Genomic DNA, 57,671 nt, shown 5'->3' on the forward strand with positions numbered 1-57,671 from the left:
GACGGCTCGTCTCTTCCAGCTTCAGTGGATGTTAACCGGGATACAGTATCTGCGGTTGCTGAGGAGGAAGGTGACTGCATGGTTTGTTTGGAGGTCCTCCCTGTTTCCAATTGGAGAATCGTTTGGGGGTGACAACGATAGAGTACGACCTTGTCAGCCCGGTAAAGTTCCAGGCAACCGGTATCAGAGAAGCCTTACCTGTTTGGTCAGGCAGCCTGGCTGTGGGATGTGTTACTGGATAGCGCACCGCTGCAGCTACTCCAATACACGTCAACTGCCGCAGCCTGAAAACTGACGTATTCATAATTTCTGAAAACCTAAGAGAGCCAGCAGCTTTCACTGCTAAGAAAAATCACTATCGCCACCCTGAAAATTCTGATTATCTTGCCAAATCATGATGTGTCAAAAGCTATCTTCTGTGCTTTAGCACCATGGGCAATGGCTTTAAACAAACTGTCCCAGCTATCAATCATTCACATGAGAAAGAAGATTGAGGGGAAAGTTATTGGCGCAGGGGAATTTATGAGTCGTGTTATTTTTCTCATCAACGATTTTGTGATGATGAACCAGGCCTTCGTCATAAAGGGCATTCATAGCCTCAATAAGCGACTCATGGTTACCATCCTTGGCCACGATGATAAAGTGCCAGCCATACTCTCTGATCAGAGAAATGGTCGTGTTTTGTTGCAGCAGTCATCACATCGGCAGGTTCCCGAATAAAAGAGGCCAGTACCATCAAAGGAAGCAGATAAAGATCTTTCAACTTGCCACATTGGAATGCATAAGCTTGCAGAGCACCATTGCGCTGAACGACAGAAAACAATTCTTTAAACGGCTTCTTCAACTCAATTGGATTAACCGGGTCAACAACCTCTCTCATCCTTTTGTATCGGACGGGACTTTGCCGCCTTTTACGTGGTAGAGCTTTTCAAGATTATGGCAACAAATTTCATCAAGCCGCTCTTCATCGAATCCTAATAGTGAACCGAACCTTCTGTATCTCAGGTGGCTGTAGTGCTTCAGGATTCATCGGGAATTGCTGTTTATACGGCTTCTTTAACCTTTTTTACATCGTCAAGACGGATTGACCCCGTTGTCGCCGCCTTCACAAATTTTTTGATATTATGCGCCGTGCAAACCAGTGAAAACTCTGCTGCCATTTTCTCTTCTCCGCGAAGGCTGAAACCTCGGAATCCCGAATTTTTGATCTGCCCAAACGGTGGCTCTGCAATAACTTTACGACGTTCGTAAACTGATTTGGCTTCGGTGCTTTCCATTTTCTTATTCATAGCCTGCCGTGCAGATTCAAACCGGTCGGTGCGGATAACCCGGCCAGGCTCTTTTTTTGCACTACTGCATCTCGAACGATATGGACACTCTCTGCACACCTCTTTGTTGGCCCGGTAGCTCTTTCTTTTAGCCTTGCTCAAGGGGTTCGTGATCAGCCGTTCATTGGCCGGACAAACGAACACATCGGCTCAGCATCAAAGGCAAGCTCTGCGATAGATAAAATGTACCTTAGTACCATTTTTCCCCGCAGGAGTGCCTACTTACTCGCTTGTTGCTCAGGAGCAAAGCCAGGTTATGCATTACCCCGCAAGTACCTGGGAACTATTTTTCCAACTGGGTATCTAAAAGAAAGAATTATCTCAAGCCATAAACAGGAATTAAACCAGCGTATGGGCTTGTATCTCAACAGTTAATAATGGAAGTATCTGTATGAAAGATATGAACCCACCTTTGGTTTCCAAATTCAGCGTTGGCGTTTCAGATTCTACTGCCCCTTCTGACCGCCAGGCGGAGATTCGAAAGGAAGTGACCGCTTTCTTCAGGCAATGCTGTCTGGCTGACGTTCCCGGCTCCGGCTATTGCCAGTCCAAAACCCACCAGCATCAATGTGACCTGTCCGCATTCACCAATTGGGATCACTTCGTCCCCGCGCCAGTGAATGCCACTCTTTTCCACTTCCACCAGCGCGGGGGGGCTTCTGGCAGTAAAACCATCACGATAGAGCCAAGCAGGAACCCGACACTCGTACTCCGATCTGGGCCTCGGCCTCCCGTTCTAAGGCTTAGGGATCCGTCTGCGCCAGGCTCTGTACAGAGTCCTCCATCTGCCAGACCTGAGCATTCCTTGCCCGTGGAGGGTGCAGTAGGTGGCAGCAGAGCAGCCGAACTGCCATCAGGGAAAATCTTCCTGCTCGACCGGGTTAAAAAGCTGGCCAAAGAATCAGAACAAGTGGCTGACCAGCTGACTAAAGTCGATAAAGACTCCACTACAGGTGTTCAGCTGGAAGCAAGGCAGAAACGCATCAATGACAAAATAAACTCCTGTAAAAGCATCTATCAGAATCGTTACGGAACGGACCTGCTGAAACAGTTTTTGCAGTGGCAAAAAGCAGTACGCAGTGCTCTGTGCAACGAAGATTCAACAAGCCCACAGGCGTTTGATCAGCTGCAAAATCAGATAAGTGACCATCTCGAAGAAATAGAACACTTTTTGATCAAGGGCTATCACGACGAATGCAATAGTCTCTTGCAACAACTGCACAGGGCAAAAGCCAGAAAGGAGAGCAATGATCGCGCCATCTTTGTGCAGGATTTGATCAACACCAACAATCCGGTAATGCCCAACTTTTTACAGAGTGGCGATGACCTGCACCTGTACCATTACTTTGAACATCTGAGACAGTACCTGGCAAGCCTGGAATACATTTTGAAATTGCCTGATCTCAGTGCTGAGGACCAGCAACAGAACCGACTAAATATCATCACGACCACGGCAAAAGTGGAAAGAATCGCCGATTGTTTCGGAATTATTTCCCGTTACTCCCGCCTCCATAAGGACTCAGGTCACCTGTATCCTAACCAGCTTGCTGAAATGCAACAGATAATCAGAAAAGGCAAACGCCTCAGCTCCACAACCCCCTCACCCAGGGATCAGGAGCGCCGGGCACTGGTGGCAAAATTGAAACAGGAACGCCCTGAAGTCGCCATTGATGCCGAAGCCCTTTTGGATATGGATGAGGAGGATTTCCAGCTGGTGATGGCACTGCAAGGGCAAAAACCACTGACCGAAGCCCACCGGAAAACCCTGGAAAGAAATGGCTGGCAACAAACTGATCGTCACAATCTTGTGGTCAACCGAGGTCCTGAAAAGGTCCTCATCCTGATCAATGAAGACCGGTATCAGCTAATAGATAGTACAAGTGGTGACATCATCGGCTCACTGACCCCTGATCGTTGGGAGCGAATCAAACAGCGCCTTAAAGATGAGGGGCGCAGCATCGACCAGGTTACCCGCCAGATGGTTATTGAGGATTTCATCCAATTCCCAATATCGTCCTATCAGTATCGCTGGAGTCATAACGTTTACGAAGACCAGCAAGGCGTTAACCTAATAAGTGCAAGGTGCTCCGCAGGTGATTGAATTTACTGAAGAACTCGCTGATTTATTACAAAAGATATTTTCGGTAAGCACTATTCCGAAATTCACGCATAACCTATTGAATAAGATGTAAAAATTTCTGGAATGAAAATACTTTTGCACATTTTAGGTTAACGGCTAGGAAGACCAGTAAATGATCTCGTGGTTCCAGTAGGAATGCCTGCCGGGTCAGTCGTTAGTAAAATCAAACTTAATGATAATGATTTGCATTTGATATTTTTTATAATTATTATCCTGCCGTTGTTTATTCTCATTGCGTATTTTTTTTCAGCATGAGAACCAAAAGAAGCAGGCGGTCATTGGCGACTGTCAGAAGGCAACTGGTGGCTGTCAAAGCCTACACTGGTACAGATTGAAATTCATGAAGTTTTCAAAAAATACGCTGGCGCTGGCTGTGATGGCGGCCACCGTTTCTCTTGCGCAAACCTCGCCTGTTCTGGCTGAAACTGCCTCAGAAAGCACCGATAAAAATTATCAGCCGACTCTGATGAATCAAGTGACTGTAACAGCCACACGTTCTGAAAAGCAGCTTAAAGATGTGTCTGGTGCTGTGACTGTTATAGACAGTGAGCAGTTGGAAAATGACATAGTACAGAACATCCGGGACATGGTGCGCTATGAGCCGGGAGTACAGGTAATTTCTGGTCGTGGTGGCCCTGATAGCTTCACTATTCGTGGTATGGGTGGTAATCGGGTGAAGATTACTGTGGATGGTGTTAACCAGGCTCAGCAGCTGGATGCCGGTGGTGACTTTTTACGTTCCCAGCGTAATTTCGTTGACGTAGAAACCTTGAAAGCGGTTGAAATTGTTAAGGGGCCTGCTTCCAGCTTGTACGGTAGTGATGCTATTGGTGGTATGGTCGCATTTCAGACCAAAGACCCCTCTGACTTACTTGCCCGTGGAGGCGATGACAGCTACGCCGGAGTAAAAGCAGGCTATTCCAGTGCCAACGAAGGTTTTACCGAGACTCTTTCTCTGGCCAATCGCACTGGCAAGCTCGAGACTATGGCAATCTACACCCGGCGCGACCACAAACAGATGGATACCCACAGCGGTGCTGATGTGGATGGCAATAATCGAGGTCAGGCTAACCCATCAGAAACTGGCCTTAATAACCTGCTGACTAAAGCTAAATATCAGATTAACGACAGCCATCGTGTTGGTTTGACTGGTGAGATTTTTCAGTCCAAAACTGATGTTGAACTGAAAACCCTGAACCCGTCCACGACCAAAGGTAAGGATGAGAACACCCGTTATCGTATTGGTTTTGAGCACCAGTGGGATGCCGGTCTGGCTCTGTTCGATAGCCTCGACTGGCAGATCAACTGGCAGCAGAGTAAAAGTACGATGATAACTGATCGTCCAGCCTACGTTTTTCCGGGAATGGCTCCCTTCCCCCACCGGGAAATGGATTACAACTACGAAGAGCGCGCTATTCTCGCTGGTGCCCAGTTTAATAAGAATCTGCTGTTGGCTGATCTGGAGCATAATCTGATCTATGGATTTAATGCCAGTTACACAAAAGTGGATAACAGCAATACAGAGCACAACCTGGAGACTGGTGTTACTCAGGCTAAGGACTATATGCCAAAAACAGCAGCGACCAAATTGGGTCTGTTTATTCAGGACGATGTACAAATGACTGATCGTCTGAACCTGACTGCTGGTGTGCGCTACGACAAGTACAAGTTTGACCCGGACGGTATGATGGGCAGCACTGCCAATCCAAAACCGGCCTATTCCAGCGATGGCAGTAAAGTGACTGGACGATTAGGCACAGTTTATGACCTGACCAATGATCTTGCCCTGTTTGCCCAGTTCAGCCAGGGCTTCAAAGCTCCTGCTTACACCGATATGTATTATGCCTATGGAATGGGTGTGATTGTTGAAGCCAATCCTGACCTCAAGCCGGAAGAGAGTAACTCCTTTGAGCTCGGTCTGCGTGGTGAACACCAACTGGGCAGCTATGAAGTGACTGGTTTCCTGAACAAGTACAAGAACTTCATTGAGCAGGATATGGTTGGCAAAGATCCTGTTACTGGCAAGGATATTTACCAGAATCGCAATATCGGCAAGACAGATATCAAGGGGATTGAGTTGCGTAGTGAACTCTGGTTAGACGTCGCTATCAATGCTCCTGAAGGTACTACTCTGCGCAGCTCCGTGGCCTGGGCAGAAGGTAAGAACAAGTCTGACGATGAATATCTGAATACTGTTGCCCCGCTGAGCGCTGTGATCGGCCTGGGTTATGATGCTCCATCTGCATTATGGGGTGGTGAGCTGACCTGGACTCTGGTGAAGGGGAAGAGCGACGCCAAGGTGACGAATGTTGACCAGGGTACTGCCAAAGAGAAGGAGCAGTTCAACCCATCGGGATATGGCACTGTTGATTTGACGACTTACTACCAGCCTTCAGATAACCTGACCCTTCGGGCAGGCATGTTTAACATCACCGATAAAAAATACTGGCATCTCAATGATGTTCGTGGTCGTGCGACAGATTACGCGGGCCTGGACCGCTTTGCCCAGCCCGGCCGTAACTTCTCTGTCAGCGTGCAGTGGGATATTTAATCGTTCCGTTCACAAAGTCCCGGGGTTGTTGCGAAAAACAGCTTTCGCTCTGTCTTTTGCAACACCCCGGGTTCCCCATCGGAACGAGGAAAGCCGAGTTCCCTATTACGGCTTAACTTCCTGAATTACCGGTACTGATACAACAGATGCCTTATAAAGCTTATAAATGGTAATGCTATTAGTAACCACAAACGTTGCCTCAATCAGACTGCCACCAATAGACCCTGTCAACAGGTTGTGCACCAGCCAGCAGCAAGAGTTCAAAAGGATCAGTGATCGTAATCGAATGCCACGGGTGGAAAACAGGGCCCAGGTGGCAATAACCGAACCGATAATAGTGGGCACTTCATACCACTGCTCGACATTGGGCAGTGTCAGGCCGACCAGCAAAACAATGAACATGGCCATCAGGATTTTTGACTGACTTTTTACCGATGCGTAACTGCGCAGGCTATTAATAATCGCACCTATTGCCGCAACGGTTGCCCCCATCAGAACAAAGTGCAGTGCCATCACCAGGCTGAAGGCAGTCATTTGATAGCGGAATTTCACATCATCTTTTTGCCAGAAGGCCATGATGCCGATCAGGAAGGCAAAGCCACCAACAAGCTGGGCAATAAACATCACGGTTTCTCTGCTTATTAATTGCAGAATCTCCCGAAGGAGATTCTGTTGTAAATAACGGTAATCAGAAGCCAAACAGACGTGGCAGGATCAGGCTGATATCCGGGATGAAGGTGACTAACAGCAGGGTGATGAAGAGAACGGCGTAGAACGGCAGGATGTTTTTAATGGCATCCGAGATCTGCACGCCACTGACCGAACAGCCAACAAACAGTGCACTGCCCACTGGTGGTGTACAGATACCGATACAGAGGTTGAAAGTCATCATAATACCGAAGTGAATAGGATCAATGCCCAGGTCCATGGCTACTGGCAGCAGAATGGGTGTAAAGATCAGCAAGGCTGGCGTCATATCCATAAAGGTACCCACCAGCAGCAGGATCAGGGTAATGGTCAGCAGGATAACCGTTGGGTTATCAGACAATGCCAGCAAAGCCTCGGACACCATATAAGGAATGTCGGCATTGGTCATGGCCCAGGACATACCCATGGAAGCACCGATCAGCAGAAGAACGATGGCGGTGGTGATGGCTGAGTTCAGGATGATGTTTGGCAAATCTCTCAACGACACTTCTTTATAAAAGAAAATGGCCAGTACCAGGGTATAGACGACGGCAATACCTGACGCTTCTGTCGCTGTGAAGATGCCGCCGATAATGCCGCCCATGATCAGGAATACCAGGAACAGACTTGGCACCGCTTCCCAGGTGACTTTCAAAAACTGTCGGAAGGTCGGGCGGGCTTCTACCGGGTAACCACGACGTTTGGCAATAATGCCGGCAACGACCATGATGCCCAGCCCCATCAGAATACCGGGCAGGTAGCCAGCCAGAAACAGGGCGGCAATGGAGGTCCCGCCACTGACCAGGGAGTAAACGATCAGGGTATTACTGGGGGGAATCAACAGGCCGGTTGGGCAGGAGGCAATATTGACCGCAGCAGAATACGACGGGTCGTAGCCCTTGCTCTTCTGAATAGGCGACATTACACCACCAATCGCCGCTGCAGAAGCCACCGCAGAACCGGAGATCGAGCCAAACAGCATATTGGCCATAACGTTGCAGTGGGCCAGAGAACCCGGAAGACGGCCAGTAAGAATCTGGGCAAAGTTGATCAGACGGGAGGCGATACCGCCATTATTCATAATGTTGCCCGCCAGAATAAAGAAAGGAATAGCCAGCAGGGCAAAGTTATCAAGGCCGGTGGCCATCTTCTGGGCAATAACGGCAATGGCGGGTTCAAAAGGCAGTGCCAGCAAGATGGATGCAAGGCTGGACAGGGCAATAGCAAAAGAGATGGGTACCCCTAATGCCAGCAGGACCGCGAAGGTGCCAAACAGAGCAATTATTGAAAGCCAATCCACGATGTTTCTCCAGTTTTTATGATAATCCGGGACTATTGATTGGTACCCGCATTGTTCAGTGATCAGGGCCAGCGTGATAAGACGCTGAAAAGCTGCTTAATACGATTCAGGGCCATCCATCAGGCATCAGCCGTGCCACGGAGGAGATCGATAATGCTGAGAAGGCTGTAAAAAAGGATCAATGCGCCAGATACCGGAAGCGCCAGATAGATAAGGCCCATCGGCATACCCAGTGCCGGGGAGACCTGTCCCATGGCCAGTATTTTCAGGAACAGCTTGCCGCCGCCGTAAATCATCACGATCGACGCGAACAGAATGGTGGTGGCTTCAATAAACAGCTGAGAGATGCGTTTGCGCGTACCGGTCAGGTTCATGGTCAGCAGATCAATGGCGAGGTGCTTTTTCTGTCCGGAGGTATAGGCGGCACCGATCAGACCGGTCCACATGAAAAGATATCGGGCAAGCTCATCGGTGATGGTGCTTGGATCCCCCAGCAGATACCGGCTTAACACCTGCCATACGACACAGGCCACCAACGCGCACGATAGCAGAATCACCAGGCCTGCTAATGACCTGTTTACAGCATTAATAAGAGCTTGCATGACAGATTTCTACCTGATTCCTGTCCACTTGCCCGGGTTGAGGCAAGCTGGTCTGACCAATATTGAGTGTCGCGCTATGATAGGAGAGAGTTCCTGTCGTCTTGTTGATACAGGTCAAAGAGATTGGAATTGGATAAAGTCTGTTTTTGTCAGTTTATTGTTGTCATTAATAGTCTGGAATGGCCGTGTAGCAGCCCAACCCCGTTTTTTTGATATTGGTCAAACTATTTGAAAATATCACAGAGATTTACAACTTCTGTCTTTTACTGGATGGTCCGACTGAGATAGCCTACCGCACATTGGTATAACAAGTGGGTTGGAGCCAGTCAGACTCAATCTTGATTCCGGCAGGCTTCCCGCCTTTATTTCTTAAAAACAGCAAGAAAGGTGATCTCAAATGGCAATCAATAAGCTGGTTAGTAGTATCGTTGCTACTGCAGTACTGGCCTGCAGCGCTTCCGTATCTGCCGCCACCCTGAAGCTGAGTCATAACCATGACCGGAATCATCCGGTGCATGAAGCTATGCAGTTCATGGCCAAGCGTGCCAAAGAACTCAGCGGAGGCTCCCTGAATGTGCGTATCTATCCTGATGCCACCCTGGGTTCACAGCGTGAGTCCACAGAGCTGCTGCAAATTGGTGCCCTGGATATGGTGAAGTCCAATGCCAGTGAACTTGAGTCTTTTGAGCCCTCCTACTCTGCGTTCAATATGCCTTACCTGTTCCGGGATAGAGATCACTTCTATCAGGTGACCATGGGTGCCATCGGTGAAAAGATTCTGGCTTCTTCCGAAGATAAAGGCTTTATCGGCCTGACGTATTACGATGCCGGTTCCCGTAACTTCTATGCCGCCAAGCCCATTCAGTCTCCTGCGGACCTGAAAGGTATGAAAGTACGTGTTCAGCCAAGCCCGACAGCGGTGAGTATGGTTGAGCATATGGGAGCATCTCCGACCCCGCTGGCTTACGGTGAGCTGTATACTGCACTGGACCAGGGTGTTGTGGATTCTGCAGAAAACAATATCACCTCTTTTGTGACCAGCCGTCACGGTGAAGTGGCCAAAAAGTTCAGTTTCAGTGAACACGCCATGATCCCGGACGTACTGGTGATCAGCAAGATTACCTGGGACAAGCTGAGTGCTGACGAACAGACCGCACTGAAGCAGGCTGCCCGTGAATCTTCCATGGAGATGAAAGAGCTGTGGGCCGCTTCAGAAGACAAGAACCGCAAATACGCAGAAGAGAAAATGGGTGTTACCTTCATGTCTATTGACAAGACACCTTTCGTGAAATCTGTTGAGCCGATGTACGTAGCACTGAAGAAAAACAATGCAGAGCTGTCCGTTATTGTTGAAGAAATTCGCAACACGGGCGTTTGATTCGCTTTCTGCCACTGAAAAAAGGACCGCCATACGGCGGTCCTCTTTTTACCAAGTTGATGTCGTTTGTAAAACTGCAATTAAATCAGAACCATACCGTCCTTTCCTGAAAAAGGATGATCCAATTTTTCGTTTTGGTATAACAGTTTTGCGAAGGTATGTTTGTCACTAACCCATCGATCAGTCAGCAGCCGTTATGTCATCTCAAGCCTATTCGCTACACCCCGACCGCCTTTTTGATGCTGATAGCAGCATTCGCAGCGTAGCTCGTGCCCTGTATCAGGAAATAAGACATCTGCCCATTGTCAGCCCCCACGGTCATACTGACCCGTCCTGGTTTGCTGACAATAAGCCTTTTGGTAATCCAGCGGCTCTGCTGCTCCAGCCTGATCACTACGCTTTTCGTATGCTCTATAGCCAGGGCATTACCCTGGAAACCCTGGGTATCCCTGCCAGAGATCCAATGACTGAGGTAGAACAGGATCCACGCCAAGCCTGGCAGGTTTTTGCCGATCACTACCATCTGTTCCGTGGCACGCCAAGCCGTATGTGGATGGATCATGCCATGACCGAAGTGCTGGGTGTTGATCAGCCACTGAACAGTAAAAACGCCCGGTCAATTTACGAACATATCGATGCACAGCTGAAAACCGACGCCTTCCTGCCACGCCGTCTCTATGAACGATTCAATATTGACGTTCTGGCTACCACCGAAACTGCAGTGGACACGCTGGAGAGTCACCTGCGTATTAACGACAGTGGCTGGAAAGGCCGGGTGATTACGACGTTCCGTCCCGACTCGGTAACAGATCCTGAGCATCCCGATTTTGCCGCGCATATGGCGCTGCTGGCGGAACAGACCAGCGAGGATATTCATAACTGGTCAAACTATCTCAACGCCCTGCGTAAGCGTCGTGCCTTCTTTAAAAGCACCGGCGCAACCGCAACAGACCATAGTTACCCGACGCCTTATACCACGGTGTTAAACGATGAGGTGTGCCAGAATCTGTTGACCAGGGCACTGGCAGGCACCATTACCGGACAGGAAGCCGATCAGTTCCGTGGCCATATGCTGGTGGAAATGGCCCGCATGTCCCAAGACGATGGTCTGGTGATGCAGATTCATTGTGGTGTGTTCCGTAACCATAACCAGTCACTGTTCAAGCGCTTTGGTGCAGATAAAGGTGCGGATATTCCGCTGAAAGCTGAATTTGTCCACAACCTTCGCCCGTTGCTGAATGAAGTGGGCAATGACCCGAATCTGACCATCATCCTCTTCACGCTTGATGAAGATGTGTATGCCCGGGAACTGGCACCACTGGCAGGGCATTACCCGGCACTGAAGCTGGGACCTGCCTGGTGGTTCCATGACAGCCCGGAAGGCATGATGCGTTACCGCCGGATGGTGACGGAAACCGCTGGTTTCTATAACACCGTTGGTTTTAACGACGATACCCGTGCATTTCTGAGTATTCCGGCCCGTCACGATGTTGCCCGTCGTGTGGATTGTAACTTCCTGGCATCTCTGGTGTGTGAGCACCGCATAACCGAAGAAGAAGCCTTTGACCTGGCCCTTGAGCTGACCAGTGGGCTGGCCAAAAAAGCTTATCGCCTGTAATAGCATTAACAACCAGAGATGCTTCAATGATTAATAAAAAGCTGCAACACGAAAAAATCGTAGCCAATGGCTACGACGGTACCGAGCTGACCGCCGGTATTGTTCATATTGGCCTGGGTGCTTTCCACCGTGCTCACCAGGCGCTGTACACCCATGAAACCATCGCCGCTACCGGGGCGTTCCACTGGGGAATCTGTGCAGCCAACATTTTTGGCGGCCAGGAGCTGGTTCAGGACCTGCAGGAGCAGGACAACGCTTACACCGTTACCGAGATGAATCCGGACGGCTCCCGTACAGTAAAACTGGCCACGGCCATCGCCCGGTCACTGGCCGTTGAAGAAGACCGCAGGCCGTTGCTGGAAATTATGTCGGCAGAGACCACACGCATTGTCTCTCTGACCATTACCGAGAAGGGCTACTGCCTGAACCCGGCAACCGGCGAACTGATGATCGACAACCCGCTGATCGCCCATGACCTGGAAAATACCCATAACCCGAAGACGGCACTGGGCGTGATTGTTGCGGCACTGGGACAGCGTAAGGCTAAGGGTCGACTGCCCTTTACGGTATTAAGCTGTGACAACGTACCCGACAATGGCAAACGTGCCCGGGCAGCGGTCATTCAGATGGCAGAGGCGATGGATAAAGAGCTGGCCGCCTGGATTCGTGAACACGTGGCTTTCCCATGCACCATGGTTGATCGCATTGTACCGGCCATGACGGAAGAGAGCTTTGCCGATGTCCAGTCTTACCTGGGCTTTGCCGACAAAGGTGCCATTGTTACCGAAGCCTATCGGCAGTGGGTGATTGAAGATCACTTCACCATGGGGCGTCCTGAATGGGACAAGATAGACGGCGCGATGTTTGTATCCGATGTTCAGCCGTACGAAGAGATGAAGCTGCGTATGCTCAATGGCAGTCACTCGATTCTTGCTTACCTTGGCTACCTCGCAGGTTACGAGACCATTGACGCCTGTATGCAGGATGAACAGTTCGTGAAGGTGACCCGTCACTATATGAACCATGAAGCGGCGGTCACCCTGGAAATGCCAGAACCCACCGACTTTGCCAGCTACGCCGAGAAACTGATTGAGCGCTTCAGCAACCCGGGCCTGAAACACAGAACCTGGCAGATTGCCATGGATGGTTCCCAGAAAGTGCCGCAGCGCTGGTTGAATGCCGCAAGAACACTGCTGGCGGAAGAGAAATCGCTGGCGGCTATTGCCCTGGGCATTGGTGGCTGGATGCACTATGTCTCCGGTACGGATGAGCAGGGTAATGGGATTGATGTCCGTGACCCGATGGCCGAGCAGCTGAAGGCCGTTGCCATTGCCCATCAGAGTGAGCCTGCGCAGCTGGTTAAGGCTTTCCTGGCACTGGATGCGGTGTTCGACCCTGCCCTGGCGGCCAATGAGCACTTTGTTGCAGCGGTAACCGACGCCTACAACACCATTCGTGAGCAGGGTGCCAAACAGGCCGTAGCTTTGCTGGCTGAGCGTATTTAAACGACCTGTTTGAGCCGCTATCGGAAGATATCAAGAAGCGCACCGGTGACTATCAGCGTCAGTGAGAAATGCTTCGTTCCACTGCCTATTCAACAGACGTCGATTTCATCTTTTCTAACGTTCTAATATACGACTGCAGCGTATTCAGTAACGTTGATGACTCCAGATAGAGGGCATGGCTGTCAGAATTCCCGTTCTGTGGTCCTGTCTCTGTCTGGCTATGTGCGTTGAACAGATCTTTTGTTTCTTTCTCAAGGGCTTTGTGCAAACCTTCCAGCAGGTGAAGGGTGTCTGTGATGCGGTTAGCGTGTTGTTGCCTTTCATCTTGAGCAGAAGGGTGAGTATCTTGCAGGCGGTGAATAAGATCAGAGGCGTAGTCGACACCTTGTTTCAGTGGCTGTAATGCTTCTGTCAGATTGGCTGGTTTCTGGCTGACCAGCCTCTCTGCCAGAGGCTTTACTTGCGGACGGGTGAAATCTGCACTGGACAGTAAAGTCCGCTTTACCTCCTGCTGAGAGATGATGCTTCGCTTCTTTATCCCGGACATTGCCTGTTCGTTTTGTCGGGTAGAGCCGTTACCGTGGCTGTCCTTGTCCATGATGCGTTAATCCTGAATCCGATAAAGGTATTTTGCTACCGTGTTATCGGCTACTTCCGAAATAACCAGAATTTACAGGATATGGTCGTACAGAATTCGATAGTACTACCGCCTGATTCTGAAGGGTACAAAACTGTTATTGTCAGGTGTACGTCAGAAACAACGTTTTATACAGAAAAAAACTTGAGCTTTTGCTTGTTATAGCTATTTTCACACTGTGGAATTTTGGCTTCTGGTGTTGTTGATTTCAAAAAAATGTCATTTCTGAAATTACTTTTTACTTGGCCTTTTGCTGTCTTTGGTCGCTATTCCTGTTTTAAAAATAAATTGAGATGTTATCGGTATGATAGAATCAGGGTTTCCTTTGAGCCTTAAAACTCAGTTACCAGACAATGCTGTTTCATTAGCACCAATTGCACAGTTAAATGGCGAAGAACATGTCTTACAGCAGTTTGCTGATAAACTGCCCCATCAAATCGCGGTTGAACTCAGACAGAAAGATACCCTGCGCGGAATGGAAATGAAAGGTAGGCCGGTAAGCAATATTGAAAGCATGGCAGACAAATTAAAAGAAGGTCCGGTCAGCTTTATTATTCAATCAAAAGACCAAAATAATACCCCCGATGAATTAACGATTACCTGTTTTTTAAATAAGCCAAAACCGGGTTGCTTTATCTGCAGAAATGATGAAAACATCATGATTAATGTAAGAAATACGTCAGGTGATGTTTATGAAAGTGTGGCGAATGGTTTCTGGATAAGTGGTGAGGAGGAAGGTGAGTCGGGGGAAATTCACTGTCTTCTTGATTTCGGAGAGCGGCGGGTTATGGATTATCAACTGACGACATCAGAATCAACTGGTTCACCGGCTGGCAACTATCAGGTGGTTGATTCAACACTGCAGGTAAACGACTATGTTATTCCGGCAGTGACCCATCTGGAACGTGCCAGTCATGATGGTGGTCGTTATGGTACACACAATGCTGTTTTTGCCAACGGAGCCGCTATTCCGGCGGCACTGTTTGAACACGACTTTGACCATTGGAACAGCCCGCCGGAAGCCTACCGCATGTTGTTCAGAAGTTTGGGGGGGGCTCTGAGCCATGCCTCGAAAAACCCGGAGCTTGACCTGAGAACATTTTTGCATGTCTTTATCACTACCTGTATTGGCTCCGGACTGATTCTGGGAGGGGATGAAGCCGCAGCGGCAATACAAACAGCCAGGGGGTTCCCCAGTATCAGTGTTATCGGAACCCCGTCGGATAACCCGGTATTGGAAAGGTACAAATATGCCGGTATCACGCTCAGTCTGGCCAGTTTTTTCGGTTTTCAGACCACTAAGAATGCCTTGGGAGTCAGTAGCCAATTTATTGAAAATCCCGCTGAGAAACGCTGCTTAAGTGCGAAAATGTGGGTGATGGAGGTTTTCGGCAGTCAAATTCTGTCGATGCTTATCATTGCTTCCGCCATTGCCGGGGGAGAGTATTTTATTACCGGTAGTACCGGACAAAGTAATCCTCGAAAGCTGTTTACTGACCTGCTTTTAGCACAGACGATTGTTCTTGGTCTGGGTGCTGCCGTGCAGTCCAGGATGATTGACAAAGGTGTGTCTCCGGCCAAGACATGGTTGTTTTTTGTCCTCTTTCGGTTAGCCATATTCAGGAGTGCTGCCCTTGGGGTTCAGGTGATGACCGATCACCTGTTTGCTGATGGTGTTAAACCGGGGAAAATTCAGAGTATTGTGATAGCCAATGTCATTAATGAGCTGATGATCACGATTTTGAGTGGAATGTCTTATCTTTCCGGAAGATCAAAAGCCACGGACGGTTCAGAAGAGCAGCTGATGGCCTATGAACAGGATATCCGGGAGTCGGCAACGGAGTCCGAATCAGCCAAAGGTCTTGACACTTACGCTGATGATCATCAAATTTCTGTCCATCCATTGAACCGGTTTCGGTTGAATTTAAGCCGATCCATTGATGCTGCGCCGAAAACGCTCTGGGGTAAAGTGGCTCATTACTGTTTGCATCGGGATCCGCAGGGCGTGCTGTCTCAAGTGGTCACCAGTCCATTTCTCAGTGCTCTCTCTGGTCAGTCAGACGCTGAATACCGCGATGTTTTGAAGTTGCATCAAGCGTTATTAAAAGATCGTTCAGTGTCCTTGCCAGTTAATAAACCTGAAGCCAGTGGGCTACCGGTATAATCTGATGCTGCTAACAGAGGCGATGATTGATCATGGATTACGATGATTATTTTCAGGAAAAGTATTTTTCACTGTTCCGGGAAAGCCAGGGTCTTACCGAGGATGATCTTGCCGTATCAGAAACCGACACCGTTAACGAAAGAGAGCTTAAGCAGTTTATTAAAGACAATTACTTGAACCGAGAAGCAGAACCCATATCCGGCAAAAATAATCCCTGCGATATTGATGAAGAGATAAGTCAGGTGAAGCGACTGTTAACAGGATTGCTTGAGTCGGGGGAGATCGACCGGGAAATTGTCCTTGAGGCGCTCAGTTATGGACTGACAGAAATGGTGGATTTTCTTCACCACGAACCGGATCATCACTATTCGTTCAGTGAGCAGGAGAAGGCTGAATTGCACAGTATGATGAAGACGGTTTTGCAAAAGACAGAAACAGAGGAACATCAGGCCATTTGTGAATCCCTGTTCCCGGACATGGTCAACTATCTTGAGTCCGTGGTGGCTAAAATCAGGACACCAAGGTTCTGACAAGAAGCAAAGCCCTCTTCTGATTCCTGCTTAAAATTTTATTTATGATTTTGTATTTTTGTTTCACTATCGCTTATGTCATGAACTGCATAATAGGATAAGTCATTTGTCGTGCAGAATTATTATCTTTAAAAATAAATTGAGGCGTTATTGGTATGATTGAATCAGGGTCTTCTTTGAGTCTGAGAACTCAGTTCCAGCACAATGATTTTTCATTAACACCGATCAATACTTCCGATGAAGTAGAGTCCATCCCACAGCAGGTTACTGACCAACTGCCCCATCAAATTGCGGTCGAACTCAGACAGAAAGATACTCTGCCCGGGATGGAAATGATAGAAAGGTCGGGAAGTAAGGTTGAAAGCATGGCCGAAAAATTAAAAGAAGGTCCAGTCAGCTTTATTATTCAATCAAAGGGCCAAAATAATACCCCCGATGAATTAGCGATTACCTGTTCCTTAAATATGCCAAAGCCGGGTTGCTTTATCTGTAAAGGTGATAAAACCATCATGGTCAATGTGAAAAACAGTTCAGGTGATACTGATGCAACAGCGGTGGGCGGTTTCTGGGTGAGTGATGACCAGGGATGTGAGGCGGAGAATATTCACTGCGTTCTTGATTTCGGGGAGCGGCGGGTTATGGATTATCAACTGGCGAAATCAGCGGCAGGCGATTCCCGGAGTGACCGCTATCAGGTGGTTGATTCAACACTGCAGGTAAACGACTTTATTATTCCTGCAGTGACCCATCTGGAACCTGCCACTCATGATGATGGCCGTTATGGTACACACAATGCTGTTTTTGCCAATGGAGCCGCGATTCCGGCGGCACTGTTTGAACACGATTTTGACCATTGGAACAGTCCGCCGGAAGCCTACAGAATGTTGTTCAGAAGTTTGGGTGGTGCCTTGAGCCATGCCTCGAAAAATCCGGAGCCAGACCTCAGAACATTCTTGCATGCCTTTATCACTACCTGTATTGGCTCCGGACTGTTTCTGGGAGGGGATGAAGTGGCTGCGGCAGTACAGACGGCTTGGGGTTACCCCAGTACCAGTTTTCTCGGAACCCCGTCGGACAACCCGGTATTGGAAAGGTTTAAATATGCCGGTGTCATTCTCAGTCTGTTCAGTTTTTTCGGTTTTCAGAGCACTAAGAATGCCTTGGGAATCAGTAGTCAATTTATTGAAAACCCCGCTGAGAAACGCCGCTTAAGTGTGAAAATGTGGGTGATTGAACTTTTTGGCAGTCAGGTTTTGACAATGCTTACCGTTGCCGCCTCCATTGCCGGGGGAGAGTATTTTGCTACCGGCAGTACTGAACAAAGTAACCCACGCAAACTGTTTACTGACTTGCTTTTAGCACATACCGTTGTTCTTGGTTTGGGCGCTGCCGTACAGTCCAGGCTTATTGACAAAGGCTTGTCTCCAACAAAGGCATGGCTGTTTTTTGTGCTATTTCGATTAGCTATCTTCAGGGGCGCTACCCTGGGAGTACAGCTGATGACCGATCATCTGTTTGCCGATGGCGTTAAACCGGGGAAAATTCAGAGTATCGTGATAGCCAGTGTCATTAATGAACTGGTGATCACGATTTTGAGTGGGATGTCTTATCTTTCCGGAAGATCGAAACCCACTGATGGTTCAGAAGAGCAGTTGATGGCCTATGAGCAGGATATTAGTGGACCTGCACCAGAATCCGGATCAGTCTGTTTTCTTGAACTGAACACTTACGCTCATGATCAGCAAATTTCCGTCCATCCTTTAAACCTGTTCCGGTTGAATTTAAGTCGAGCCATTGATGCTGCGCCGAAAACGCTCTGGGGCAAAGTGGCTTATTACTGTTTGCATCGGAATCCGCGGGGAATGCTGTCCCTGGTCGTCACCAGTCCATTTATCAGTGCACTCTCTGGTCAGTCAGATGCTGAATACCGTGAAATTTTGAAGTTGCATCAGGCATTATTAAAAGATCGTTCAGTGTCCTTGCCAGTCAATCAACCTGAAGTCAGGGAGCTACCGGTATAATCTGATGCTTGTTGGCAGCGGCTAACGGAGGTGATGATTGATCATGTATTACGATCATTATTTTCAGGAAAAGTATTTTCCAGTTCCGGGCTAACCCGTCGCTTTGTTCCCAGGGGAGATCGGAGCCTTGTGGGTATATCAGTGACTGGCTGCACCCATGGTTGAACGAGGCAGGCCTCACCAAACCTGCCAGACGTTTTTACAAGGAGGGGTTTCAAAAGAGAATCACTTCTCTGGTAAACGGTGCTTGATCATTTGCCCCAGGGTGAGAATATCTTTTCGAACCTCTTTCACCTGACTCTCGACACCTTCAAGACGCTGATTAATGCCACCAAGCCACTCATTGGTACTGCTGAGACGCTCATTATTTTCATCCAGCCGTTCATTGGCTTCATCAAGGCGTTCGCTGTTTTCACCGAGGCGTTCATTGGTCTCGTTTAATCGCTCATAGGTTTCATCAACACGCTCATGGGTGCCATCAACCAGTTTGTTGGTTTCATCCAGCCGACCATTAATGGTGTCCAGATGCTCACTGATATCATCCAGAATTTTGTGGGTATTAGTCATTAACTCACTGGTGCGTTCAAAACCGGACAGCGTGGCCTGGGCCAGTTCGGAGACATCCTCTTTAACGCTGGTAACCTCTGCCTGAATACCGGACATATTGACCTTGACCCCAATGATCTCATGCTGGTTTTTCAATGCGATGTGTTTGATATCCGCCATCGCTTTTACCAGTCCATGAATTGTGTTGTAGAGGGACTGGTGTTGCTTCTCCAGCATCTCAACTCTTGTTTCTAGCGACATACAGCTACCTGTCTTTTGTTGTTACAAAGCCTTGTGTTAAACCATTTTGTAGTTAGACAGCCATGCAGCACCCATATTAGAAATTATGGAGAAAAAAAGTGCTATCTATCAACCCGGGATTCAGGTGGTGGCTGTTCCAGGAGCCTGCCGGACTTAAGCGTCCGTAGCGAGGATTGCGAGAAATTGAGGATAAAAATTTCTGCTTCTGAGGAGAATAGCGGGGCTATTTGACGAAGAAGCAGGAATTTTTAGACCAATTTATCGCAACCGCAGTAGGACAGTCTTAAGTCCGACAGGCTCCTGGATAATAAGCTATGCACTGACTGCATGATCAGCATAGCAGAGCTTCAGAGTGTCATCGGTTTTATTGATGAGAGAAATAAAAAGAGGGGTTTATAGTGGAATGGTGGTTTGGATTAAATCGGACATGATGCTCCATTAAACCTGAATTATCAGGAAGCGGTTAACCTGACAACATCGAAGGTAAACAGTGTGTGGCGAGTGCACAGGTATCAGGCATTGCCACACTTTATAATAAAATGAAGAGGGGGGATCTTGACAATAAAGTAAGTGAACTTTTATAGCCTGTAGAAGATACTTAAGTTTCAGGAGCAGGTAGCATCGTCATTATCTGTTCAATGCTATTAACTATTTCAGGAGCCAGATGTTTAAATACCTCTGCATGGTCCCTTGCTGATGTCTTCTGGATAGCGCTCAATATTGAGTTACAAAGCATATTTTTTTCACTCTGAGTAAAAGAAAATGATTGCTTTTTATTGTCACTCATGTGTGCAACCGTTTTGGTAATAACATCCGAGAGACTGTTAAGCAGTTCCTTTGTTTCAGCATCCTCAGGGTTTGCCTGTTTCGCAAACACCTGGTTTAATCGATTTACTTTTTCGGGTAAATCTGAAGGGTTCATCTTTTGACCTTTCTCCCTGTTAAGATTGCTGGTTTATTTTGCATAATTCAATAGCTCACGTTCATTGGCATGGAAAAACTACCCATTTTTAAATCTATAAGGTAGTACTGGTTTTATCAGTCGCTAAATACGTTTTTTTTATTTGGGTAATATGTTTTATCTCAGATAAATTATTGAACAGTTTTAATGATTTTGTGAACTGCTGTTACCTTGCTCCGGATCAGGAGGGATAGTTATGTACTTTTTCTGGAGATCGTTAATCTTTTGTACTTTTATTGGGGACATAAGGGTAATTTGCTTCCATGGCCATGATTAGAGAAAAGGCATTTCGTGTGGCTTCCTGTCTTGCCTCTTTGCATTCTTTATGGATAGGCATTCCAGAACGGTAGATAAAACCATTTTCTATTCGTTCAGCTTTAACCTTGGTTTTCGTTTCATGAAGACGTTTATTGGTCAAATAAAGATCACCGCAGTAATGGCAACTCTGCTGATACTTTTTGAATCCGTCTTCCTCTACCTCTACATTTTTACGCAATTTCAGTCCCGCCAGTTGCTTGCTCAATCGCGTATCCAGACGTTCATACTCTTTGTCATCGAGAACAGCGAATGCCTTACCCGGTATCGTTCTGTTGTTGTCCACTTCCATTGGCTGTTCTGAATCCTCACTGGCTTGTGATGGTGATGGCTCTCGGGTTCTTTCATGAAATTTTTCCAGTACTGTGTTGATGATGGTTTGCTGATGTTCTTTGGAGGCAAAGTCAACAGGCTTTATCCAGTTGCTTTCATCAGGCAACAGTAGTTGCATCAGCTGAGCATACTGGCCTTCCCGGCTGGTGGAAATAAATCTTTGGATCTCTTTGATCCGTGATTGTAACTCTTCCCGTTCAGGCTCTGTCAGCTTGCTCAAAGAGTCCTTGCGGCGTAATAAATAAACAAGCAGGGTCAGTTGATGGGCAACCACACTGAAGCCAGTCTGTGAGGCGTTAATGATCTTGTCCAGCGTGAGTTCCGCTTCATTATCCAAACCCTGTGCTGCATATTTCTCAGGATCTTTGGATTCACGCTCCATTACCCTGACCAGATATTCTATAAAAGCATTAATGATTAGCCTTGGCTCTAATGCATCGCGTTCCTGGCCACTGATATTGTCCAGCTGGTTCCAGGCAGGCACCAGATAGTTGATTAAAAAAGCAAAGTCTTTCAGGTTATTCCTGGCCAGTGTTCCTGAAAATGCATGTATCATTAACCTCAGGTTTCGATACTTTCTATCGGCATATAACTCACTGATTTCGTGGTGTGTATTGATAGCATTCACCAGTAAATCCAGGAAGCATTGGGATGGGAGCCAGTCCTTGCCCTTTCTCAGTGCATCGACCATAGTCATGGTCATGGACTTCATGATGATGTTATTGGCATCACAGGCGGTGAGGGCGGCCCTATTGTAAGGCAGTTTCAATGTTTTGTGGGCAAAGTCAATCAGCTGTTTAATAACCGTGATTTTTTCATAAACCTGCATCTCCTTGTCCATAACCGGTAGCCAGGCATTGGCTACAATTCCCCACTGCATGCCATCCCGATAACGCTGAGCGGTTTCAGGCGTCTCCGGGGAAATGGTTATTTCGAACTGTGATGCCAGATTACTGGCTTTAGCCATGGTTTTAGTTGGTTTTAATAATGCTTTCCACTCCCTGTAACCATCCCAATCCCATTCATTAGGTGGTTCTTTAATAAAAATAACCCCCAGCCTTTTTGTGTGTTTCCTGTTACGGTTTTTATTTTTGATGTCATTTTTTAAACTGGTAATTGCTTCGTTCAAATCATCATCGTTTTCAATTTTTTCTTGACCATAATACACATCGGTTAACTGATTTGAGTCACTTGTTATATAACGAAGCTTCATGCTCAATACTTCTTTTAACTCACTTAAGGTGAAGGCTTGTAGCACTTCAACTTTTGTTTTTTTTGATACAGACCCCAATTCAGTGCCAGAATAATTATATCCGGGAGGATATGATAGTAATTTACCTTTAGGATCACGATAGGTGATAAAAAATCGGTTTTTAACGGTAGTATGTAATTCGGCGACCCTTCCCTTTGGATAAAGCTGTATCGGGTAAAAGTAGTCTGCTTTGTGTGGCGTGATAACCGTTTTTCCATTGCGTTCGAGCCTCATCATCACCTGATTTTTTACTGACAACTGATCTTTCCATTTGCCACTGGGTTCAATAACAATGGGGTCCGCCGGTACGCAGCCTGACAAATCCTCGGGGGAGTAGATCAGTATCCGTTCAGATATTTCGCCCTTGGAGCCTGCGTCAGGAAAGTCGTACGGTTTGGGCTCGATGAGGGAAAATTCCGGACGATCAAACTTTTTCCGGAGGATTATTTCCGGGTCAACATCGAATGACAGTGAACTGTTGCTACCTTTGGCCCGTTGGTTAACGGACGCGATCTCCTCTGCAATATGACACTTCAGATGTTTAAGCCCCTCGTACCCTGAATACTTTACTATATTTCTCCGATGATGCTTATTGAAATAAATTCTGGGGAGATCAATGATTTTGGGATCTGGATAATTCATTGTGCGACCTGTTCCTTCCTCCCAGAAGTCGGTGTCCATAATGAGAAAATTCATCACATTCATCATTTGTTGCACCCGGTCAAAATTATAGCTGCTGTATTTTGCAGCATCTTTTCGTATCCAAAAATCCGGGCAGGCAGAGTGCGGAATGGCCTGGGCAAGGCACAATTCTCCATCAAACAGATGAGCAACCGGCGGGGCCAATATGACTTTGATCGATGGTCCTTCATTGTGCTTATCAGTATTGCTGAAATCGAATTCAACCTTGTAGTAAGCGCCTTCCCACCAGCCAAAAGGGGCAACAAATTCAGCAATCACTTTCATGGCATTGTCATCGGGAATGGTCAGGGCAAATTTACCAGGATAGTGTTGGTCCATGTGGGACTGGATATGATCCCTGGCAAGGCCTATCTCCAGTTGCAATCTTGCGCCATTCACACCTTGTTTGAAGCGCTTGAATGAAATTGCCCCGGAGGGGTAATCATAAGAAGGGGCTTCTGCTGTCGGGGTTAACTCTCTTTGCAGGGTATTGACAACCTCACAATTATTTACAGAGTAATCATTCAGGGAGAGTCTCTGATCAGGCTGCCCTTGATTCAACTGACCCAACTGATCCATTGGTTCATGGGTTGGCGGTATCCTGCGGATGTTGCTGCCATTTCTGCTGGCAGCTGAGCCAGCGGAGTCGGCGTCAGAAATAGAATCAATGGGTCGTTTAGTCACCGGGGAATTAATGGAATACATTTTTACTTCCTTATTCTGTTGGTTAGAGTTATGAGGTTTATTGTTTAAAAGTTAACTGGAATTACATTGTTAAATAATTATTACAACCAGGCCACAAATGGTTTAAAGGGCTCTTGTGTCTTTTGGCCAGTTAAAACCATCTCCAGAGAATGAATCATAGTGTTAACCTGTTCTTTCTTTTGGTTCAGTCTGTCTAGCCACTGTTTCTTTTCCAAAAGTTCGCGATCATGTTCACCCGTTTTCATCATTTCAATAACATCCATATCATCAAACTTGACAAGCTCTGGTGTTTCAATATAGAGAGCAGTAATTTTACGTTCCAGATTTTTAGGGATGACGTTTAATTCTTCCAATACGGATAATTGAACATCGTGGGGTTGAAAAGAGAGGAAAAATATCATCTGACGAAAAGCATAGGCAATATTTTTATGTTCCTGCAATCTTATCTTATCAAGATTGTCCGGGTTGTAGCGTATACATTTGATCACTATCCAGCGGGCAATCTTGTGGTTCAATGTCTTACCATTCTCGCTCCTGAATAGTTCAGAGAAGTCTAATGTATTGGTCAAAGTAGTCAACGTGGCCAGGTTATGCGTGGTGATTATCTGTTGCCACTCAATGATCTTACCACTTTCGGAAGTTGCGTAATCCGCCCAATAGCGGCTTTTTTTGGTAATACCACTTTTTTGTTTGCAAAGATAATAAAGGGCATCCGGAGTTTGAAGATTCGCAATTTCCCCGTAATCAAGCCCGTAATATGTTTCATAAAGAGTTCCCTGCATCAGGCTGGCTGCCTGTTTGGCAGCCCTGAGGAATTTATCAGAGAATTTATGCATGAATATATCGGCTGCAAGCTCTTCAGTGAGTGGAGGCTCTACAGAGAGTTCTGGAAATTCTTCGATCATTTGACCCAATGATTTGATAAATCTATTGGGCAAAATGGTCTGGGGAAAATAGGTAAAGACTTGAGTCAACATATCAGCTAAAAGCTTTTCTGCGTTCTTGACTCTTTTGTCCCCGTCTAAGGGGGTGATTGCCTGTAAATGTTTTACCCAGGGCAGTTCATCCATCCGGACCTGATGTTGAAGATTCAGCAGAAGGACAGATCGTCGTTTGAAGAAAGCCCGTGTCACTTGTGCGAACAAGGCGGCCAGGTGAGGGTCAAGTATGCTGTCACTTTTGACAATGGCTACGATGTTCAGGTATTTGCTGGCCAGTACTTCAGCAGAGATGATATCGCCCCGTTCAAGCAGCTCAATCACTGGTTTTGGCTCAATTGCTGCCAGTAATTTCTTTATCGGTTTGGGCAATCCTGTTGTGTCCATGTTCAGGTCCTGTGGTTTTACCTGAACACAGTCTTTTAACGGCTGTAGCTGATGGATCAGGGAGTGACCTGTGTGATATCTCTTTTGATATTGTTCAAGCCAGGCCTGGCGTTGGTTCAGCGCTTGCTGATACTGTTCAGTGCCAGGTAATCCCCGCTTGCGATGGATATCTGCCAGGGTTTTTCTCAGCGTGAACCGGATTTTTTGAAAACCTTCCGTAACGGAGGGGCACCGTTGTTCTGGCGGGTACGCCAGTAATATTTCCAGTGAACGTTGCAGAATCCGCTCACTGCCACATTTACGGGTAGTACGATACATCAATTCGGGGTGTTGCTCTGTTATCTGCTTTCTATCCGCCAGGTAGTGTGAGGCTTTTTCAAACCACTCTGGTGTGACTGTGGCCAGAGGCATGCCGCCGCACAGCTCACCTTCAGTGTTGTAATAAGGCAAATCCCCTTCTACTGTATCCTGGATCAGTGCCACAAGCCGATCCTTCAGTGGCAGCCACTGGTCAAATACCAAGGCATTTTTATCTAATCGCTGTCGGTTATTGGATTTATGTGCAGGGGCAGGGCCAAAGCGGTTGTCCAGTTGAGTCAGTACATCTGCCACACTTTTCATGGCCTCGTTCGTGTTTAATGGCAGGGGCTGTTCGACCGGTTCCGGGAAAAACCTGACCCTTCCCAGAAATGGGGAAATTGTTTCAATCAATTCTTCAGCCCTGTCATAGTGTCCTGACCGGTGAAGCGCCATCAGAATTAACATAACCCCTTCTTCGGGGGTGTTCACACGGTATTTTCCGCTTAGAAGCATGTTTTCGAGGTGGGAAGAATACGGTTCAGTAAACCAGATGCGGTTAAGTGATGACCTGATGTTTTCAAGATCATTGGGTTGATCGTTGGTTACTGATATTAATAACTGACCGGCCAGCTTCATTTGGTTAAATGCTGACCTGATGTTTTCAAGATCATTGGGTTGATCGTAGTTTACTGGTATTCCTAACTGATCGGCCAGCTCCATTTCATAGCCACTCAGTGGCCCTCCGGCTGCCAGCCGCCCGGTGGGAAAGCCGCCGGTCATTACCACGGGTGTTAACCAAAGCGGGGTATTGGCAATCGGCGCTCTTGAGCCCGGGGTCAGGGTTCCGTTGATTGTGCCCTGGATAGTTTGCAGTAATTGCTCGATTTTCGATCTGGCACGGCTTCGGTCAACCGGGTCAACATGTTCCGATGTGGCCGTCCTTTCAGCTTTTAATAACAGACCGGAAAGGTAAGGAATGCCCATGGTACTTGAGATACTGTCGTATTGATTGAGGCTGGAGGCCTGTTGAGCCGCTGTATTATCTGGCGGGATTAATTGTCCTGAAGCCATGCCAGCATTGCTTATGGAGCTGCCATTGAAGGAGCCTGAGGATGTGATGAAATCGTCAACAATCTGGTCAGGATTTTGGTTTGAACAAGCAAATAATTCCGCAGGATTCATACAGACTCCGACTTAGTCAGGTGGTAACAGTAAGTAATTTCGATACGATCCACTGTTCTTTCTCAGGGCTTGGATTGAGCGTACACAATTAAGTTCCCTGATTTGTTGAACTACTTAAATACTCTTCAAAAAGCGCAACGATAAAGCAATGAGTGTTTTCGGTGTCGTTGGGAATTAAATCGATAAGGATGAACTGAAAAGCTATCCTGACGAAAAAACTCAACGGGTGTAAATCTGATGAATCGTTTATCAGAAACGTGTCGCTTTTCAGGTTCTGGTCACTGTGCCGATCAGGCAACAGCGATAGCAGTCAATCAGAAAGGTATCCTTTCAAGGTTTAAAGTTTCAGACGCAGGAAAAGATATTCTCGATGCCATTCTGCATTTCAAGCATAACAAGGCGGATATTCCTGCAGTTGCTGCTGTAGATGCCTATAAATCACTGAGTGATCGAGAAGTTGGGTTATTTGAAAATGTATTAGACAACTACCTGCCCCACTTTTTAAGCCAGCAAGACAATACCACGACTCAACATCAACAGGATTTTTTTGTGAATTTTTCCCAGTATCAGTTGCTTTTGAAGTTAGAAAAAATGGTTTAGATAACCATTAACAACTGATCGGGCGTGGAAATGCTTTTGGACTCGTTCCCCCGGACGCGAGAAAGCTGACCGGTAATAGCCCGGGGCATAAAAGCAACACAGGAGCCTTTGCCGCGTACAGCAGACTCTTGGGTAGAAATTCTGGGGTCGGTAAAAATGAACTAATTCTGGTCTGACGGGTCAAATACTGAAGCTAATGTTCTAAAAGGATTTTATTATGATCCCGTCTTCCTCCGTCCAGCTGAGCTGGCTAGAAAACATTCGTTACAACTACAACACTGCAGGATTGTGTAGCGCCCTGTTCGCTGTCTTCTGCTTCTCCGGAAAATCCAGAACCATCTCAGTGCACGCGGCCCGGAATTATATCAAAACCTTTCCTGACTCCGGGCTGACACCGGCTATAGCCAGAAAAATTGACAGCAGGACGGTGACCCATAGTCCTACAGGCAACTTGCAAGTTCAGACTCCAACACCACGGCCTGACCCGGAAAGCACTCAGACACCACCCATGCCTCAGGTAACAGCCCAGTCATCATCCTGTAAACCGGCTGCCCCTGCCCCCAAAAAAGTTCGGTTTTTGACCCAGCCAGAGACTATTGTCCCAGTAAAATCACAGTCAGAGCCTTTGGTAACAAATACCCATAATCCGGGAAGAGAGAGGCAGGTTGCGAGCTCAAGTGATTAAACAAATGCGTCCAGCTTGACCAGTGGACAGGCAGACACAAAACCAATAGACAGCGATCAATATCTCCACGATTTGTGTGTTAAAGCAGGCTTACCCATGCGGGCCCGCCCCGAAGTGAATTTCGCACTCAATAGCATAGACGAACGGGGCGAATTTCCTCCATTGTCGGAGGCAGTAACCCTACTGAAGATGCCCTGTATGAAAAAGGGTTGGCAGGGCAATGACCAGGCTGTTGAGAACAATTCGATCGATTTGCCAAAATTAATTAGGTTTTCTATCAAATATAAAAACAAAGGCATAGTGAGAGCCATTAATGAAGCGAAAACCCATTTTCTTGAACTCATACCTATTGATCAACGCGATGTTCAGCATTCCAACTGACCTTAAAAGCCAAGACTGACTTCCTTTTCTGCTATTAGAAGCAGTGGTTAACAAGAAGTAGATCAGCCATGCCAGTTGAACAGTTTATTACTACACGCGATGTCCGACTTAACCGTTTTCATTCTTGGATGGAGGTAAGTCCAATAAAAACACTAAATGCTGTACAAGAGCAATATTTCACTCTTTTTTAAGCAGCAGCGATCAGGCTTTCGAACTGAATCGGTGCCTTACCTGAACTGATATTGAGATATGAACCAATATTATTGGCATGTTTTCCTGGCAGCATGAAAAAAACTGCTCAGCAGTTTGATAACTTGTCGGCGGGGTTGAAAGCGGACTGGTCAGGAATAATAAATGATTTCAATCGGAAAATGCAGTGAATGGAACTATTATGCAGCCTTTTGGTCTTAAATTATAGGAAGCAAATTTACTTCCATTGTTACATTACAGGGCATCTCAAATTTCCGATGGATTGTTGTCAGATGCGCTATCTCAGATGATAGTGAAACCCACTCTCTCTGAATATAAAGTAATTTATTGATTTATAATTCAAATAAGGAGTTATCTTATGATTGATGTAAATGGAGCCCGTCATCCTGCTGTTGACCAAAGCGCACAAGCAGAACCAAAAAGGGAGGCAAGTCTTGTCCGATTCCTGAAGAGGTCCGTAACAAGAATACACGTCAGCAATATTTTCTGGGATGTTGATACTTTTAAACAACAATCTTCATTAGGTAAGTCTATTTCATTATTTAATTTGAAGGTAGGACTTCCATTTGCTGTTTCCGTTCTCTCTTATCGTATTGCGAAATCTATGTCATGTACCAATACAGGGATTGCGTGCGCAACCGTGGCTGGGTGGGTTGTCGGCAGGCAGATGGGTTTATCGACCGAAAAAGCGTTTTATGAGGAATATGAACGATTAGAGGCTGAAGCAGCGAAGCGAAATGCAGTAGTGACTTCTCAGCCTCTCCGGGACTCTATCGAGGGTTCAAATATCTCAAGTAACGATACAAACGTAGGGAATCCTCCACAAACAGATGAACAATGTGTGCCTGATAACACTTTCGCCAAAGAGCAAATCACCCTGGTGGGGTTCAAACAACCTGACAATCAATAGTGTCTGGAAAAACTGTTGAGCTATCGAATGAAATGGGTGTCTCATACTGGGCACAACTAAAGACTTTGGAGCATAGGATTTACGTCCCGGAGCCAAAATACCCAAACAAGAAAGGCGACCAAACGCAGCTATGATTTCCATGTGACAAAAGAATCACCTGAAGTACGTAGAGCATTTGTCAAAAAGTCTTCTCATAAAATAGATCCAAAGTAATTTTTAGTATGAGACTTTCACCCAATCTTTTGAAAATGCCCAGTCTATTGCCGGTGTTTTGCCGGTCACTATAACGCAATAACCGCAGAACTTATTTAACCAAGCCCTGCGCATCCAATAAGAAGCATTTCTATGGTTTTCAGGGGCATCTACTGGTTGAGGCACGAGGCATTCCTGTTGGTTTTACGCTGACTGCTGCTAATATAGATGAGCGTGATGCGGCGTATGACATGATGGAGATCATTGCAGGTCTCTTGCTGGGTGATAAGGGATATATACGGCCTGAGTTCAAGAATGATTGCCAGGAAGTGGGTATCGACTTGCAGACGCCACTACGCAAAAACATGAAAGATGAAAGACCGAAGTCGTTTGTGAAATTGATCATGCGAGTGCGACGCAGGATTGAAACCGTTATTGGCCAGCTTGCAGAACGATTTGAGATGGAAAAATGCCGCTGTCGTGATATGTGGCATATGACATCACGTATAGCCAGAAAGCTGTTGGCCCATAATATTGGGTCATATCTCAATATCAGTGCAGGTAAAGCGCCTATTCAGTTCGAGAACCTGATAGCTGCAGCTTAAAAAATAGTGAAATTTTGTTTTTGTGCTACTTTCGATATTTATATTGGACTTACCTCCATCCAAGGATGAAAACCGTTAAGTCGGACATCGCGTTAAAATGAATAAAATTAGTCGTATCTTCGAATTAGTGAATGATCATAAAGAACTCTTACTCGTATTTTACGTATTAAGACAGCGGAGTATTACACTATGAATAACGTTTCTTCCGCTCAACCTGCCACCTTTAATAGCCTCAGTGAAGATCCTGCCATTATTTATTTTGACAAATCTGTCCCCGGTGCCTGTTTGGTAGAGACCAGGTGCGGGCACATCTTTGAGCAGAAAAACATTTTCAAATCGTTTGATGGCAAGACACTTGAAGACAGGGTTTGTGCTGTATGCAATAATAAAAACCCTCTTCCCCTCAAGGTAATTCTCGGTCGTTGCGATGATGCTGACCGTTACTGCCGAAACCCCGCTCTGGAGGCTGCCTGTACAGGTAATACAACAGACCTTGAGGCAATACTGACTGACGACCCTGAGGCCGTGCGGAAAAAATTCAATGATCCTGAGTATGGCCACGAGGTTACCTTGCTGCACGCTGCCGTCGATTCTATACAGCTCTCTGTGGTCAAACTCCTGTTGAGGTTTAAGGCAGATGTCAATGCCTACATTCAATACAAGCCGGAATTACGGGGCTTCACCCCCCTGATGCTCGCTATTGAAAATGGTAATGAGCATACGGAAATAGTTGATCTGCTGGTACAGCGGGGGGCTGACGTCAATGCAATAATGAGCGATTCCGGTGAGATGCTAACCGAGCCACCCATACTTACTGCTATCCAGATGGGAGACATCGAAACTGTTAAATTTTTGGTGAGCAATGGGGCGAAGGTTGATGGAGACCTGAGCGGTGATAAATTTAACGGCTTTACACCCCTGATGATGGCTGCCCAGGAAGGCCACGTCGACATCGTTAAATATCTGTTGAAGAAGGGATCAAACGCCAATGAAGCCCAATACGATGCGGGCGAAAACGATGGCCGTACCCCCTTGCTGATGGCCGCCATATATGGACACACCAATGTCGGAAAAATTCTGGTAGAGCATGGGGCTGATGTTGATGCTGTCATAAGTGGAGCTGGTGATATACAGGGAGGCACATCCCTGATAACTGCTGCCTGCTGTGGCAATGAAGAGTTTGTCAAATTTCTGCTAGATAAAAAAGCCAACCTCAATGCCGCCATGGGTGCCGAAGCAAAGAAAGGCTGTACAGCGCTGTGGTATGCCAGCCACTACGGATATAAGTCGATAGTCCAAGCACTCCTGGAGGCCGGCGCGGACCCCAATCCTGTTGAAAAACCTGATGATGCAAGCCGCCAATGTCGTACAGCCTACATGGCGGCGATGGATAATGAGCACGAAGAAGTTGCCAAACTCCTGCTTGATCATGGGGCAACGACACTCCCTCCCAATACTCCCTCCCAATAACAGTTATAATCCTACGCCGCACCCGCATGATTAATTTTACAAACGATTTGGGTCTTTCATATTTTTTCTCAGTGGTGTCTGTAAGTCGATCCCCAGTTCCCGGCAATCTTCCTTAAACGGTGGTCGTCTTATCACCCAACAAGAGACCAGCAATAATTTCCATCATGTCATACGCAGCATTGCGCTCATCGACATTGGCCGCAGTAAGAGGGAATCCTACTGGGATGCCTCGTGCTTCAACCAGCAAATGCCCCTGAAAGCCATAGAAGTGCTTTTTCTTGGAAGCGCAGTAACCATCGTCCGCTTCTCTTTTGAAGACTTTACTCCTGGGAGCCCTTGTACGAACAACTACTTAAATACCCTTCAAAAAGCACAAAGATAAAGTAATAAGTGTTTTTGCTCTCGTTGGGAATTAAATCGATAAGGGTGAACTGAAAAACTATCCTGACGAAAAATCTCAACGGGTGTAAATCTGATGAATCGTTTATCAGAAACGGGTAGCTTGTCAGGTTCTGGTCACTGTGCTGATGAGGCAACAGCGATAGCAGTCAATCAGAAAGGTATCCTGTCAAAGTTTAAAGTTTCAGACGCAGGTAAAGATATTCTCGATGCCATTTTGCATTTCAAGCATAACAGGGTGGATATTCCTGTAGTTGCTGCTGTAGATGCCTATAAATCACTAAGTGATCGGGAGGTTGGGTTATTTGAAAATGTATTAGACAACTATCTGCCCCTTTTTTTAAGTAAGCAAGACAATACCGTGAATCAACATCAACAGGATTTTTTTGTGAATTTTTCCCAGCATCAGTTGCTTTTGAAGTTAGAAAAAATGGTGTAGATAACCATTATCGACTGGCCGGGCGTGGAAATGCTTTTGGACTCGATCCCCCGGACAGTCTTAAGTCTGACAGTCTCCAGCAGACTCTTGGGTAGACATTCCGCGAGGTCGGTAAAATTGAACTAATTCTGGTCTGACTGGTCAAAAGAAGGAAATAACAATTAATATAAAGGATCATATTATGAACCCGTCCACTTCCGTCCAGCTGAGCTGGCTAGAAAACATTCAGTACAACTACAAAACTTCAGGATTGTGTAAAGCCCTGTTCGCTGTCTTCTGCTTCTCCGGCTGCTCCAGAACCATCTCAGAGGCCGCGGCCCGGAATTACATCAACGCTTTTCCTGATTCCGGGCTGAAACTGGTTCTAATCAGAAAAATTGCCAGCAGGACTGTGACTCTTAGTCCTGCTGGCAACTTGCATGTCCCGGTCAAGTCACAGTCTTTGGTCAACAGAGGTCAGCTATCAGAACAGCAGAGGCTGGATCAATTGCAGGAGAACATGGTAAAACTTGAGGAGTTGGCAACAGAGTATCTTGAACTCGTCTTTAATGTATCTGAAATCCCACTATACACTGAAATTGTAGCCGAAGAACTATCAGCTATTGATAATGGCCATAGTGTCCCCTCTGCCGAAAAAATCATCAGTGATTTGAAATCCTGGAGTGAGGAGTTGAAATTAGGATCTGACAACTATGTTATTGACTCATCACAAATGATCACTGATGAATTAGCAGCACAGGCCCTGACCCAATTCAGATCCAGATTTAAAAAATTGAAATTCCAACCGAAAGCAGGTGAAATCCTGAAAAATCTCAATCATCAAGTTGCCGGGTTGATGCCTCACATCAGATCGAATACCAAAGCTTATCAAAACACAAAATGTATTTCTTATGCTGAGGATAAAGTCATTGCTACGGGTAAAGAATTAAAGCAGCTAATAGACGATGGCCATGACGTTCTTGACAGGGTACTTTCCGTGACACAAGGCAATGAAGATTATCAGGAATTAAAAAAGAAATTGGACTCCCGAATACAAAATATTTTGTCTATGCAAAGTTAAACAGCAGGCTTGGCCTTTTAATGCCATATCATGCTGGAAGATTCTGGTCAGGGGAGTCCACCAATTCAGCATCAGCCCGTCTGTCGGTAGCTAACTGTTGATGTGTACGGAATACATTGGATTGGCAAGCGCCCTGCCAATCAGCTGACAAGTTGATCTCTCGTCATCGTTGCGCATTAATACCCGGTAAAAATGAACTAATTCTGGTCTGACGGGTCAAATACGTAAAATAATTTACTAAATGGATTTTATTATGATCCCGTCTTCCTCCGTCCAGCTGAGCTGGCTAGAAAACATTAGTTACAACTACAACACTGCAGGATTGTGTAGCGCCCTGTTCGCTGTCTTCTGCTTCTCCGGAAAATCCAGAACCATCTCAGTGCACGCGGCCCAGAATTATATCAAAACCTTTCCTGATTCCGGGCTGACACCGGCTCTAACCAGAAAAATTGCCAGCAGGACGGTGACTCATAGTCCTACAGGCAACTTGCAAGTTCAGACTCCAACACCACGGCCTGACCCGGAAAGCACTCAGACATCACCCATGCCTCAGGTAACAGCCCAGTCATCATCCTGTAAACCGGCTGCCCCTGCCCCCAAAAAAGTTCGGTTTTTGACCCAGCCAGAGACTATTGTCCCAGTAAAATCAAAGCCAGAGCCTTTGGCGACAAATACCCATAATCCGGGAAATGATGGCGCATTTGTGCAGCGAGCTGTCCAAAACAGCCCTGAAAGCAGCTCGGCAGGTACTGAGAGCCAACACAGTGTTTCTGCACAGCCTGATACCAACAATACCGATAATGCTTCTGCCGCTCGGGCGGAAAGTGTCGTGGGCAGGCAAAGCCAACCTGAGCCTGGTTACCGGGCGAGGTACGGTGGCAAAGGCATGTTCCTGAAACATATGCAGGAACACGGTATTCCGGTACCTGATTTCCGTTGTCTGGAGATTGCACAGACACAGGCTTTGGAAAACCTGCCTGTCAGTGTTGCCACTGTGGCCCGGGCAATACCGGGTATTCAGTCACTCTGTTCCGGCAATACCACCAGTTTGCATGAGCTGAAAACTCGGGTTAATGCCATCGCTGATCAACAACTCCGCGAGCAACAACTGGCGGCATTATCGGCGTTTATTGCCGGGGAAACCTTTTATCAGCTGGTTAAGAACCATCCGACGGCCAGAACCATGCAGCAACTGTTTGAAGAGCTGTGCCAGGATCAGCCGGAGCAGAAAATTATCGTACGCAGTTCCGGTGCCAGAGAAGATGGCTACGGTGACGCCCAGGCCGGCAAGTACGAATCACTGGTGCACGGTGAGGATGATATTGTTCGCACCTGTCTGAAGGTGCTGGCTTCCGGTTATCGCCCGGAGGTTTGCGCCTCGTCCATGCCCGCCCCGATGGCCCTGATCATGCAACACTGTGTGGACTGTCGGTTTGGGTTTGGCGGTGTGGCAATGAGCTATACCGGCTTTAAAGATAACAGAGTACAGATTGAGTATGTGCCCGGACAACCCAAAGGGGCGGTTGCCGGTCAATTTGGTATTACCCCACACCGATGTACCCTATCCCGTGGCCTTAACATCACCCCTGTTTACACGCCAGGCAATGTTACCAATACGTTTGTACTGGACCCGCAGGGCAACAACAGTGCAGCAGAAAGACTGGCACCCATCGCTGACGGGCAGTCGCAAACACTGCCAGAGTCTTCAGTTAGGCAGCTTTATCACTATATTGAACGGCTGGAAAACCTGCTCTGTTGTCCGGTGAACGTTGAGTTTGCCATTAACCGCCGGGGCGAAGTGGTCATCCTTCAGGTTCGCCCAATGACACGTCTATGCGGGGGCAGGCAATTTTCCGCCGCCAGGCCTGCGGAGTTTATCTGTTCTGGCAGGCTGGTGAGTGAAGGGCTGTGCCAGGGGCCGTTGATCCGGTTACAGCCCGGTGAGTCCAGCCGTCACATCCCCCAGGGAGCCATTATTATGGCACCACACTGTGAACTGTGGATGCTGGCACCAGAGGTTCTGGCTAAGGCAGGCGGCTTTGTTTTCCAGCAGGGAGGCAGTGGCGACCATGTGGCCATTACCCTTCTCCAGGCCGAAAAACCCTGTGTTGTTACTGGTACTGACAAGGCAGCGGGTGAAGGTCTTGAGGGACAGCAAGTGACCCTGGTTTGTGGCCAGTTTGACCAACAGTCCGGTGCTTTTTTACTGGCCGGAAGCCAGTATGAACAGTTTGCAGAGAGTATGTTGCCTGCAGTCAGCGGTGATTTCAGTACCGCTATCGCCTATACCGACCAATGGCAGCCAGCAGAGCACAGTTCAATGAGGGTTGATGAGCAATTCCGGGAGTTGAACCGGTTAAATGGCCTGTTACTCCACTATTTCAGCAGTGATCGTCTATTGAACCAGTGTCTGTCACCAGATAATACTCTGCTGTTAAGCATGTCGCCCCAGCGGGCAGAGGTATTGCTGAAGCTGGAAGAAGAGATTGCCCATTTACTGGCAGATACTGACGCGTTGTTGCTCGGTTATGAACAATATCTGCTCACCGGCGCAAAAGGGGAAGATGCCACCGATAAAATCACTACTGCCCTGGACAGCCTGGAGGTATTGAAAGGTCGGGTTAACCAAATACAGCAACGTGTGGCAACACAACTGGTAGCAGTAACCGCTGGGCTGACTACCGCGCAGGAACTGCTGCCTGACCCGGTCTGTTTCCGTCAGTGGCGAATGGACTGCGTGGCATTACGGGATTCGTTGCTGCAGCTGAGTTTGCCAAGGCAAGCGGATGAAGTGGATTCCATTCACGATATCGTCTTTCTGATTCACCAATGGTTTGTGGATATGCTCGGTGATATTGCCGTAGCTTCCGGGCAGGGAGAAACAATTAAAAAATCCAAAAAGTTGACCATGGTTCATTTCCCGTCACCGAACAGCGTTGACATATTCACAGATGAATGTGCAGCAGCTCTTGAGGGATTTGGCTCGGACAATACTGTGTTGAATATGGACGGTGTGTGCATTATCAATACCCAAATTAATTATCATAAAGGGGTCATTGAGGTAATGGCGGATGGACCCGGTGGCAAAGGCAGAACCCTGAAGGTCAGGATGGTTGATGACTTCAACTCCAGGTGGGTAACATCCTCGAACCCCAAAGGGCGGGATGGGAAATGCAAGCGTTTTTTTAATCTGGCGTTACTGATGAATGCAGTGGCAAGCTCACATCCCGGGCAAAGCTGCAATATTGCAATTAATGAATCAATTGGAGAAATCGTCTGTGAAATTAACCGGGTGCCCTCTATAAACCGGCTGCGGGATCAATTGCTCATGGCAATAAACCTGTTAAATAACAGTAATAATGAAGATATACGTTTTTACAGACCAACGCCTGGCATGCCATCTTTTGATAACTTTACCGGGCTTAATTTTCATATAGATAGTCTGGATAAAGTCGATAGTCAGTGGATTTTAAAGTGCAGCCTTTTTAGTATCGGGTTTTCATGCGAGGGTAAGGATATACCTGATCTACTGTGCACGCTTTTGGGTGAGGGGCCACAAAGCAAACTCATCAGGTTTGCTGCCACCCGCGTGCCTGAGTCTAGCCATGAGTTGCCTGAACTTTCTGATGATGATTTCACCCATAATCAGGAATGCATCAAGCTTCTTCTTATTTTACGTCCGCAAGTGATGATTCCCCTGGTCAAAGCAAAAACGGACTGGCTGAGTGATAAGCAACTGATGTTACCACTGGTCAAATTAAATGGACTGTTGCTTGAATATTTGCCCAGTGAACTAAAGCAGGACAAAGAGGTTGTTTTGAATGCTGCTACCCACACCCCGGAGGCATTACAGCATGCCGATGAGAAGTTCTGGGATGATCCTGAAGTGCTCAGGGCCGCGGCTAACGCCTGCCAAGAACTATTTTTCAACATGGTTCAGGCCATGAGTGGCAAAAAAATACTCAGAAATGCCATGTTACAAGTATTGGATTTAAACATGCGTTACCTTTCGTTTTTAGATTGGCAGCCTTACGGTGATGATCCAACAATAATGCTTGGGTTGGTAAAATGTGGTGAATCTTATTACATGTCTAAAGCTCTCTCTGACACCCTGAAAGATGACACAGCTTTTTTTAAAATGGCGATGAATATTGATCCGAAAGTTATCAAATATGCTTCTGAGCGGATACGTAAGGAGCATGGGATGGTGTAGCTTCAGTAGTAATCCGAATAACATCCTTGCCCGATCACACTGGAAAATTCTCCGGAACATCCTGTTCTGTGGAGTCCAGCAGTTTAACATAAGCCCGTCTGTCGGTAGCTTGCTGTTGATGTGTATGAAAGTACATTGGATTGGCAAGCGCCCTGCCAATCAGCTGGCAAGTTGATGACTCGTCATTGTTGCGCCTCAGTACCCGGTAACTTTGATAGCTGCTAACACAATAGAGTGCGGTCAAGGCACCTAGAATAATCATCGCGCCAATAACCACCGCAGAGACTGTTTCGGGCGTATTGCCAGAGGTAGGTGAAGTGGTGTCGTTAGTCCGTAAAGGGAAAGCTCTGGTGGAGTTGGTTGTCTGATTAAAGAACGATGTCGGGGGGGCGTAAATCCGGACGGAAGATGGGGTAAAGCTGGTATTCATGGAAGATAATGTTGGCTCAGTAGTCATCGGGGGAGTAGTTGGGCATGGGTTTTTACTGCATCTTGAGTTGTCACACAGATACCTGCGCCCCAAGTCTTCGCAAATTCGTTTATTGCAACCTTGTTCATCTAAGTTATTTGGGCAATCTTTTCTGCCATTGCATCGCGTCACTAAGGGACGACAAATTGGTGTATCACGAGACCCACACTGAAAACAGGCTGATCGATCACAAAGGAACCCATGAAAATGGGGATATGGTCTGCATGGCCTTGCTGCCCCGGCCGTCTGCACGAGAGTGGATAATGTCGCCAAAGCCACCAGGCTCTGTTTTAATTCTGGACATAGGCAGTCAATGTCATCGGACCCCATCACCTGTCCTGCGGCAAATTCTGCGGCATTGTGCATCAGGTTGCCACTGGCCTGAAGCGCTCTGAGGGCAAAGGAGTATAGCCGATTACCGGGCAGAGGACTGCTGCCGTTACCAGCACAAATAAATGTCCCGGAGTTGGCAGGGCAAGCCTGCCTTTCGGCGTTCCTGCCATGAAAGGAAATTATCTGGCTGTTGAATGTATCCCTGGTGTCGTCGTCGGTGCCAGGGCTTTGTGGGCAGGGCTGTGATGGGGTTTGCAACGAGTTTGTCAACATGGTGATTACTCCTGCTGAAAATAACATGTTTCAGCTTTGCAATTCCGGGAGTTGGTCCGAAAATGGCCACCGTAGTACGGATTGCGAGAAACTGAGGTTGAAATTTCTGACTCTCAGGAGAGTAGCAGGGCTATTTGATGAAGGAGAGATTTTTGACCAACTTATCGAAACTGGACGCATTAAGAAGCCGGAAGGCTGAATTAGTGTTTTGAAATTGATGTAATCAGCGCTTCCCATGACCTTGATCATTGCTGTGCAGAAATGCTCTGGTATGGTGACGGCACCATTGCCACCCTATAACCATGGGCTGCACAGCCTGGCCCATCGCCTGCGTTGAAGCTTCTCACCATAGTTCAGGTTATGACTGGTCACTTCGCCTTGTCCCACAGGCCACAATGACTTGCCTGCGCTCATCGTTAGTCGGCGGCGATGGTATGAGTGGTTCAATAGAGGAGTCGTTATGAATACCCTGGATATGACACAGCCCCCGGGAAGATCACCGGTACAGGGTACTGGTCCGGTGGTTACCCGCAAGCCGGTATATCAGAATTCTTTGCCCCCGTGTAATCACACCTGCCCGGCGGGGAATGATATCCAGGGTGCTTTGGCATTGGCTCAGGAAGGGCGCTTTGAACAAGCCTGGCGCACATTCATGAACAACAACCCGCTGCCGGCAACCCATGGTCGAATCTGTTATCACCCCTGTGAAGATGGCTGCAGTCGTGTGCAAGTGGACGACGGTGTAAGTATTCATTCCATTGAGCGCTTCCTGGGGGACATGGCCATTGAGCAGAACTGGCCTATGCCGACGCCCAAAAACGAGACCGGGAAAAAGGTTCTGGTCATCGGTGCCGGTCCTTCTGGTCTGAGTGCCGCTTATCATTTGCGCCTGCAGGGGCATACCGTTGAAATACGTGAAGCAGCACCGATTGCCGGTGGCATGATGCAGTTTGGTATTCCCGCGTACCGTTTGCCACGGGACGTGCTTGCCGCCGAGATTGCCCGTATTGAATCCATGGGGATCTTGATCACCCTGAATCACCGGGTAGAAGACCTGCTGGCAGAAAAGCAGGAAGGTCAGTTTGATGCAGTTTACCTGGCCATTGGTGCGCATATTGGCAAGCAGGTTGATATTCCTGCCCGTGACGCTGGCAAAGTGCTGGATGCGGTCAGCTTCCTGCGGGAAACCGGTGTGGGCGAAAAGCCGGTGCTGGGTCGTCGGGTAGCAGTATACGGTGGTGGTAATACGGCGATGGATGCCGCACGCACGGTAAAAAGAATGGGTGTGGATGAGGCCATGATCATCTATCGCCGGGACCGTGATCATATGCCCGCCCACCGTTTTGAAGCGGATGAAGCCGAGGCAGAAGGCGTCAATATCCACTGGTTGCGAACCATCCAGAATATTGAAGGGAGTGAATTTAACGTTGAGATTATGGAGATCGGTGATGATGGTCGTCCATATCCAACCGGCCGCTTTGAAACGCTGGCGGTGGATTCCCTGATTCTGGCCCTGGGTCAGGATGTGGAAAGAGACATGCTGGACAGAGTACCCGGTCTGGAGTTTGATCGCTGGGGCTCACTGACCGTTGATGACCAGATGATGACCGGTTGTGCAGGTATTTTTGCCGGTGGTGATATGGTGCCGTCTGATCGTACTGCCACCATTGCGGTGGGGCATGGCAAGAAAGCCGCCCGCTTTATGGATAGCTGGCTGACCGGTAAAAAAGTGAATGAGATCACCGTAAAACAGCTGGTGGACTTTGACGGATTGCATCTCTGGTACCGTACCCGGGCCGATCGTCAGCATGAGCATGCGCTCAGTGTGGCGCAGCGTAATGACTTCAGTGAAGTGGTTCATGGTCTCAGTGAGGCCCAGGTTCGTTTCGAGGCCAGTCGCTGTTTCTCATGCGGTAACTGTTTTGAGTGTGATGGCTGTTTCGGGGCCTGTCCGGAAGGTGCCATTACCAGGCTGGGTAAAGGTGAGGGCTACCAGGTTAACCATGAACTCTGTACCGGCTGCATGGCCTGCTACCGTCAGTGTCCATGCCATGCTATCGAGATGCAGGCCGTGCAACAAAACGTCTCACTGCCCGTCATGGCGGCTCAAATGGAGGTACGGTAATGTCTCAGTCTAAAGAACAGTCGGTTCGTGTCACCATTGATGGTAATGAGGCGGCTGCTTACGTTGCGTATCGGACCAACGAAGTCTGTGCCATCTATCCTATTACTCCGTCGTCCAATATGGCGGAGCTGGCAGAACAGTGGTCGGCCGAAGGCATCAAAAATATCTGGGGCGGCAGACCCCATGTAGCCCAGATGCAGAGTGAGGCAGGTGCTGCCGGTGCGGTTCATGGATCACTGCAGACCGGGGCGCTGACCACCACCTTTACCGCCTCCCAGGGGCTGATGCTGATGCTGCCCAATATGTATAAGATTGCCGGGGAACTGACGCCGACGGTGTTCTACATTGCAGCACGCTCACTGGCGACCCAGGGGTTGTCTATCTTTGGCGACCATCAGGATGTGATGGCGGCAAGAAGTACCGGCTTTGCCATGCTGGCCGCCAGTTCGGTTCAGGAGGCCCATGACCTGGCCCTGATTGCCCAGGCGGCGACACTGGAATCCCGGGTGCCTTTTATGCACTTCTTTGATGGTTTCCGTACCTCCCATGAGATTAACAAGATCGCCTTGCTGCCTGATGCGGTGATCCGGGCGATGATTGACGATCAATTGGTACACGATCATCGTCGTCGGGCGCTGAATCCGGAACATCCGGTCATTCGCGGCACGGCACAGAACCCGGATGTGTACTTCCAGGCCCGGGAAAGTGCCAATCCCTTCTATGAAAAAACACCGGATATTATTGCCGCCTGCATGGCGCGTTTTGCCGACCTGACCGGCCGCCATTACCAGCCTTTCAGCTGGTTTGGACCACAGAATGCCAAACGTCTGATCATTGTTATGGGCTCTGGTGCCGAAACGGTCAAGATGACCCTGGCCGCTATGAATCGGGAACTGCCGGAAGACGACCTGGTGGCGATGATTCAGGTTCGGCTCTATCGACCATTCTCAGCGGAGCGACTCCTCCATCTTCTGCCGGAATCGGTCACCGACATTGCCGTACTGGACCGCACCAAAGAGCCCGGTGCCAGTGGTGAACCACTCTATCAGGACGTAATAACGGTACTGTCCGAAGGCTATATGAGTGACCGGCTGAAGAAAATGCCGCGCGTCATCGGTGGTCGTTATGGTCTTTCCAGTAAGGAGTTCACCCCTGCCATGGTCAAGGCGGTGTATGACGAGCTGGTTAAGGAAAAGCCGAAGAATCACTTTACCGTTGGAATTCACGACGATGTGATGGGCACCAGCCTGGACTACGACGCGTCGTTTATTATCGAAGATCGTGACAGTGTCCGGGCGATGTTCTTCGGTCTTGGGGCCGATGGTACCGTCGGTGCCAATAAAAACTCTGTGAAGATCATCGGCAGTGATCCGCAGCTGAATGCCCAGGCTTACTTCGTTTACGACTCTAAAAAGTCGGGCTCGCAAACCATTTCTCACCTGCGCTTTGGTCGGCAGCCCATTGAAGCCCCTTATCTGATTCAGTCTGCCAGTTTTGTTGCCTGTCATCAGTTCAACTTTCTGGAGAAAACCGATGTGCTCGCCAATATCGAGGAGGGCGGTGTTTTCCTGCTGAACAGCCCCTATGGACCGGATGATGTCTGGGACCATCTGCCTCGGCGTGTGCAGGACCAGTTGATTCAGAAGAAACTGAAGTTCCATGTGATCGACGGCGCTGCCGTGGCTAAATCTGCCGGTATGGGCAACCGAACCAATACTATAATGCAGACCTGCTTCTTTGCCCTGTCCGGTGTTCTGCCCAGGGATGAGGCCATTGCTCGTATCAAACAGGCGATTGACAAGACCTACCGACGCAAAGGTAAAGATATTGTTGAGCGAAACTTCCGGGCGGTGGATCAGACTCTGGAACATCTCTACGCCGTAAAAATCCCTGCATATATGGCGCATGCCTATTTACCAGGTGATACGTCTGTAGAGAAGCCGGTAGTTTCTGAGCAGGCACCTGACTTTGTTAAAGAAGTCACCAGTCTTATGATCAGCGGACAGGGTGACCTGATCCCGGTCAGTCAGATGCCCGTGGATGGCACCTGGCCAAGCGGCACAACCCGCTGGGAAAAACGCAATATTGCCCTGCAGATTCCGGTCTGGGATGAAGAGGCCTGTATCCAGTGCGGTAACTGCAGTATGGTCTGCCCTCATGCGGCTATCCGTGCGAAGTTCTACCATCAGGCCAGCCTGGTGGATGCACCGGAGGACTTTAAGTCAGCAACCATCAGCGCCCGTGGGTTCCCGGAAACCCGCTACACCCTGCAATGCTATCCAGAGGACTGCACCGGTTGTGGTCTCTGTGTGGCAGCGTGCCCGGTTCGTAATCCCAAAAAGAGTGGTGATCGCGCCATCAATATGATGGACAAGGAGCCGGTACTGGCGCAGGAAAAACAGAACCTGTCGTTTTTTGAGCAGCTGCCCATAAATGATCGCCGTCGAGTGGATTTCTCCACCGTGCGGGGTGTCCAGTTCCTTGAACCTTTATTTGAGTTCTCCGGTGCCTGTGGTGGTTGCGGTGAAACGCCCTACCTGAAACTGCTGACCCAGCTGTTCGGTGATCGTCTGCTGGTGGCCAATGCCACCGGTTGCTCTTCAATTTATGGCGGTAACCTGCCAACCACGCCATGGTCAAAAAATGCTGAAGGGCGTGGACCTGCCTGGGCCAACTCTCTTTTTGAAGACAATGCCGAGTTTGGCTTTGGTTTCCGTCTGTCCAGTGACCATCAGGCGGAGCAGGCGATGCTGGAACTGGAGTCTTTCCGGGAACTTCTGGGTGCTGATCTTGTGGATGCCATCATCCATGCACCTCAGTTGAATGACACTGATGTACAAAATCAGCGAGAGCGACTGCAGCAGGTGCAGGAAAAACTGGCACAGGTAGAAACACCAGCAGCACAAGGCCTCAAGGTTGTGCTGGACCGTTTGTTGAAACGTGTCGTCTGGATTGTTGGCGGTGACGGCTGGGCTTACGACATTGGCTCTGGCGGCCTTGATCATGTGTTGGCCAGTGGCCGTAACGTCAATGTGCTGGTAATGGACACTGAAGTCTATTCCAATACCGGCGGTCAGGCGTCAAAATCCACGCCAATGGGTGCGGTGGCAAAATTTGCGGTGGCAGGCAAACGGTCCGCCAAGAAAGATGTTGCGCTGCAGGCCATTGCCTATGGCAATGTTTATGTGGCCCGGATTGCCATGGGGGCCAGCCCGCAGCAGACACTGCAGGCCATTCGTGAGGCTGAAGCCTGGCCCGGGCCTTCACTGGTGATCGCCTATTCGCACTGTATTGCCCATGGCATTAACATGATCCACGGTATGGAGCAGCAGCGACTGGCCGTGCGTTCCGGCCATTGGCCTCTGTTCCGGTACAACCCTGGTCGTACAGAGTACCATGAGAACCCGTTTGAACTGGACTCGCTCAGACCTAGTGTGCCTTTGACGGAATATATCCGCGGTGAGGTTCGCTATCGGGCCCAGAATATTGCCTGCCCGGATGAAGCAGAGGCGATTCTTGACGAGGCCCAGAAAGTGATCAACCGGAAGTGGGGCGTCTATGAGGAAATGGCAACACACAATGCCATGGACTTTGTCCCTGAGAAGGCGTCGGCTGTTCATTAATAGAGTGACCACAGAGACACAGAGTTAATCCATCGTTCCCCCGGGAACGAGGCTCAGGGTGCAGAAATAGCACTCGGCATTCTGATGTCTCTGTGGTGATTGAGGAGTAAAGATGATGGATTTGACCACCAACTATATGGGGTTAAGCCTTAAAAATCCGTTAATAGCGGCCGCTAGTCCATTGACGTCTGCATTGAAAAGTATCCAGCGTCTGGAAAAGGCCGGTATCGCAGCTGTGGTTCTGCCTTCCCTGTTTGAAGAGCAGATTCGCCGGGAACAGGAAGAGGAAGAGCGGATTGCCCTGTCCAGAGATGACCTGTTTCCGGAGGCCACCTCTTTTCTGCCTGCCGGCCTGACCCTGGAACGTGGTTCGCAGGCATATCTGGACACCATTCATAAAGTTAAGGCAGAGGTGGGTATCCCGGTGATTGCCAGCCTGAATGGTTGCTCGGAGGGTGGCTGGATGGATTATGCCCGACAGATTGAGCAGGCTGGAGCGGATGGTATTGAGCTGCATATTTATTACAATCCACCCTCGCTGGAGATTAACGGACGTCAGGTTGAGGACGTCTATCTGGACGTCGTAAGAAGTGTAAAAAACAGTGTCACCATTCCGGTTGCCCTGAAAATTGACCCATTCTTCAGTGCCTTCGGCAATATGGCCAGACAGTTTGATGAGATTGGCGTTGATGCACTGGTGATGTTCAACCGGATGCTGCAGCCGGACTTTAATCTCAACAATATGCAGGTTGAAACCAGCTGGCCAATCAGCAAAGCCGGTGAGATCGGTATTCCATTGCGCTGGATCAGTGTGCTGCACGGCAAGATCAATGCCTCTCTGGCGGCCACATCCGGGGCCTACGACCATGAAGACATTATCAAATATCTGCTCGGTGGGGCGGATACGGTGATGCTGGCTTCTGCGCTGATCCGCAATGGGGCGGACTATGTGTCCGTGCTGTTAAAAGGCCTGGAAGTGTGGCTGAAACAGCGGGATTTTGTCGGGCTGAATGACATGCGCGGGATGATGAGCCAGCGCTCTGTGGCCAACCCGGAAGCCTTTGAACGGGCCAACTACATTCGTACCGTGGATGGAGCGAGGAAGCACTGACCTGTTGCCTCGTTCCCATGCTTTGATGGTGTTGCAATAGGTGGATAAGCTCTGAACCACGAAGGCAAAAGGGTGCCTTTATTGATTTGCCTGGCATTGCTCAGGCAAGCTTAGAAAAAACCTTGAGCCTTTGTGGTTTCTTTCTTTATTAAGCCTTTTGTTGTTTAAAAAATTTTTACTGGAACTCGGGGTCGTTTCAGCTGATTTAGAAGTCGGTGGTAAATTAACTGAGTTTTTAGCTGAATTGGCTGACTGACGATACTGCTTTTTGCGCTCCCTTTCGCGCTGGGTGTAAGCGGGATCTTTGCGAAGTTCCCTTTGGCGCTCCCTTTGGCGCTCGACGTAAGCGGGATCTTTGCGAAGCTTCCTTTGGCGGTCCCTTTGGAGCGCCCTTTGGCGCTCGGCATAAGCGGGATCTGTCTGGTAGCGCTCCCTTTTGCGCTCCCTTTGGAGCTCCCTTTGGTGCTCGACGTAAACGGGATCTTTGCGAAGCTTCCTTTGGCGCTCCTTTTGGCGCTCCTTTTGGCGCTCGACGTAAACGGGATCTGTCCGGTAGCGCTTCCTTTGGCACTTCCTTTTTCGCTCCCTTTCGCGCTCAGCATAAGCTGGATCTGTCTGGTAGCGCTCCCTTTGGCGTTGCCTTTGGCGCTCCCTTTTGTGCTCGGCGTAAGTGGGAGCTTTGCGAAGCTCCCTTTGGCATTCAATTTGTGAAGAACTTTCATCAATAGCTTCTTCGGCTTGAGTTGCAGGCGATGTATACTGTTGAAGATATTCACTTTTCAATTGTGGGGTAATAATCGCAATCGGCGATGTAGATTTAGAAAAATTACCAATGTCCTCTTGATTAGGAATTTGAATAGGTGGATTAAGTTTGGTACCAACATCTGTCGAGTTTTGTGAGGTTGATTGAATACCCTTTGTGAAGGAGTATATCAAAAAAGTATTATTTTCAGGGTCATATTCTGCAACCTGATAATTTTCCAGTGGTATAGCTACTGCAATTGCAGGTGATTCTTTGTAGTTAGTTTGATTTTGTACAGCGAAATCTTCCAACCATTTTTTTTTAGGATTTAAATATCCTTGATTATCTGAACTTGTAGATTGGTCAGTCATGTCATGGTTAGTTACAGGTTGTCGAACTTCAGTAACCAACCGGGAAAAAGCCTGACCTGTTACACCAGATTCAGCTAAAGGCATGCCTTGAATATTAGAAGGGCCATTAGGGGCTGGACTTAATTGAGAAGAAGTTGGTTTATCCATTGAATTATCGAATCATTGGATTGCAGCTTAAGACCACGCTTTCTTATAAAAGTTCCTCCCTTTCATTACTCATTCACCATTTATTTATTTCAACCAAACATAAAAAAAGGCTCTTCAGGGATAACTGTGGGTAGAAATCAACAAATTTGAAGAAAAAAGCACCAGCGGCTGATTTCAGGTATGTTTTTATTTGCAGACAAAAACAAGAAGAAACGCCGCTGATGCTGATAAAAACTATCCTCAATAAAGTTCATAAGTAGCTAACCATATGAAATCGAATATTTCTGACTCCTTGTTCCGGCACTCTGCTTCGTTACAACTCCGGTCACATAGCTACGGCTATGCTCCCTCCGTTGTGCCTCGCATAGTACCAGCCCAAGAAGCCAGAAATATTCGATTCCATATGGCCAGCTACTTAAACTCAAGTCATTTGTTTATCAGGATGTAAAACTCGGTCTCTATCAAGGCTCTGAAGTATTCAATGTAATCGTGGCCCCACGCAAGAACGGCCATGCTATTTGCTCAGGATGTCAGCAACCAGCTCCGGGCTATGACCGGCTTGCTGAACGTCGTTTCGAGTTTGTCCCTCTCTGGGGAATCAGGGTTTTTCTGCTCTACAAAATGCGCAGGGTTGAATACAAGACATGTGGCGTAAAGGTTGAACAGGTTCCATGGGCTGAAGGCAAGAAGGAACTCACCAAAGTTTACATGCAGTTTCTGGCAAACTGGGCTAGGAGGCTGTCCGAGAATAGACTGCCCTACTGCGGCGACAGCAAATTGGTCTAAAAATCCGCTTTTGTTCGGCAAATAGCCCCGCTATTCACCTCACAAAACCGAATTTTTATCCTCAATTTTCTGTCGTCCTCGCTACGGGCGCTATTCTCGGACAGCCTCCTAGAAAGCTCTCCTGGAAGGAGGTCGCCCGTACATTCAATACCTCGTGGGAGAAGGTCTTTCATGCTGTTGAGTATGTGGTTGAGTGGGGCAAGAAGCATCGTTCACTTGATAATATCAAGGCCATTGGTGTTGATGAGGTGGCGTATCAGATCGGCCATAAATACTTGACTGTTGTCTACCAGATTGATCGCGACTGTACACGGCTACTATGGGTTGGTCAGGAGCGCAACGAAGCTACGATTCTCAGCTTATTCGCTTTCCTGGGTACACAGCGAAGCCAGCGGTTGGAGTATGTCTGTTCTGATATGTGGCAACCCTACGTAAAAGCGATTGCGGCGTTTGCCAGCCAGGCATTACATATTCTGGATCGCTTTCATATCGTTGCCATGCTGAATAAGGCCATTGATGAAGTCAGGGCCACGGAACACAAACAGCTTCAGGCAGATGGTTATGAACCGGTGCTGAAAAAGACACGTTGGTGTCGGCTCAAGCGAAAAGAGAACCTGACCGAGAAAGAAGAGATCAAGCTGAACACAGTGCTTCAGTACAACCTGAAAAGTGTCAGAGCCTATCTTCTCAGAGAAGAGTTCCAAGTGTTCTGGGACTACATCTCACCACACTGGGCAGGAAAATACCTGGACCGGTGGTGTACAAGGGTGATGCGATCAAAGATAGAACCAATGAAGAAAGTTGCTAAAACTGTTCGACGACACAAGCCACTTATCCTGAACTGGTTCAAGGCGAAAAAGGCGTATTCCAGCGGTATCGTTGAGGGTCTGAACACCAGGATAAAACTCACTACGAGAAAATCATACGGTTTCAGAACCTACAGATGTGCGGAAATCGCGTTATATCATACGCTTGGCAAGTTACCGGAACCGGAAATGACCCACAGATTTTACTGACGAGGCAAAAAATTAAAATAGGCAGATAATCCACAGGCTAAATGCTGGATATAACATATACTGATCAGACCTCAATGCTCAATAGGTTGTAGTTTATGATCTGGAAGACTCTGTTTCCCATATTCATAATGAGCTGTGTACTGTTGGATGTTAATTGTTTGGCTGCTGCGCCAATCGATGAAAATAAATCAGATGATTGCTTTTTAAAAAACAAGATCTTTAACGTTGTTGTTGGTGAAGAGTACAGTGCACCCATTCGATTCGGAACATTGGAAGCTAACAGTATTAAGAGAGACTCTGTACATTTCGGAATGAAGGGCAACGATTTGCACTATGCCTTCACTCTTACCCTTAACCTGACAGATCCTGAACACTCAAAAAGGCTGTACTATGAGGTAAAAAACCTGATTCCCGCAGTCAGCAAAACGTTGCCTGAACCCAGGTTTACCAGAAATAGTGTTGATATCATTGGAGCCTGTGATCAAGAGCATTTTGTGATTGTAATGCCCCAGGCAGGCAATGAATTTTCTTTTCTCAGGAAAGCGCAGGAAATGAGTACGCCTCATGGTTCAGGGCTTATGGTGGAAGGGCATCTTGTTTCACCGCACGTTCCCAACGATTCTTCTGGATCTCCGGATAAAAAATTAAGAGTAAGCCTCAGCTCTTTTGCTGACAGGCTGATGGAAAAAAAGCTGAGTCACCTGGAAGAGCAGCCTGAGGTTCCTGCGGTGATTGTTGAGCTCGAGGAGGGTGAGTTGGCTCAGGAATTATTGGATATGAAAAGTGATGAATATTATCACTCCGCAAAAATGTATGAAGAGACCTATGCAAAAGTCACCAGGAAAGATCAACAAGGGTTAAAGGGTATTGACAGGCAAATTGACGATTTGGAAAAGGCGCATATCGCCCTTTACAAGCAGATCGAAGATATACTGAGGGATTTTCAAAACCAGATAGAGCAGATCAGGTTAAGATGATCAACCAGGCGCTTCATGGCATGGCGGCATGGATAGATAGCGACAATCGCTGGCCTTTCTTTCGCCAATCAGGCTTTCGATAATGACTTTCAGTTGTTCCATTGCCGCTGCTTCATCGCTCCCTTCAATGGTCAAAGTGATCATGTCGTTTTTGGTGATACCGGCAGACATGAGCTTCATCAGGCTTTTGGCATCAGCCTTGTGTCCCTTGTTATCAACGGTGACCGTACTGGCAAACCCTTGGCACGCTTTGACAAATACAGCGCCAGGGCGAGTGTGCAGGCCGTTTTCATTAGTTACTTTGATTTGTGCAGTTTGCATGGTTTCCGGCAAAGATATCAGCTTGAGTGAGTTTGACCCGATGCATCTATCGAAAGAGGCTAACTGCTTAATGCTCCCATAAAATAGTTTTCATGTTAATGATCCCTGTCATTTTTGATGAATATGCTGGTGGTAAAAACTGAGTGTTGTGTGGCAAGTCCAAAACCATCTGCTACGCTAACTATTCCAATAAGAACGGGTGGATATATGGCTAATAACAGACATAGTGATGATCCTATGGGACGCATGGAAATCAGTATCAGGAATACACAAGACGGTATTCAAAGGCTGTTTCTGCACAGCGCTAAACATGAACAAGCTATTGAATCGCTTCAGAAAGATGTCAGCTCACTTCAGAAAGATGTCAGCTCACTTCAGAAAGATGTCAGCTCACTTCAGCAAGATGTCAGTTCACTTCAGCAAGATGTCAGCTCACTTCAGCAAGATGTCAGCTCACTTCGGGAAGATGTTGAAACGTTGCGCCAGGAAACCCGTGAACGCTTTGACAAGATAGAAGACACTCTTGCCATCATTGTGAACCACCTGCAGAAGTAACAGACACATAACGGTGGCTTCCACAGGACTCCGCCTGTGATGAATGCTCCCGACATGGAGGTCTCTACCATCGTCGTTAACTGAGAGTACTGTCCTTTAAGGAATTGCACCGTAATAAGTGCAGCATTTAACAGTTCCTAAGTTCCAAATGCAGCCAGATCAACATCCTCCAGGAACGGGCTTTTCAGTGCTTCTGCCACCGTCATCCGTTGGCTTGGGTTATGATGCAAAAGAGCTTCCGCCAGTTGGATCGCTTTCTTGTTAACGCCCATTCGTACCATTTCGGCAATGGCCTCATCCCGTCCATCGAGTTTGTATTCGATCGTCTCAACAGCTTCTGACAGGTCTGATCGATAGAAGTAACGCTTTCCGGTAAACATCTCTGTCAGGAGCACACCCAAAGACCAGGCATCTTCAGCCTTTAAGTTGACATTTTGAAAAATCAGATCGTCGGGTGCCCTGTAGCCAGGGGGGCAAAGAGCGATATGCAGCACAAAGTCTGCCGGGTTGTAATCCTTGATGGTTAAATCAATCGTCGGGTCACCCGCAGTTCTGGCTAAGCCAAAACCGATCAGCTTCAGGTGAGCTTTGCCATCAATCACAAAATTTTGCGGCTTTATATCCCGATGGGCATAACCTTTTTCGTGTAATGAAGCAACCGCTAAGGTAGCTTGTTTGAATAAGTGGGCAAGCAGTTTTTCATCCTTGTGGGAGATGGCATTAACTGTTGCAGGATCTTTCCCGGGCTGGGCACCTGCGTTGTGCAATGCTTCGATTAAGGAACTCATACTTGTGCCATGAAGTGGCGTATGGATCACGTCGTCAATTAATTCATGGGGTATTACATAATCACCGGCGCATCTCAAGGCCACTTCACACTCTTTTTCGGTGGAATTGATTTCTTTGAGCAGTGGGTCTACCTTAGCGTGTGCCTCAACCATTTGCTCAATAGTGATAATTTTATTTAAACAGCGTTGGAACAATGCATCAACTATGTTGCGATGCATTAATTCAGTGGCTGTTCTCCTATCTGCATGGGGCTTTTTGGCCACCTTGAAATGGTGCCCATGGCGGCATAGTATCGTACGGCCAGAGGTACCCACACTCAGATCTTTCATAGGCTTGCCATGTCGATTCGTTAACGAAACAGGACGTTCAGATACCCGGCGGAAATCTTTGTACCGAATATAAGCATACACTCGCTGGAGCTTTTTCTTGCAAGCCAGAGCCAGTTCTTTCAAGTTTCGTCCCTGCCAACTGCCTTGTTTCTCTGGAGTGGGCTCTTTGATACGGTGGGGATGATCAATCATGGATTTTGTTATTTTCATGGCGCTATTCCCTGTTAGAGTGAGATTTCCCTATTACCTGAAAATACCTTACAAGTAGTTAACCATTTTTTCTCATATAGATGCCTGACAGGCTGGTCAGTCAGGGTAACAGCTTGATTTTCATGGAAAAGAAGAAATGCAAAGACCCCGGTATTACGCCGTTGCATCACCGGGGGATTGGCTGGTATTGAGCTTATCTGATCGAGCTTTTGAAACTAAAGGCGTAGGCACCGTTACTGTCTGGCTGTCCCAGAAAAGCCAGTCCTTGTTCCATCGGTGCAGGTAACGACGTATCGGGCGTCATTTTTCCGGTAAAGGTATAACGGCCACTGGTGCTCAGCTGAAAATCGCCATAGCTGTTCATGATGGATGAAGTCTGTGTCACCCTGGCGATCAGGTTTCGGTTCTTACAGCTTAATTGTGCAGTTGAATTCCCCAGATCAAACTGGCCCAAGGGTGAAGATAACTCACTGTTTGTGAGTGCTGCATTACCATTGATATTCATACACCCTTTGTCGTTTAAAATAAGCTCATCCAGCTCCAGCAGGACATTACCTTGTACTTCACCGGGAATGTTGCCGACTGTCGTGTCTTGTAAAGATGCGAGTAGCCACGGCGCGGTGGTATCCAGTTCGACATTATTCAGTGTCAGCGTCTGTCGGTTAATCACCACCGTTCCCCGGCCTTCAACAGGGGATGCTGCATTGCCCAGCTCCACCGAAACCTGAACCTCACCTTTCAGGAGCGAGGCGGGTTCAATCTGCCAGCGGATGGCTGGCAGCGCCAGCGGCTTTCGTGACACCGTCAGCGTGACGCTTTCAGCAGCTCCAGACCATAGAGTGCCGGTAATTCCAGACATGTTGACGGGGAGTTGCCTGGTTGGCAGATATTGCCAAACGGTTGCCGCCGACATATTGGCGATCAGAAAGCCGCTGTAGCTGACCAGACCAAGCGTCGAAAGCAGTATAACCTTACCTGTTTTTCCCTGTTTCATATTCTGCTCAACCACGTTCAAGCTGCAGGCGACGTACTTCAACAAAACCACTGGTATCCGTGGCTTCCAGTTGTATGCTGGCCACCTTGATCCGGTGCTGTTGTTCCAATGTTGTCAGCCAGCCTATCAGTTTATCGAAGCGGGCATTGGCCAGATCAATATCCAGCGTTTCGTCCTGGCCGTTGGCTCGCTGAACCCGCTGGATTACCAGCTGATATCTGCCCGCCAATTGATGGACGGTCTGGTCCATGGGCATATTGCTGACAGGGCGGGCAGTGGCACCTGAAGCTCTCAAGCTGAGGACCTGCTCCGCCTGCTGTTGTATCTGCGTCAGCTGTGCGCGGCTGGCAGCCACTTTCTTCTCTGCCAGAGCCTGTTGTTCAGCAAGCGGTGTCATCAGACCCTGCCAGATCAGCCAGATAAACAATGTAACCAGTGCCGTGGCGGTGAGCCACTGCTCCCGGCGGGAAAGCTGCCGCCAGCGGCCAATCATGCTTTGCCAGAAAGGGCTGGCGCTGTTGATGGTATTGGTAAGGAAGCTCATCAGGACACACCTCCTGAAATAACCAGCATGCCAGTCACTTCATCTCCGGTACGTTCAAGGGCTTCTATGGCAATGGTCAGCCCTTCGCCCCGGTTAAGATCTTGTTCAAACTGTTCCCGGAAACGGGTGAAAACCTCAAAGTCACCGGCTTGCGCCTGAATACGCAGGCTTTGTCGTGCACCTTCTCTGGTGTTGACAGAGAAAGTCATGGAACTGGCTTGCAGCTCGGGGAATGCATTAAGCACCGGGGTAATCCGGGCCAGCATGGCCAGCATACTCTGTGATGTTTCTTCCGGTTGTTGTAACGCTGCCAGCTTTTGTCGCATCTGGGATTGCAGCCTGACAACCCGCTCGCCCGGAAACAGCTGCTGGTAAATACTGTTGGCCTGCTGTTGATAAGATGCCGCAGTTTGATCCAGTTGATGGGTTTCCAGCACCGAGTGAGCGGTTACCAGTATAAGAAACAGGCAGGCCATCAGGGCGGTGGACCACCAGGGCAGTAGTCGTTGGCGCCAGGGTGAGGCAGGTTGCCATTTTCCCTGCAGCAGGTTGAGTGGTGTATTACCGGCCTGAGGGGCCAGCAGTGTTAATGGCGATGAGAAATGCTGCTCTGTTTCCAAAAACGTCAGTTCAGGATGCTCCTTTTTCAGGCCATCCATAAACAACGTTAACCACTGTGACTCACAGACGGCTGTCTGCCACTGGCCATATCGGGCAATGGTCAAATCATCAATCTGCAATAAACGGCACTGATTTTCTTCGATGGGCAGCATCAGGGCATCGGGTACCCAGCGTTTGGTGATCACTCCGGCATCGGTCAGCCAGCCTTGCCACTGTGTCATATCGGCCTGTTTGATGACGGCCAGATGAGCCTGACTGTCCCCATGTTGGAGAACGGCAACATGCAGGTCTTCAACATCATCACCCAGCTCTTCTTCCAGTCGCCAGGGAAGGGACTGGCGAACAGCGGGGGTCAGTCGTCCCTGAATAGTCAGAGTATGCAGCGTCACCCGGGATGATGGCACCAGAATGGTAACGGCCATCGTAGCAATTGGCTGACCGGAAAATGTCCCGCTGCTGACGGTTGTGTCGGCATATTGCGCAATAAAATCCGATACTGTTGGCCAGAAACCATGGGCAATGCGGTATTGTTCAGGGTTGTCCTGAAGCGTTTCAGTGGCGATAGCCAGGCAAAGCTGCCAATAAACCGGTTGGTCGTGATGCTCCGGTAACCTCAATAGCAGGTGAGGATTCATTAAACTCCTCCAAATTTACGGCGAATGACCGTTAATTGGTTGTCTTTGGAACGAGCCAGAAGACTGTTAAGTCTGACTTCGCTTGCGCCGTAATTGGCTGTTGCATGCATTTCGAAATAGTAGCTGACGATGGTCAGACGCTTGTCTGCGCCAGTACTGCTGAAATTGGCCAGCAATGGCTGGCTGGTGAAATCAGCCACCGCATCCCATCCTTCCCGTGGCCTGGTTTCCAGAATAGTGCGTGCCTGATCAACGGGCAGCTGATCAATATAGAGCGCGGCCAGTATTTCCGGTTGGTCAGCAGGAATGGTATTCACATTGATGGTCAGCTCGGTACTGGGCAGGGCACAGAGGTAAGGCATAACTTTTTGGGCGACTGACGATGATACTCCGGCCACGGCGCGCCATTCACTGATATCGCGCATCAGGGTTTTGCTGCTTAAATAAGGGAGTGGCCGGGCGAGGTAATCCGGGTCACTTTCACCTTCGGGAAGATCTTCGTTGCTGACCCAGTTTCGGGTTGCCCGGGTAATCCTGTCTGACTCCCACTGTGGTATTTCCAGGTATTGCAGCAGGGCAGAAAATACCTGACTTTCAGGCGACCTCTGTAAGGTGTCGTTCGTTTCTTTGAACGGCTTTGCCAGGGCATTGATATTAAAACAGGACTGTGAGTCTTTCAGTTGACCGGCAATCTGGCCACCTTCAACCGGTAATACTACATTGGCGGTGGCCCAGTATTGCCCGAGATGGGTGATGTCCGGATCATCTTCGAAGTTCTGTTTCAGCGTTTTGATCGCCAGGCTTTCCCCGGAAAAGGCATACCAGCGTGCCTGCTCCCGTTGCTGCATGGATTGGGTTCTGGTCAACTGGGTGCGAAAGGAGAGTGTTAACTCATTGGCCAGTAAAACCAGCAGGGTCAGTATCAGCAATACGCTCAGCAGGGCAATGCCTTGCTGGCGATCAGGGTAATGGGCTTTGCTGCCATTGGGCTTGTAAAAGACATTGCCACGGAGGCACAGAGACACGGAGAAAAGAAAGTCTTTCTCTGTGTCTCTGTGTCTCTGTGGTGAATCATTATTATTTAGACCCGTCATAATGCAGGCTGCCAGGGTGCTGGCAGTATATAGCGGCGCTCTATACGTCCAAAGTCGTTCATATCAAACTCAATTTTCAGTCCTTCCGGTAAAGAGCCTTCAGCCAATAATAAAGAGTCCCGCCACTGACCATTGATGTAAAAACTGAATTTCAGTGAGTTGATATCGGTTAATAAGATCTGGGTAACCGGCTCGACATTGATGGATGCAGGATCGAGAACATGATGATACTGGCGCTCCAGACGGTTATCACGGAGCCGGTAAAAGACCCGTTGCAATTCCGGCCTGGGTAACCGGTAGTCCGGGTTGTGCCAGCCATGGCGCACCATTGCCAGTGCTTCATCGTCACTGTCCAGCATCTGCGAGTCGCTGAACAGGCTTTGCGCCGTGACCCGGTTATCTAACCGGGTTCCCCGGTCGGCAATTTGTTGCAGGTCCTGGTCAATCAGCAACAGCGTGTATTGCAGTTGTCGCAGGCGCTCATTTTTAGTCAGCACAACATCATGGGCGGTCATCACGCCCTGAAAAATCTGCCAGGCACTGAGGCTGATGATGCTGAAAATAGCGATGGCCGCCAGCATTTCCAACAGGGTAAAGCCCTTTTGCTGTCGTTTGATCTGCATCATCCCTGTTTGACCATATAGCTTCTCAGTGTCGCCAGTACCGGACTTTGTTCGCCCTGTTCACCGCGTACTTCAACATCAATCGCCCGGAAATCGTTATCAGCGGTTTTGATACTGCGAAAACGGACAAACCATTGCTGTCCAGCCAGTTCATGCTCTGCCCATTGCCAGCTGAGTGTTGGCCACTGCTGTGTCAGATGAATGTCTGTCATCTGATTATCAGCCACCAGTCTTGCCAGGGTGCGTTGTTCCAGTATCGGCGTGTTGCGCACACTTTCGCCACTCATGGACAGTACCGACATCCCGGCAATGGCCAGCAGTGCAAGGGCCAGCAGTACTTCCAGTAAAGTAAAACCCTGTGCCGCAGAGACTCTGGAAGGCATCACCGTTGGACTCCTTCCATCAGGGCGATTTCGCCATGTTCTTCGATATTGATAGACAGGGCGTGCCTGGGGTTATCCGCAGAAAAGAGTTTTAACTCCGCCGGTGAAATCTCTCCGGAGGCCCAGAAGAACAGATCTGGTTGAGCCTTAAGTTCGGAGTCTGATAAAGACGCTTTATCGTCAGTGTCAAAGGTAAAACCTTGATCCTGTTCCAGAGTGTCTCGCCAAACCGACTCCCCGGGCAAAATGGCCAACCGCAGGGCCTTATTCAAGGCAACCGGCGAAAGAGTCCGGTCCTGGCTGACTGGCTGCCATTTCCCCTGCTTATAAACCAGAAATTGGTAGCCTTCGGTCGTCTGTTGCAGCCCCATATCCATACCATGGAGCAGTGCTTTCTCCTGCGAGGTTTGAGCCAGCATGATCAGACGTCGGGCCTCTTTCTGCATAAGTAAACCACTGTCGTCAGGCATCAGTGATGGAAGAATGGCGGATATGGCTAACCCCAGGAGTACCATCACCAGCATGATTTCCAGCAGTGTGAAACCGTGCTGGTTTACTCGCTGTCCTGTTTCGGAGTGTGTAACGTTGTTAGCCATTGAGCGTGGTTAGCTATCCAGGTTCCAGTTACCGGTATCATCATCGGTGCCTGGCTGACCATCAGGGCCAGCGGAGAAAATATCCACAGGACCATGTTCCCCCGGGCTCAGCATCAGATAATCGTTACCCCACGGGTCTTTTGGCAGACGACGAATGTAGCCATTGTCACGGTACGATCTTGGCTCCGGACTGCCAGACGGTTTGCTGACCAGCGCTGCCAGTCCCTGCTGGGTGGAGGGGTAGTTGTTATTTTCCAGCTTGTACATATCCAGTGCATTTTCCAGGGCAACGATATCACTCACCGCTTTTTGCAGATCTGCCTTATCTTTATTGCCGATAATGTTGGGGGCAACCATACTGGCCAGTACGCCAAGAATGACAATCACCACCATGATTTCCAGCAGGGTAAAACCTGACTGCTTCTGTCTTTTATTAAGAGGATTCATTGGGTTTTCCTAATGGTCTGATACTGGTTTTTTACCACAAATACTCATGACGATTGTTCGTCACCCTCTGG

At 48.2% G+C, this 57,671-nt stretch carries 46 protein-coding genes and 2 pseudogenes; 24 read left to right on the forward strand and 24 right to left on the reverse strand.

From position 1 onward, the window contains the following. Positions 1-465 precede the first annotated feature (465 nt). From J7438_RS13600 to J7438_RS13610, 3 genes are all read right to left on the reverse strand, one after another. A complete protein-coding gene (locus J7438_RS13600) occupies positions 466-633 on the reverse strand; it encodes a hypothetical protein (RefSeq protein ID WP_209276978.1) in 168 nt (55 codons plus the stop codon). Next, the gene (locus J7438_RS13605) at positions 617-880 is read right to left on the reverse strand and encodes a hypothetical protein (RefSeq protein ID WP_209276979.1); all 264 of its coding nucleotides are present in this window, start codon (positions 878-880) and stop codon (positions 617-619) included. The genes J7438_RS13600 and J7438_RS13605 overlap by 17 nt, the downstream gene beginning before the upstream one ends. A 163-nt stretch (positions 881-1,043) precedes the next feature. Continuing rightward, on the reverse strand, positions 1,044-1,472 hold the full coding sequence (locus J7438_RS13610) for a transposase (protein ID WP_353620136.1): 429 nt from the start codon (positions 1,470-1,472) through the stop codon (positions 1,044-1,046). A gap of 667 nt (positions 1,473-2,139) precedes the next feature. Here J7438_RS13610 and J7438_RS13615 point away from each other — a divergent pair. Then, positions 2,140-3,429 carry a hypothetical protein gene (locus J7438_RS13615; RefSeq protein ID WP_209276981.1) on the forward strand — a complete coding sequence of 430 codons (1,290 nt, stop codon included), beginning with the start codon at positions 2,140-2,142 and terminating at the stop codon, positions 3,427-3,429. Positions 3,430-3,808: 379 nt separating this feature from the next. Beyond that, positions 3,809-6,019 carry a TonB-dependent hemoglobin/transferrin/lactoferrin family receptor gene (locus J7438_RS13620; RefSeq protein ID WP_209276982.1) on the forward strand — a complete coding sequence of 737 codons (2,211 nt, stop codon included), beginning with the start codon at positions 3,809-3,811 and terminating at the stop codon, positions 6,017-6,019. A gap of 105 nt (positions 6,020-6,124) precedes the next feature. Here the strand turns inward: J7438_RS13620 and J7438_RS13625 are convergent, their stop codons facing one another. From J7438_RS13625 to J7438_RS13635, 3 genes are all read right to left on the reverse strand, one after another. Continuing rightward, positions 6,125-6,718 carry a YgjV family protein gene (locus tag J7438_RS13625; RefSeq protein WP_286196577.1) on the reverse strand — a complete coding sequence of 198 codons (594 nt, stop codon included), beginning with the start codon at positions 6,716-6,718 and terminating at the stop codon, positions 6,125-6,127. Continuing rightward, positions 6,708-8,006, reverse strand: a complete 1,299-nt coding sequence (locus tag J7438_RS13630; RefSeq protein ID WP_209276983.1) for a TRAP transporter large permease — start codon at positions 8,004-8,006, stop codon at positions 6,708-6,710. Before J7438_RS13630 ends, J7438_RS13625 begins: the two co-directional genes overlap by 11 nt. Before the next feature lie 119 nt (positions 8,007-8,125). After that, entirely contained in the window at positions 8,126-8,608 is a 483-nt protein-coding gene (locus J7438_RS13635; protein WP_209276984.1) for a TRAP transporter small permease, read from the reverse strand. A gap of 397 nt (positions 8,609-9,005) precedes the next feature. On the opposite strand from J7438_RS13635, the gene J7438_RS13640 reads away from it, so the two are divergent. From J7438_RS13640 to J7438_RS13650, 3 genes are all read left to right on the forward strand, one after another. Further along, positions 9,006-9,986, forward strand: a complete 981-nt coding sequence (locus J7438_RS13640; RefSeq protein ID WP_209276985.1) for a TRAP transporter substrate-binding protein — start codon at positions 9,006-9,008, stop codon at positions 9,984-9,986. Between the two features lie 196 nt (positions 9,987-10,182). Then, positions 10,183-11,604 (forward strand): glucuronate isomerase, encoded by a 1,422-nt coding sequence (uxaC, locus tag J7438_RS13645; RefSeq protein WP_209276986.1) that lies wholly within the window; start codon positions 10,183-10,185, stop codon positions 11,602-11,604. A 26-nt stretch (positions 11,605-11,630) separates the two neighbouring features. Further along, complete coding sequence (locus tag J7438_RS13650) at positions 11,631-13,109, forward strand: mannitol dehydrogenase family protein (RefSeq protein ID WP_209276987.1); 1,479 nt, start codon at positions 11,631-11,633, stop codon at positions 13,107-13,109. Positions 13,110-13,194: 85 nt separating this feature from the next. Here J7438_RS13650 and J7438_RS13655 read toward each other — a convergent pair whose 3' ends face one another. Continuing rightward, a complete protein-coding gene (locus J7438_RS13655) occupies positions 13,195-13,707 on the reverse strand; it encodes a hypothetical protein (RefSeq protein WP_209276988.1) in 513 nt (170 codons plus the stop codon). Positions 13,708-14,071: 364 nt separating this feature from the next. Between J7438_RS13655 and J7438_RS13660 the strand changes: the two genes are divergently transcribed. The 3 genes from J7438_RS13660 (at position 14,072) to J7438_RS13670 (ending at position 18,461) form a co-directional block, all read left to right on the forward strand. Beyond that, a complete protein-coding gene (locus tag J7438_RS13660; RefSeq protein ID WP_209276989.1) occupies positions 14,072-15,910 on the forward strand; it encodes a hypothetical protein in 1,839 nt (612 codons plus the stop codon). A 32-nt stretch (positions 15,911-15,942) separates the two neighbouring features. Continuing rightward, positions 15,943-16,440, forward strand: coding sequence for a hypothetical protein (locus J7438_RS13665; protein WP_209276990.1), 498 nt, complete (start codon positions 15,943-15,945; stop codon positions 16,438-16,440). A gap of 155 nt (positions 16,441-16,595) precedes the next feature. Continuing rightward, complete coding sequence (locus tag J7438_RS13670) at positions 16,596-18,461, forward strand: hypothetical protein (protein WP_209204178.1); 1,866 nt, start codon at positions 16,596-16,598, stop codon at positions 18,459-18,461. A gap of 225 nt (positions 18,462-18,686) precedes the next feature. Here J7438_RS13670 and J7438_RS13675 read toward each other — a convergent pair whose 3' ends face one another. The 4 genes from J7438_RS13675 to J7438_RS13690 form a co-directional block, all read right to left on the reverse strand. After that, entirely contained in the window at positions 18,687-19,268 is a 582-nt protein-coding gene (locus J7438_RS13675; protein ID WP_146000082.1) for a coiled-coil domain-containing protein, read from the reverse strand. Between the two features lie 598 nt (positions 19,269-19,866). Further along, on the reverse strand, positions 19,867-20,190 hold the full coding sequence (locus J7438_RS13680; protein ID WP_209204176.1) for a hypothetical protein: 324 nt from the start codon (positions 20,188-20,190) through the stop codon (positions 19,867-19,869). 256 nt (positions 20,191-20,446) lie between these two features. Then, positions 20,447-23,515, reverse strand: a complete 3,069-nt coding sequence (locus tag J7438_RS13685; protein ID WP_209276991.1) for a hypothetical protein — start codon at positions 23,513-23,515, stop codon at positions 20,447-20,449. A gap of 80 nt (positions 23,516-23,595) precedes the next feature. Beyond that, on the reverse strand, positions 23,596-26,322 hold the full coding sequence (locus tag J7438_RS13690; RefSeq protein WP_209276992.1) for a hypothetical protein: 2,727 nt from the start codon (positions 26,320-26,322) through the stop codon (positions 23,596-23,598). 237 nt (positions 26,323-26,559) lie between these two features. Here J7438_RS13690 and J7438_RS13695 point away from each other — a divergent pair, with 237 nt between their 5' ends. The 6 genes and pseudogenes from J7438_RS13695 to J7438_RS13720 all read left to right on the forward strand — a co-directional run bounded on the left by J7438_RS13695 (position 26,560) and on the right by J7438_RS13720 (position 31,375). Then, positions 26,560-26,922, forward strand: a complete 363-nt coding sequence (locus tag J7438_RS13695) for a hypothetical protein (protein WP_209276993.1) — start codon at positions 26,560-26,562, stop codon at positions 26,920-26,922. A 217-nt stretch (positions 26,923-27,139) separates the two neighbouring features. Next, positions 27,140-27,607: a hypothetical protein gene (locus J7438_RS13700; protein ID WP_209276994.1), complete on the forward strand. Its 468-nt coding sequence runs from the start codon at positions 27,140-27,142 to the stop codon at positions 27,605-27,607. Positions 27,608-27,622: 15 nt separating this feature from the next. Beyond that, entirely contained in the window at positions 27,623-27,988 is a 366-nt protein-coding gene (locus tag J7438_RS13705) for a hypothetical protein (protein WP_209276995.1), read from the forward strand. Between the two features lie 568 nt (positions 27,989-28,556). Beyond that, entirely contained in the window at positions 28,557-29,108 is a 552-nt protein-coding gene (locus J7438_RS13710) for a hypothetical protein (protein ID WP_209276996.1), read from the forward strand. A gap of 326 nt (positions 29,109-29,434) precedes the next feature. Next, positions 29,435-29,905: pseudogene (locus J7438_RS13715) on the forward strand (IS982 family transposase); the annotation flags it as partial. Positions 29,906-30,094: 189 nt separating this feature from the next. Further along, positions 30,095-31,375 (forward strand): ankyrin repeat domain-containing protein, encoded by a 1,281-nt coding sequence (locus tag J7438_RS13720; RefSeq protein WP_209276997.1) that lies wholly within the window; start codon positions 30,095-30,097, stop codon positions 31,373-31,375. Between the two features lie 112 nt (positions 31,376-31,487). Here J7438_RS13720 and J7438_RS28320 read toward each other — a convergent pair. Continuing rightward, a pseudogene (locus J7438_RS28320) lies at positions 31,488-31,706 on the reverse strand (transposase); the annotation flags it as partial. Positions 31,707-31,850: 144 nt separating this feature from the next. Between J7438_RS28320 and J7438_RS13730 the strand changes: the two are divergent. The 3 genes from J7438_RS13730 (at position 31,851) to J7438_RS13740 (ending at position 37,486) form a co-directional block, all read left to right on the forward strand. Then, entirely contained in the window at positions 31,851-32,213 is a 363-nt protein-coding gene (locus tag J7438_RS13730) for a hypothetical protein (RefSeq protein WP_209276998.1), read from the forward strand. Between the two features lie 181 nt (positions 32,214-32,394). Continuing rightward, positions 32,395-33,273 (forward strand): hypothetical protein, encoded by an 879-nt coding sequence (locus tag J7438_RS13735; protein WP_209276999.1) that lies wholly within the window; start codon positions 32,395-32,397, stop codon positions 33,271-33,273. 379 nt (positions 33,274-33,652) lie between these two features. After that, positions 33,653-37,486, forward strand: coding sequence for a PEP/pyruvate-binding domain-containing protein (locus J7438_RS13740; RefSeq protein WP_209277000.1), 3,834 nt, complete (start codon positions 33,653-33,655; stop codon positions 37,484-37,486). A gap of 34 nt (positions 37,487-37,520) precedes the next feature. Here the strand turns inward: J7438_RS13740 and J7438_RS13745 are convergent, their stop codons facing one another. Further along, complete coding sequence (locus tag J7438_RS13745) at positions 37,521-37,916, reverse strand: hypothetical protein (RefSeq protein ID WP_209277001.1); 396 nt, start codon at positions 37,914-37,916, stop codon at positions 37,521-37,523. Between the two features lie 562 nt (positions 37,917-38,478). On the opposite strand from J7438_RS13745, the gene J7438_RS13750 reads away from it, so the two are divergent. The 4 genes from J7438_RS13750 to J7438_RS13765 all read left to right on the forward strand — a co-directional run bounded on the left by J7438_RS13750 (position 38,479) and on the right by J7438_RS13765 (position 45,420). Beyond that, positions 38,479-38,760 carry a hypothetical protein gene (locus J7438_RS13750; protein WP_209277002.1) on the forward strand — a complete coding sequence of 94 codons (282 nt, stop codon included), beginning with the start codon at positions 38,479-38,481 and terminating at the stop codon, positions 38,758-38,760. Positions 38,761-39,021: 261 nt separating this feature from the next. Beyond that, complete coding sequence (locus J7438_RS13755; RefSeq protein WP_286196578.1) at positions 39,022-40,686, forward strand: NAD(P)-binding protein; 1,665 nt, start codon at positions 39,022-39,024, stop codon at positions 40,684-40,686. Then, entirely contained in the window at positions 40,686-44,309 is a 3,624-nt protein-coding gene (gene nifJ, locus J7438_RS13760) for a pyruvate:ferredoxin (flavodoxin) oxidoreductase (protein WP_209277003.1), read from the forward strand. The genes J7438_RS13755 and nifJ overlap by 1 nt, the downstream gene beginning before the upstream one ends. A 112-nt stretch (positions 44,310-44,421) precedes the next feature. Further along, positions 44,422-45,420, forward strand: a complete 999-nt coding sequence (locus J7438_RS13765) for a dihydroorotate dehydrogenase-like protein (RefSeq protein WP_209277004.1) — start codon at positions 44,422-44,424, stop codon at positions 45,418-45,420. A 78-nt stretch (positions 45,421-45,498) separates the two neighbouring features. On the opposite strand, the gene J7438_RS13770 is transcribed toward J7438_RS13765, so the two are convergent. After that, positions 45,499-46,203 carry a hypothetical protein gene (locus tag J7438_RS13770; protein ID WP_209277005.1) on the reverse strand — a complete coding sequence of 235 codons (705 nt, stop codon included), beginning with the start codon at positions 46,201-46,203 and terminating at the stop codon, positions 45,499-45,501. Between the two features lie 1,355 nt (positions 46,204-47,558). Here J7438_RS13770 and J7438_RS13775 point away from each other — a divergent pair. Both J7438_RS13775 and J7438_RS13780 read left to right on the forward strand, forming a co-directional pair. After that, positions 47,559-48,482: an ISL3 family transposase gene (locus tag J7438_RS13775; RefSeq protein ID WP_353620138.1), complete on the forward strand. Its 924-nt coding sequence runs from the start codon at positions 47,559-47,561 to the stop codon at positions 48,480-48,482. A 311-nt stretch (positions 48,483-48,793) separates the two neighbouring features. Then, on the forward strand, positions 48,794-49,459 hold the full coding sequence (locus J7438_RS13780; RefSeq protein WP_209277006.1) for a hypothetical protein: 666 nt from the start codon (positions 48,794-48,796) through the stop codon (positions 49,457-49,459). Here the strand turns inward: J7438_RS13780 and J7438_RS13785 are convergent, their stop codons facing one another. Beyond that, a complete protein-coding gene (locus tag J7438_RS13785) occupies positions 49,460-49,780 on the reverse strand; it encodes an HPr family phosphocarrier protein (protein ID WP_209277007.1) in 321 nt (106 codons plus the stop codon). Positions 49,781-49,987: 207 nt separating this feature from the next. Here J7438_RS13785 and J7438_RS13790 point away from each other — a divergent pair, with 207 nt between their 5' ends. Beyond that, complete coding sequence (locus tag J7438_RS13790) at positions 49,988-50,335, forward strand: coiled-coil domain-containing protein (RefSeq protein ID WP_209277008.1); 348 nt, start codon at positions 49,988-49,990, stop codon at positions 50,333-50,335. 137 nt (positions 50,336-50,472) lie between these two features. Here J7438_RS13790 and J7438_RS13795 read toward each other — a convergent pair whose 3' ends face one another. From J7438_RS13795 to gspG, 9 genes are all read right to left on the reverse strand, one after another. Then, positions 50,473-51,663, reverse strand: coding sequence for a protein kinase domain-containing protein (locus J7438_RS13795; RefSeq protein ID WP_209277009.1), 1,191 nt, complete (start codon positions 51,661-51,663; stop codon positions 50,473-50,475). Between the two features lie 193 nt (positions 51,664-51,856). Beyond that, the gene (locus tag J7438_RS13800; RefSeq protein ID WP_209277010.1) at positions 51,857-52,672 is read right to left on the reverse strand and encodes a type II secretion system protein N; all 816 of its coding nucleotides are present in this window, start codon (positions 52,670-52,672) and stop codon (positions 51,857-51,859) included. After that, positions 52,665-53,201, reverse strand: coding sequence for a type II secretion system protein M (locus J7438_RS13805; RefSeq protein WP_209202869.1), 537 nt, complete (start codon positions 53,199-53,201; stop codon positions 52,665-52,667). The genes J7438_RS13800 and J7438_RS13805 overlap by 8 nt, the downstream gene beginning before the upstream one ends. Continuing rightward, entirely contained in the window at positions 53,201-54,457 is a 1,257-nt protein-coding gene (gspL, locus tag J7438_RS13810) for a type II secretion system protein GspL (RefSeq protein WP_209202870.1), read from the reverse strand. The genes J7438_RS13805 and gspL overlap by 1 nt, the downstream gene beginning before the upstream one ends. After that, on the reverse strand, positions 54,457-55,551 hold the full coding sequence (gspK, locus tag J7438_RS13815) for a type II secretion system minor pseudopilin GspK (protein ID WP_209277011.1): 1,095 nt from the start codon (positions 55,549-55,551) through the stop codon (positions 54,457-54,459). The genes gspL and gspK overlap by 1 nt, the downstream gene beginning before the upstream one ends. Continuing rightward, positions 55,548-56,177, reverse strand: coding sequence for a type II secretion system minor pseudopilin GspJ (gene gspJ / locus J7438_RS13820; RefSeq protein ID WP_209277012.1), 630 nt, complete (start codon positions 56,175-56,177; stop codon positions 55,548-55,550). The genes gspK and gspJ overlap by 4 nt, the downstream gene beginning before the upstream one ends. Next, on the reverse strand, positions 56,174-56,557 hold the full coding sequence (gene gspI, locus J7438_RS13825) for a type II secretion system minor pseudopilin GspI (RefSeq protein ID WP_209202873.1): 384 nt from the start codon (positions 56,555-56,557) through the stop codon (positions 56,174-56,176). Before gspI ends, gspJ begins: the two co-directional genes overlap by 4 nt. Further along, on the reverse strand, positions 56,557-57,153 hold the full coding sequence (gene gspH, locus J7438_RS13830; RefSeq protein WP_209277014.1) for a type II secretion system minor pseudopilin GspH: 597 nt from the start codon (positions 57,151-57,153) through the stop codon (positions 56,557-56,559). Before gspH ends, gspI begins: the two co-directional genes overlap by 1 nt. A gap of 9 nt (positions 57,154-57,162) precedes the next feature. Continuing rightward, complete coding sequence (gspG, locus tag J7438_RS13835) at positions 57,163-57,600, reverse strand: type II secretion system major pseudopilin GspG (protein ID WP_163372384.1); 438 nt, start codon at positions 57,598-57,600, stop codon at positions 57,163-57,165. Positions 57,601-57,671: the final 71 nt, after the last annotated feature.

Source organism: Thalassotalea sp. G20_0 (genome assembly GCF_017744175.1).
GTDB lineage: Bacteria > Pseudomonadota > Gammaproteobacteria > Pseudomonadales > Endozoicomonadaceae > Endozoicomonas.

What these genes read in the sequence shown, in the direction of transcription:
- J7438_RS13605 (WP_209276979.1), bottom strand. Translation starts at nt 880, where the DNA reads ATGAGAGAGGTTGTTGACCCGGTTAATCCAATTGAGTTGAAGAAGCCG.
- J7438_RS13620 (WP_209276982.1), top strand. Translation starts at nt 3,809, where the DNA reads ATGAAGTTTTCAAAAAATACGCTGGCGCTGGCTGTGATGGCGGCCACC.
- J7438_RS13635 (WP_209276984.1), bottom strand. Translation starts at nt 8,608, where the DNA reads ATGCAAGCTCTTATTAATGCTGTAAACAGGTCATTAGCAGGCCTGGTG.
- J7438_RS13640 (WP_209276985.1), top strand. Translation starts at nt 9,006, where the DNA reads ATGGCAATCAATAAGCTGGTTAGTAGTATCGTTGCTACTGCAGTACTG.
- uxaC (WP_209276986.1), top strand. Translation starts at nt 10,183, where the DNA reads ATGTCATCTCAAGCCTATTCGCTACACCCCGACCGCCTTTTTGATGCT.
- J7438_RS13650 (WP_209276987.1), top strand. Translation starts at nt 11,631, where the DNA reads ATGATTAATAAAAAGCTGCAACACGAAAAAATCGTAGCCAATGGCTAC.
- J7438_RS13655 (WP_209276988.1), bottom strand. Translation starts at nt 13,707, where the DNA reads ATGGACAAGGACAGCCACGGTAACGGCTCTACCCGACAAAACGAACAG.
- J7438_RS13665 (WP_209276990.1), top strand. Translation starts at nt 15,943, where the DNA reads ATGGATTACGATGATTATTTTCAGGAAAAGTATTTTTCACTGTTCCGG.
- J7438_RS13670 (WP_209204178.1), top strand. Translation starts at nt 16,596, where the DNA reads ATGATTGAATCAGGGTCTTCTTTGAGTCTGAGAACTCAGTTCCAGCAC.
- J7438_RS13675 (WP_146000082.1), bottom strand. Translation starts at nt 19,268, where the DNA reads ATGTCGCTAGAAACAAGAGTTGAGATGCTGGAGAAGCAACACCAGTCC.
- J7438_RS13680 (WP_209204176.1), bottom strand. Translation starts at nt 20,190, where the DNA reads ATGAACCCTTCAGATTTACCCGAAAAAGTAAATCGATTAAACCAGGTG.
- J7438_RS13685 (WP_209276991.1), bottom strand. Translation starts at nt 23,515, where the DNA reads ATGTATTCCATTAATTCCCCGGTGACTAAACGACCCATTGATTCTATT.
- J7438_RS13690 (WP_209276992.1), bottom strand. Translation starts at nt 26,322, where the DNA reads ATGAATCCTGCGGAATTATTTGCTTGTTCAAACCAAAATCCTGACCAG.
- J7438_RS13695 (WP_209276993.1), top strand. Translation starts at nt 26,560, where the DNA reads ATGAATCGTTTATCAGAAACGTGTCGCTTTTCAGGTTCTGGTCACTGT.
- J7438_RS13700 (WP_209276994.1), top strand. Translation starts at nt 27,140, where the DNA reads ATGATCCCGTCTTCCTCCGTCCAGCTGAGCTGGCTAGAAAACATTCGT.
- J7438_RS13710 (WP_209276996.1), top strand. Translation starts at nt 28,557, where the DNA reads ATGATTGATGTAAATGGAGCCCGTCATCCTGCTGTTGACCAAAGCGCA.
- J7438_RS13720 (WP_209276997.1), top strand. Translation starts at nt 30,095, where the DNA reads ATGAATAACGTTTCTTCCGCTCAACCTGCCACCTTTAATAGCCTCAGT.
- J7438_RS13730 (WP_209276998.1), top strand. Translation starts at nt 31,851, where the DNA reads ATGAATCGTTTATCAGAAACGGGTAGCTTGTCAGGTTCTGGTCACTGT.
- J7438_RS13735 (WP_209276999.1), top strand. Translation starts at nt 32,395, where the DNA reads ATGAACCCGTCCACTTCCGTCCAGCTGAGCTGGCTAGAAAACATTCAG.
- J7438_RS13745 (WP_209277001.1), bottom strand. Translation starts at nt 37,916, where the DNA reads ATGAATACCAGCTTTACCCCATCTTCCGTCCGGATTTACGCCCCCCCG.
- J7438_RS13755 (WP_286196578.1), top strand. Translation starts at nt 39,022, where the DNA reads ATGAATACCCTGGATATGACACAGCCCCCGGGAAGATCACCGGTACAG.
- nifJ (WP_209277003.1), top strand. Translation starts at nt 40,686, where the DNA reads ATGTCTCAGTCTAAAGAACAGTCGGTTCGTGTCACCATTGATGGTAAT.
- J7438_RS13765 (WP_209277004.1), top strand. Translation starts at nt 44,422, where the DNA reads ATGATGGATTTGACCACCAACTATATGGGGTTAAGCCTTAAAAATCCG.
- J7438_RS13780 (WP_209277006.1), top strand. Translation starts at nt 48,794, where the DNA reads ATGAAGGGCAACGATTTGCACTATGCCTTCACTCTTACCCTTAACCTG.
- J7438_RS13785 (WP_209277007.1), bottom strand. Translation starts at nt 49,780, where the DNA reads ATGCAAACTGCACAAATCAAAGTAACTAATGAAAACGGCCTGCACACT.
- J7438_RS13790 (WP_209277008.1), top strand. Translation starts at nt 49,988, where the DNA reads ATGGCTAATAACAGACATAGTGATGATCCTATGGGACGCATGGAAATC.
- J7438_RS13795 (WP_209277009.1), bottom strand. Translation starts at nt 51,663, where the DNA reads ATGAAAATAACAAAATCCATGATTGATCATCCCCACCGTATCAAAGAG.
- J7438_RS13805 (WP_209202869.1), bottom strand. Translation starts at nt 53,201, where the DNA reads ATGAGCTTCCTTACCAATACCATCAACAGCGCCAGCCCTTTCTGGCAA.
- gspL (WP_209202870.1), bottom strand. Translation starts at nt 54,457, where the DNA reads ATGAATCCTCACCTGCTATTGAGGTTACCGGAGCATCACGACCAACCG.
- gspK (WP_209277011.1), bottom strand. Translation starts at nt 55,551, where the DNA reads ATGACGGGTCTAAATAATAATGATTCACCACAGAGACACAGAGACACA.
- gspJ (WP_209277012.1), bottom strand. Translation starts at nt 56,177, where the DNA reads ATGATGCAGATCAAACGACAGCAAAAGGGCTTTACCCTGTTGGAAATG.
- gspI (WP_209202873.1), bottom strand. Translation starts at nt 56,557, where the DNA reads ATGCCTTCCAGAGTCTCTGCGGCACAGGGTTTTACTTTACTGGAAGTA.
- gspH (WP_209277014.1), bottom strand. Translation starts at nt 57,153, where the DNA reads ATGGCTAACAACGTTACACACTCCGAAACAGGACAGCGAGTAAACCAG.
- gspG (WP_163372384.1), bottom strand. Translation starts at nt 57,600, where the DNA reads ATGAATCCTCTTAATAAAAGACAGAAGCAGTCAGGTTTTACCCTGCTG.